Here is a 57,671-nt window from a genome sequence, read left to right on the forward strand (position 1 = left end):
AATGCCACGTTGTAGGTGACGTAGAGGTCTTCAAAGAAGCCCTTGATCGATTTCTCCGAATTGATTTCATAATTTTTCATGATGTATAATTTTGATACAGCAAGAATAGCAGTTCGGTTCCACGCACGCGTCATGGGTGCGCGCAAGGATTTTGCTAAAGATTCTGGGGAATAAAAAAACCGCAACCAATATTAGATTGCGGTTCGTCGATTGCGTCCAACCAAGTTTGACGTTTCGTTTTCAGCTCTTTTTTGGACAGTAAAAAACAGTTCAAAAGAAATCGGCAACAAAATCCTGTAAAAACCTACCCACACGGATGTAGATAGGCGCAGTATAGTGGATTATACGATTCGTTTCGTAGTTATTGCTAAGTTTTTTAGTACGTCGATAAGAAATGGCATATCAGAAGTGTTCGACCAGGTACTTTATACCCTGGAAAAGTAGCATCACGGCGGCAATTATTCCACCGACGATTAATAAGGGAGAAAACGGTCCTTAAAAAAGTTGTCCTCGTAGTTCGACATATAAATTACATAAATGAACTAAACTCAAGTCCCATCTCCGCTAATATTCTTCTTACCTCGATTTCAATTTGAACTTTTCGAGATGGCCATACTCTGGATAAGACCAAGATAGTTTCGTAGGCTTTTTGATTTTCAGACTTTGAATCAAATGGTGCACTTGACACTTTATTTAAATTTTGAATGTATTCTATCCCAATATCAGATGCTAATACATCAATTTGAGAATTAAGTTGGGATGATATTGAAGATAAAGAAGAACGTAAACTATCTCTTGCAGCAACTATTGCCCTTGCATTTAAAACTGCGTTTTCTTGGCCTTCATTTACGCCACGAGTTATTAATTTATCAAGTTCTTCAACATATTTCCTTGGTGCATCATCAATCTTTTTCTTAGCTTTTTTTCGATTCCAGATTGTTGTTACAAAAAAAGTAATAAGACCAACTAATAAAGGCGCAAATATGCCCATAAAAAAATCACTGAATGAAAGAATAGGTTTAGGGGTATCTATTTGGTTTTTTAATGAGTCTATTTTTTTTAAGATTACTAAATCCCTTGGCGTTAGAACTGAATCACTGTAAATCAACACACTACGAAGTGAATCAAAGTAAAAACCTTTTATAGGTATTGGCCTATATGGGTCTAGGATACCATCCAAATCCCCATGAAAGTATCTTTATTATTTTGTGAAAATAATTGCAAACTCATAAGAATAAAAGCAAGACAAAGAAAAAAATTAAGGGGTGCAATTTTTGATGGGTAATTTTTATAATTCATTTTGTAAAAAGAGTTTTGGCTACTGCAATATAAAACTCCTTTTTTATTACTCCAAAAAAATGAGCTGATGTAGAAACACCAGCTCTAATAATAAGTAAGTTAAACAATCCTGCCTAAAAAACATGAGCAAAATGCTCAATAATTTAAATACTGTGAAATCTGAAAAATTTATTCCATCATTCGAACTGACCTTCGTACAATTCCTGAGCAATTTCCTTTCCATAATACAGCTCGAAGTATTCGATTGGTTGCACATGACTATCCCCTGGTGTGATTAGGAGCTCATAATTGACTCCGGATTGTTTTTCTGTGGTAACTATAGGGTCACTTGGATTTGGTTTATCTATGGAGACCATTTCTGATTCTGTTCTATAGTCCTCAATCTTGAAATTAGGCTTTATGCCTAATGCATTGAACTCATCCCTTAGCATTTCTATTCCCTTTGCAATTGCCTCTTCGGAATCTGAATATAAAGAATCGAAAATATTTACAACATCATAACCCATCTTTATGAGCTTTATGTTTATTGAAAAAATAATTGCTGTTTCAAGTTGCTGCATCATTACTGGAAACTCTTTGTAATGTTTTGAATAAAACTCATTTCCTTTTAAAGCGAATATGGCTTCATAGCATGTAGGATAAGATTCTTTAAACTGGCTCTTTAAGTAGTTTTCTTTTTCTATTTCCTTCGTGAAAAATACCTTGCCGAAGAACTCTGCTTTAAACTCGCCTCTCTTATCAGCTGACACATTATTTAGGTGCATAAAATGCTCATAAAACCTTCCTTCCTCACATGCTTCCTGATATTTCAAAACATCTTTCTTAATAAAACTGTATTTCTTTTCTGAAAAATTCCTGAATAGAATTGATGCAATGAGAGGCTGTGAATTAGATATGTCAATGCCGATGAGAGGTTTACTGTTCAATCTAAGGAACTTTCTGTAACCTTTTTCCAGATTTGTGATGTTGGTATAAATCCGGCTATCCTTATCCGGTCTTGAAATCCTGAACCTGCCAGCGAGTAACTTGTAAACTGGGATAAATTTAGTGGGGATTTTGCCGATAATTTGGTACGGTACGGAAATGCCACTTATGTTAGGAACGAAAGCGCCACTTACCTGAGAGGCAATATTAGCATCATTTATTAGCTTAGGTACGAAAATGCCACTATCTAATACACCTATTTTAGTAAGGGTATTTGAATTAGAAATTAGTTCCTTTGACATATAATCATACACACCATCACACATAGAAATCTTTTTTACAATCTGAAAATATTCCTGCAATTCACCAAACAGTTTTGATTCATCCAGTTCTGACATCATAACATCGCTAGCATTATTTAAAGTTGAACGATTTATTAGAACGACATCGAGTGAATCATATTGTGGCTTGTACTTATAGGAAAACACACTGGCTTGGTAATTGGATTTATCAACTTTAAAAAGTCCTGCATTCACAAGGTCATTTATAATTCTGTTTACCTCCTTATTGTCACATGACAAAAGTTCCCTTGAAACCCTTTGAGAAATAGCAACTGTCTTCGTGTTGGTGTTCCAGCATCTTTCAACTGTTGCTGAAAACATTTCAATGTATTTGTAAAGACAAATGTATTTGTTTTTAAAATGTTCGTTATTTTCGGCAAGTAATTTCAATAAATCAATTCTTCCTGATGGGATGAATTTCATGTGAACTCCTTGCTTTATAATTTTTTTACGTGGCATTGCATATAAAATTAAAATGCCGGAAAGAAAGGTGGTAGTCTTTACAATCCGGCGTGAGTTTTAAACTCAAATATTTTTTACTTTCAACTTTTGACTACCACACCAAAAATTTACTCGCTATCATAATTTTAAATACTGACATATATTTTTTTTGATGTAGCAAAGATGTGACGGTGAAACATGAACTGGAAATCGGTTTTTTTAATTCCATGTTCAATTGAACTTAGCATTTCAGAATTTCTGTCCTCATATGATTGCCAAGTGCCGCCATGAATGGAATCTGGACCATATTTCCCATCAGTTTTATTGAATTTGTTAGGCTTATTCCATCGAAATTGCAACCTTCCAGGTTCGAAATGACCTGGTACTCTTCCAGTTTCATCTTTCTTTCTTCAAATGTTGTCCCATCAATCACTTTTATTCTGCCGTTTGCGGTTAAAGTGCCAGCAACTATGTCCTTTGTTGACTTCCAATTTTTACCGGTGTTGTAGTGGGTGATATTCGGGAGTAGGTTGTTCATGAATTGCTCAGGTTTTACTGCACATGGAGGTGGAAAACTGGGCACCCCGACATCCTTCCTGACCAACATGAAGATTGTCCTCTTCCTGTCCTGCCTGCCACCGTAGTTTTTTGCATTCATTATCTGGACTTCCATGTGGTAATTGTGTTTCAGAGTGTGTGCATAGTGACGCATCAACTCGGAGACGAATGGATTTACTTTATTATCAAACATTCCATCAACCTGTTCAAATAGGGCTCCAGCCGGCATAAATTCATCAACCATGTCAAACTGGTTGAACATATAATAGTTTGAATCCGCAAATGGGTATCTATTAGGATTGATTTTGGACAAATTGTGACAAACGCTACCCGAATTGATTAAAGCGATTTCACCTCTTTTTAATTTGACCTTGAATCGCTTTAAAAATTTGTTTACTGACTCAAAGTTTATATTATATATGTCCCCTTCAGCCTCACCGAATTGATAATGGCCCTGTGAGGTCCTGTAGTCTCCAATATCAAGCCCGTTATTCTCTGGAAGGTTGTTTATATAGAACTGTCCTGCGACGTCCCAATTGTCAGAAGAATACACATTTTTGAAGCCTGCCAGTTTCAGTCCTTTGGACATGCCGCCAACCCCTGAGAAGAAGCCGATGGTTGTTAAATCATAACTCATTATTTTACTTTTTTTATTGTTACAAAAATTGTGTCTCCGTGGTCGTTCATGAAGCTGTAGGTTTCCGTTGAAGATTTTTTATCCTCTTGTGGAACAAGACAGTACTCATAGTCCAGTTTTTCTTCGCCATCTATGTTCACTTTGAGCTCACAGTTGACTGCTTTAATATCAATTTTAAAATTCGGGCATGAAAAATTGAATTTTAAATTTGGTGGTGGCGATTCTGGAGTCAATTCTTTTTGTATTACAGATGGTTCCTTTTCAATTTTGCCACCTTTTCTTTGTTGGGCAATTTGATATGCATGAAACATTGTGAAATCTTCCTCATTTTCAACTCTGTCAAACAGATTTAAGTCAAAATTTCCTACGTAGCGAGTCCTATATACGGTAGAACGGCTACAACCTAGAATTGCTGCCACCTTATAATCAGCATTTTCTTCCTCGGTTTCAATTTCTTTGGCCCATTCTGGATAGATTTCGAGCTGATTGATTAGAAAATTGATTAGTAAGTAGAACTTTAAGTTGTTCCTTTTGTGATACTGAAACTGCCCGTAGCAAATCATCCTTGTGATTTCCTTTTCGGATATGTTTTCTATAACAATTACTTCAATTTCTTTTAGCCCATTTTCACTTGCTGAGATGAAAGACTCAGGATGGGTCAGCACTTTGTTGTCAATTGTTACCACAGGGCAATCGTAGTGGTTAAAAAATGCTGCCTCTTTAAGGTAAGTTGGTGTGATTTCGTTGTTTGGAAACATATCAACTACTGGGTGGATCGATAGAACCACCAATCTTACTGTTGTTCTTTTGTACTCGAACTTTTTTGTGTTCATGTTTTTTTAATTTAAGTGTATAATTAAGTACTGGACGCTGTCGTCAAAATTTTCATTAATCAGGTGATTTATTTTGCAGTTAGGCATAACAAATCCGTCAATAACGATGTCTTCAATTTTTAATAAGTAGTTGTTCATAATTTAATTGAGTTTTTATTTTTTACTTCATTTAAGGCAAGGCGAAGCCATGTGACTATTGATGGTCATTTGCCGCCAGGCATTTAAATATATTTTTTAGATTAAAATTTTAGGGTGTTTAAGTCTTCGCCCTTTTCGTTTATGATGCAAACCTAATCGGGAATTCTAGATATTTTGCATGATTTTGCACCTATCTTTTATCTTTTTTCAGATGCAAAATATCTAGAATTCTGACAGAACTTCGTGGGTTTTTATTCTTCCCTAATAGAATCAAAGTAGTCCCTTAGTATTTCATATAAGTCATCAATACCCTCGTATATTCCTCCAAGGCTTCTTATCTACCTTTGAAACCTTATGTACTCAAGATGAATATGTATTTATTTGATGTTGTCAATTGTTCTTTTGTAAATACCAGACAAATTTGACCCCCTTTAGCCAAAGCAATGTGACCCCCTATGAATACATTCCAAAAAAGTATTAATACAGGCCTGCTGAAGAAGACTAAAAAGATATAAAGAACAGTTGTTTTGTAGAACTAAACTAATGATTAATTTCAGTTCATTGATTTTATAAAAATTATTGCATTGTTTCTGCGGTACCTTTTTGTTTTTTTCTTTGGAACTCGCCACAAAGTTCTATTCGTATAGATTGGTGAACGATTCTATCCAGGATAGTATCAGCAAGCGTTTCAGGAAATGAGAACAACCACCAATTGACAGTCACTCCAGAACTTCAATAGTTGCTAATGCAACAATTGAGACTGTAACTTTCGCGGCTGCTTTCTTTGCAACAGCAAGGGTTGTCTTCAGCCCGGTAAATAAGAAGACAGCAATACTCCGTGGTGTATATGCGGATGGCAATTCTGGTTGTGGTTCTTACTTGATCAAGGCTGGCATGACGGCTTTGACAGCTTCTACTGAGTACAAGTGGAATATGATTGTTGTGGAATAACTATATAAACGCTCCCACCGTGTGATTAGGAGCTCCACACCAAGACGACAGGAATAAACAAGCAGATTATTTAGAATTGAGATTGAGGACGAATTTGGATAGTTTAAACGCAATCCGGATAAGTCCTTTTAATAATACATACTTCCGCTTAAATAATTCTACTGAATAGCCTTTTCAAAAAAAGCACCCACATAATAGTAATCGTTCTCTGGATGTGGTTTCTCATCATAACCAAGATATGGCTTTACAAGCACTTTAAGGTGAACATCCGGTAATCGATAATCGTAATAAATAAATTCGTCAATCTGCGTTAGTTTAGGCTTTCCGTATTTTGAGCTGAAGTCATCTATGAGGGCATCTTTTTCATCAGCAGTTACGGCGTAAAAGCTTTCAATATGTGCATAGATTGGCACAAACTTCTCTCGTTTTAAACTTGGATTATGGTAGGTTATTGAAAATTGTGAAAGAGTTCCCAATCCAATTATTAGCAAAAAGGCATCAACTTTCTTATTTGCCGAAAATTTGTAGATTAAACCCTTCTCTACAACCTTGACTTTTTTGCTCTTGATTAATGCATTCAATTGTGAGGAAATGTCTTTGTTAAGTTCGAGTCCTAACGGCAACACAGTTTTGGATTTTGAAGGCAAAACAGTTTCAGAGTTTAAGGGCAATACAGTTTCGGCTTGAGATTCTTGTTCATGGCAACTGCAAAAAAAAAGTGTAATGAGAAAGACAGTTTTAATATTCATACAATAGTTTATCGACACACAATATAATAAAATACGAAGTAAGCAAATGCCACTATATAATATACTTCTTTTTTAAAACTTAAATTTTCAAGGTTTCCTGTGATGTTCATTTGAACACCTTGGTTGATACTATAAGGATAAACAACGCTGGATGAACATCCCTTACCACAAATCAGTCCTTGCTAAAGTTTTGTCTGTCCTCTCCATGAAGAAACACATCCTAAACTTCCTTGTCGCCGTCGGAATGTACTCTGCAGGGACAAAGGTTTACCTTGTAGGAATCTTTACGCTTGTGATATTCGATGCGCTTACAGGCGTCATGGCGGCCAGACAATGTGATGAGAAGTTTGAGAGTAAGAAGTTCCGGAAGGGATGGATTGATAAGATTGACCTATACTCAATGCTCATGTTCAGCGTGTTCATACTAGAATACAAGCTGAAGACAATGGTTTCATACGACCCTCAGTTCATGTTGTTCACTGTGACCTTCCTGGTTGCTTCATACGAGTGCATAAGCGTCGTGGAGAACATATACACGATATATCCCAAGATGGCGATTTTGAAGACGGTAATGAGGCTCATTGGCAAGCTACAGGACAAGGTTGTAGAGAAGGCCGAAAACGCAATTGACAACTTGGGGGACGAAGGCCAGCATGACGGAGTTAAATAGTAACCAATTACTGAATTCTAAATCATTTCAATACCCAAATTCATTCTTATGTGTATTATAATTAGCGATTCAATTTTTCTGGATTCTTCTAAAAAATATTCGTAAGATTCTTTTGCACTGCGGATAGTTTTGCTTTTATAACTCGAATGAATATATGGATTTCCCAAAGCACCTTTATTTTCTTCAAGTGAACTCAAAGTGTCACTTAACAATTCTCTATAATCCAATAGTAGGTTATAAAGTATGTCTGTAATGTAAGGTTGATTAACCAATAAATAACTGGAAAAATCATTTAAGCTTTCTCTAGTTTTTTCTTTTATTTGGGTATCACTACTATTGTAGTAATCAAAAATCAATTTATTGCTTTTGAATAAGCGTTCTAACGTTCCTCTGTATACATCAATCCTTTCTTTGAATATTCCTGAAAATGAAATCTCATACTTCTTGAATCTTTTATTTACAGTTCTGACCATTATGATTCCGAAAATACCTGAGATGATTGCAGGTGCCAATGGCAATAAAATATCCCAATTTGTTTTTTGCATTCTTTTTTTTTAATAAAATAATCAATTCCATTTCCATCTATCCAATAGTTTGAGTCTATTTCTTAAAACAAATAATCCCCATTTTGATTTTACTTTATTTTTTTTAATTTTTCTATTTAAGAGAATTTCAAAGGTTAAATCTGGTTCAATAAAAGTTCCATTATTATAGCACTCGTTGCAAAATGCTGTATTTAAACTTCCATCTTGGTCAGTACCATTCTTAATCATAGAATCAAATTCAGTAAGGCAACTTTGACAGTATTGGTAATATTTTTTCTTCTCATTTAATTGTCGCTTAAATAATTCATCTTGTAACGTTTGCTGTTTTACAATCCCAAGTATTCCGATTAACATTAGTATCATGGAAAATGTTACAAAGTTATTTGTATCCTCAAATTCATCATGCAAGTCCTTGGAATAATTTTTTATTTTTTTTGTAAATAATTCTAGTTTAAGACTACCTAAATCTATTTTATTATTTAACCTTACAATATTCAAATACATTTTATAAAAATTATCATAGAGTATTGTAGTGTCGTAATTAGAATATTCAAAAAAAACCCTACCTGAATCATTATAACTTATTGGATTTTTGATGTTATTAATAAAAGCAAGTCTTTTAGATTCACTTTTTATGTTTTCAACTTCGTTATCAACTGACTGTCTTTCAACTTCTAAACTGTCCGCCTGATTATCAAATTGTATAGATAAATTTTCAAAAGATTTATAATAATTGATATAATCAGTATAGGTATATATTCCTAATCCTAAACCCAATAGAAATATCAATTTATTTAGATTATCAGGTAATGAAGGGATTGTCATATAATTTCTAGAGTTTATAAATGAAAATGCCGACCCCATGAAGAAGTCGGCATGTAAAATATAACAAATAAGAAACAAATCAAAAATTCAGTAGGGTAGAAGAAACATTCTTGTAGACATCAGTAGGCAATGATTTCAGATAGTGCTCTGTCGTTGCGGTTGAAGTGTGTCCCATCATATCACTTATGAATGCAATCGGCGTTCCGTCCAGCTTCATCTTCGTTCCGAAGGAGTGTCTAGCCAAAGCCAAGTTCAATTGAACATCTAAACCAATTTGTTCGCCAATCTTGTTCAGCTTTTTGTTCATGTGTCTCTTGAACGACTGCAACCTCTTTTCCATCTGCTCAGCCGACATGTCATTTGACAGGATAGGAAATATAAAGTCATCAGCATGTTTATTTGTGCCCCTACGCCTCTTCAAAATCTCTTTTGCCTCATCGTGAAGGTAGACAACCACATCCTTACCACCCTGCTTTGTCCTGCTCGTCTTGCTTCTTTCGAAGGAGAACATTTCGCCAACCAAGTATCTGTTGCGCAGGTGTAGAATGTCCTTTATGTTCATCCCGTTGCACAGGTAGGAGAAAAAGAAAAAGTCCTTTGCCTTATACTCTGCAGAACCAGCAGGCTTGTACTCAAACAGCAATTTCAAGTCCTTCGGATATAGAACTGACTTGCTGCGCGATGATACGCCGACCGAGTAGTCCTTGAATGGGTAGTTCTTCTGAGAAATCAGCCCCATCTTTATCGCCTTATTGAATATCACCCTAAGATGCCTTAGGTACATGTTCGTGGTCGATATGCTCCTTCCGTTCTTCTTCATCCATGCGGCGTACGACCGAAGGTAGTCAACATCAATATCCTCAAGGTTCATCTCCCCACGAAAGTTAACCAACGACCTTATCGTACCCCTATAAAGGATTGAGGTCTTGAATCTCTCCTCCTTGTTCAGTTCGTCAATCTGCTGGCCAAATAAGAAACCCATGGACGTCTTCGTGAAAGAATTTATGTCTGTTTCTCCAGCAAACATCTTTCTGAATGATTCCCTTGAAGGTTTAGGCAGCATCTCAAGAACCTGCTCAGCCTTCGTCTTGTAGTCGAATAGAATCTTCCTCAACGACTTCACCTCCTCGCTGCCACCCCTTCCTTCCAAAGCCTTGTCGAAGTCCTTTCGGGTAGCATAGACCCTAAGACCTGTTTTGAACTGCTGACCGTTGAGGTATATCCCAAGCTGAATGGGACATAAAGGGTTCTTCTTGTCTGACCCGGCTTTGGGGTAGCGGGCATCGAACTGAAGGTTAACCGAGTGATTTTTCTGTTTCATGTTTTATATTTTCACCGAAGATGCCGTGTGCAAGAATGGCGCATCCTACCCGTCGCGCTAAACAATTGCAAGGATTTTGCAAGATTGATTATCTTAGATACACAAAACCCTATATGATGGAACATACCAACGGCAAGCCGAAGGCAGAAATAAAGTCAAATACCGAGACAATTCAGGAAGGCAAGGAAACATGTGGAATCATTATGCCAATTGCAGATTCACCAGGATATGAACCAGGTCACTGGATTTCTGTTAAAAAAATTGTTGAAGCAGTAATAGACGAGGCAGGTTTTATTCCAAAGATGGTAAGCGATTCCGATGACATAAAAATTATACATACAAATATTGTCTCAAATATAGCCGACAATCCAATTATTGTATGTGACGTAAGCTCAAGAAATCCAAACGTTATGTTTGAACTTGGTCTCAGATTAGCTTTCGATAAACCGGTGGTTATTATAAAAGACGAAGACGGCAAAACCCCCTATTCATTCGATATTTCACCTGTGAAACACATATCATACCCTTCTGGTCTTCACTTTCACGAAATTAACGAGTTCAGGGATAAGTTAAAGGGCGCCATATGTTCTACCCGTGATGAATCTAGGAAAAAAGACTATTCACCTTTTTTGAAAAACTTTGCGAAAATAAAAGCAAAAACAATAAATGAAGAAGAAGCTGGCTTATTAACATTCTTTGAAAAGAAGTTTCAAGAATATGAAATTAGAAATGTTGCCCTGATAAAAAGTTTAATGAGTAGATTAGAAACAAAAACTGTTTCAAGTTTTGATTCCAAACAAAAAGAATATCAGGATTATAATAGTCCTATTGTAAACGAATTTAAGGATTTTATAAAAAGAAATTCAACTTCAACAAATTTAACTATTCCCCCAAGTATGCTAATTGAAGAATTTATAAAAGAAACAAGAAAAGGGTCACCTCTTATTGCTTCTTTAATTTCTGAAAGTAGTCAATTAAGGAAAATATTTCAAGATTGTGTTTTAGAACATCAGTCTAAATTTTGATAATTACATGATATAAACATCGCAATAGAACCCGCAATCAAACCAATGTAAATACTGCAAATAATCTCAAAATGGATTGGACCAGGAAAGACCATTTAGCTGGGTCGAACCGAATAGTCCACTAATTTTACAGGCTAAAGGATTTTTGTACAACCCAATGGTGGCGTGTGTTTCGGGGTATAATCAAGACAAATAACAGGGTGAATTGAGCAGGAGACAGGGGTTTTACCCCAGAAGGGCTAGGCCTTCTGTTAATCAGAGGGTCGCTGGTTCAAGTCCAGCTTCGGGAGCTAAAAGCTAAAAGCCATCAATTTTGATGGCTTTTAGCTTTTATACCTCTACCATGCTAAAGGCATGCACCCAAAGCAGAAATGTCTATTTATCTCTTTATTACCAATTACCCGCTGTAACGGAAAATGCCTGTACAATTGTAATCTACCTCTAATTGAGGATTTGCGCACAAGCGTGTACAATGTGAATTAATCGGGTTTGCTTTTGCTCATACATGTGATGGCGTACAAGAGTGCGACGCAACGGATGCCACAATAAAGCGCTTAAGATGGGCTCAAAAAAAAATACTTATCAGGCAGCTACCCTTTGCAAAATTACTTTGCAGGCACAGGCTGAGGTAACTGTTACCACATGAGGCAGATGTAAGGGAATGGATAAAAAATCTCCCGGCTCTAAGTGGTGTGTTAACTGGCCAATGGCTATGGTACAACTGCCTTCTACCACCAGAAATTTTTCGTAAGTGTCATCATGTACCTCTTGCGGGGCCATGGTTTTTATCCAAACAATAGCGGTTAATACACTGGCGTTATGGCCAATAATACGGGCAAACAGATCTTCGTCAGTAGCAGGGGCCTGCATATCTGCACGCTTCAACCACCCGGCAAAATCATTTATTTCCGATGTTTCGGAAAGCAAGGGTGGAAAAGAAGGGGCTTCGCCATGCGCCATGCGTTTCATATAATCTATGGTGGCCATTAAAAATGGTTTAACCGTTGGGTTGGGTTGCACCTCATTTGCTTTGGCAAAGTTTTCGAATTGGGCGGCAACCTCGTCTATAGCTGCACGTAGTGGTGGCTGGGCTGCTGCGGCAGCTTCCAATGCTGCCATTTCTGTGGGGGGCAATAAGCCCAGCACATATTCTTCAAGCATGCCCGATTGTATGTAATGCTCAATATCTGTCATGGTACCTGAAGGCGAAGATAATTTATTATTTATACTAAGTGGTGGTTGAACCTGGCCATACAATAGGCATTAAGCATTCTTGCGTCGCAGGCTTGTACTTTTAGTAACATATAGCAACAGGCATTGTGTTTATTGAAACAACTTTTCTATCAGTAAATTCACTACTTCTACCAAAATGAGTATAATAATAATCCACTCCAGCACCACACTATTACGATATTGCAACAGGTCTTTAAACAGTTCCAGGTTTTCTTTTACAATTTGCAGTCCCTCCTGTATGGTTCTGAAACGGGCCTGCAAATCGAATGTTTTCTTTAGGCCAATATCAAGTTTATTCAGGTTTTCATCTTCCCAGGTTTCTTCAGGCGAATCAAATATGTACAGGTTTTCGGCAATCCGGTTTTTAATATTCAGGGTTCTGCCAATATACTTTTTCAGGTTAATACCACTCAGGTCAAGCTTGCCTTTCTTTTCCAGTATTTGTGTATGGTAATTGGTTTCCTCCAGCAAAATATTGGTTTGATGGTTAAAATGGTCTAATGCCACACTTTGCGACACATTTAGCATAATCAACCGCAGTACTTCAATATCCGCAGTGGTAATTTCAATTTTATTATAGCCCAGTTTATTCTTTGGGGCATTGGTTTCAATATCAAATTCTTCACTTAGCTTTTCACCAAGCAATGTTTTACAATAGGGCGAAATAACCTGTATAAAAGCCGTCATCTCTACTTCGCTATAATTCAAAAAGCAAACAATGCCATATTTAAAAACATAAATCAATTTTTCTGTACCAGTATTGTAAAACAGTTCTTCAGAATCGGCATAATATATTTCGGCGGTAAACACCGTTTTAAAGGCTTTAATATCAATCCCATCCGCAATTTGAAAAGCCAGCACTTTTAGCATATAACACAAAATTTTGTTGTAAGTATACCTTGTATATTAAAGTTAATACATTAAAACGGGTCAATGTTTTTTAATGCAGGTATAACATGGGTAAAATACAACTGCCATGCATTGCATGGCAGCCTGTGGGTATCTAAAGGCAGTTTGGCTACTCAGCCCAACTCATGGTATAATCTTTATTTTCAATTGCCAGGGCAGTAGTAGTTAATTGCAACGGGTGAAAAGTATCAATCATAACGGCCAGTTCTTTTGTTTCTTTGGCACCAATACTTTTTTCTACTGTGCCGGGGTGCGGTCCATGCGGTATACCACCCGGGTGCAGCGTTAGCATACCGCGGGTTACATGTTTGCGGCTCATAAAATCGCCGTCTACATAATACAGCAATTCATCACTGTCAATATTACTATGATTATAAGGCGCAGGTATACTTTGCGGATGATAATCGTATAACCTTGGCACAAAACTGCATACTACAAAATTATGTGCCTCAAAAGTTTGGTGTACCGGTGGAGGCTGGTGTACCCTGCCGGTAATAGGTTCAAAATCGTGTATACTAAAAGCATAAGGGTAACAACAGCCATCCCAGCCTACTACATCAAACGGATGCCAACCATAATGCATATGGTACATTTGTCCGCGTTTTTTTGTTTTAATCAAAAAGTCTCCTGCTTTGTCAATTGGGTTAAGTTGTTCCGGCCCCCTGATATCCCGTTCACAAAAAGGTGCATGTTCCAGTAACTGCCCTTCTTTGCTCATATATCTTTTTGGGTATCGTATAGGGCTAAAACTTTCCAATATCAGCAAGCGGTTATGTGCATTGGTAAATTCAATCTGGTAAATACTGCCCCGTGGAATAATAAGATAATCGCCATAAGAAAAGGTAATGCGCCCATATTGGGTATGCAGTGTGCCACTGCCTTCATGCACAAAAATCATTTCATCAGCATCAGCGTTTTTATAAAAATAATCCTGCATACTTTGCTGCGGGGCGGCCAGCGAAATATGGCAATCATTATTCACCAGAATAGGGTTGCGGCTTTTTAAAAAATCATCTGATGGTGTAATGGCAAAACCTTCAAAGCAGCGATGCTTTAACATTTTGTCCTCGGCTATTTGCGGGCTTACATCGTAAGGTGCTTCGGTATGTATAATAACTGTAGGTGGATGGTGGTGATACAATAAAGAATAATCACTGCTAAATCCTTCGGTAGAAAATAATTGTTCGGCATATAAACTGCCATCCGGCCGGCGAAACTGTGTATGGCGTTTATGGGGTATGGTACCCAATGTATAATAATGCGGCATCGTTAAATAATTTTGAATTTAATAAAGGGCAATATAGTTTGCCCGGCATTGTATATATAGCGGCTGTACTTGCGTCGCACTCTTGTACGGTTGGTAATGCTGCGCGGCAAAAGCAGGCAGGTATTATAGCCGCGAAAGGGCAAGCATACACAGCAGAAAAATATATTTCCAGCTGCGTTTATCTATCCAGTAGGTAAAGTTTCTGTTAAATGGCATAAGTTGCAAGCTTTCTACCACTAATGTACAAATTAATCATGGCATGACACGTATTGGCCTTATTGCAGACACGCATCATTATCTCGATCCCGCAGTATTTAAACACTTTGATAACTGCGATGAAATTTGGCATGCCGGCGATTTTGGCACGGCTCAAATTGCAGATGCCCTGCAGGCATTTAAGCCCTTGCGTGGGGTGTATGGTAATATTGATGGCGCTGATATAAGAAGCTTATTCCCTGAGAATTTATTTTTTACCTGCGAGGGGATAAACGTGTTTATGAAACATATTGGCGGTTATCCGCAACGCTATGCTCCCGGTGTAAAAAACCTTATCATGCAAAATCAATCTAAACTTTTTATCAGCGGACATTCACATATTTTAAAAGTGATGTTCGATGCATCTTTGCAATGCCTGCATATGAACCCCGGTGCAGCAGGTAAACAAGGCTGGCATAAAGTGCGCACCCTTATTCGCTTTACCATTGATGGAGAAGATATGCGGGATTGTGAAGTTATAGAATTGGGAGCCCGGTAATGCTAAACCTACAACTTGATGTGTAAGCAAGGCATGTGGAAGTGTATGTAAAGAAAGTTTGCTAAAGACAGGTGCAAAGAAGAAAGTATTATGAGCCCTGCATCTCATTTACTATCAGCTGTACTTGCGTCGCACACTTGTACGTCCCTATCTGTAATCATCAGTAAAAAATTATTTAGACTTCCCTAAAATATTTCTCGAAACTTTTAGCACTATTGCCCTTGGAATAAACCTGATAGAATTAGCCATTATATAATTCATTGTGCCATGAATGGCAACAGTTTTTCCTTTCATCATCGCTTCATAACCATAAATCGCCACCTCTTTAGCGCCGGGAATTTCTCTACCCTTCACCAGCTTACTTTCTTCCATTGCAGCCGCTGCCTGAAATCCACTTTCAGTTGCACCAGGGCATAAAGCCGTAACAGTGATGCCTTTGTCAGCAACTTCATTACTAACCGCTTCTGTAAAACTTAACACATAGGCCTTGGTAGCACAATACACCGCCATGGTAGGCCCAGGCTGAAAGGCAGCGGTAGAAGCCACATTCATAATCTTGCCATTGTTGCGCTGCAGCATATCCTGCAGATATAGTTTGGTAAATTGTGTTAGGCTGATAATATTTAAATCAATCATTTGTAATTCTTTCTCCCAGCTTGTTTCAGCAAACATCCCAAAATCACCAAAACCAGCATTGTTAATCAGGTAGTCAATCTCTATTTTGTTTTGCTTTGTTTCCTCATAAACTGCGTGTGCAGCATTAGCAATAGAAAGATCTTTTGCAATCACATATATCTGTACATGGAATTTATTTTCCAGTGATGCTTTTAATTCATTTAGTCTTGCCCCATTTCTTGCTACCAGCACCAGGTTTACCCCCATCGAGGCAAATATCGTGGCCAGTTCCAGTCCAATTCCATTAGAAGCACCGGTTATTAATGCAGTATTTTTCATTTTTTTTAGTTTAATATGGTTGTATTCAGCTTGTACGTTTTGCTAAAAACCTCAGCTAATCCTAATGAAGGTTACCCATTTTCAGGATTGCAGCAATTTAAACAATATTTTGTGTGCCTACTATACACTAGATAATTGCAAAATCATTTGATTGTAAAGCTCATTAGATGATTAAAACCAAAAAATTGAGTACTGTACATAAATGGGCGATAGTTATCTTTAGTCATATAGGTAAGGTTCATTATTATACGCCAGTTGCCTAACATTTTCCAACACCCGCTTCATATAGGTTTTCCAAAAGGTATTAGCAAACAGCCAGTTAATTGGGTAAAGCAATACAATATTAAAATGTAAGGTATAGCTGTATTCTACCAAAACGGCATTGGTGTCAATAGGGGTGGTTTGCCATTCTCCTGTAAACCTGGTAAAACCCAGCATCCATGCCTGAAATTCACTTACTTCAAATTTCCAGTATTTATTTTCTACTCTTTCCAGCACAGTATCAACAGATGCAAAACCACCTTTTTGTGTTAATGATTTTGCCGCAAACACTTTTTTGCCTGATCCAACCTGTCCCCAGTTTTCATCTTCGGTGCAATGGGTTACTTTGGGCATAATGCCATAACCCGTATGTATTTTTGATACATCGCACAATATGGGTGTTTTAAATGCACGTTCCAGCGAGCAATGATAAGTGGTGGATATTTTTACTTTTGTTTTCATTTTAGGTAGCAGGGTTATTTTAAAATTGTTCTGCTATTTAGGGCTGTGTTTTAAATACCATTACCCTAACTTTTTTTGTATTTGCCAATAATGGCCAAACGGGTCTTTAAACATGCCCTGCCTGTAGCCATAATCGTGGTCTGTTACGGGTTGTATTTCAATGGCGCCTGCCTGTATACCTTTGCGCATTACCTCTGCTACATCGGATACAAACAAGCCAATCACAGTGGTAACACCTTTTGCGCTAATGGGTTCCAGTGCATCCATCCAGCGCATGGTTTCATGTACATGAAAAATAGCACCGTTTATTTCCAATTCTGCCACATGAATGCTGCCATCATCGTTACGAAAGCAAAAATGTTCTGTGGCGCCAAATTGCAAATAAAAATCAATACTATGTGTGCCATTGGGAATATGCAGTTCGGGTGCAAAATGTGTGGTGTTGTTATTTGTTGTCATAAAGGTGGTTTGTACAGTTCTAAGGTATGCAACATGTTTATCTGTGCGTAATATTTTTTCTGTTGGTAGCAATTAAATTATCCTTTTGTATGGGCCAGGCTAAAGTACAACAATGAGACTTTACTTGCGTCGCACTCTTGTATGGTGGATAATGCTATGCAGCTTTTATAGAAGAGAAAGTGCTGTTTTAGGTAGTAATAAATAAAATCTAAAAGATTCACCTGGCGTGCTGCGAGAAACAGGAGGCGAAATCACCATTGCTTACTTGGCTACACATTCGCCCTGGACCATATTAGTTGTCAAACGTAACAACAATAGGAACGTGGTCACTATATTTTATCCATTCATCAAAGTTGCCAATTTCAACTGAACTTACCCTTTTCAACAAGTCTTTTGAAGCAAAGCAGTAGTCAATATGATAAGGTTTGTCTTTGTGTCTATACATATATAGCGTAGGGTGTTCTTCTGTTCCTTGTATCTGCTTATGATGTAAATGATATGTGCTGAAAATTCCCTTGTCTTCTAAAAGTTTCACAACATTTGAGTGATTACTTTCTCTATGTTTTCTGTCCCAAATTGTGTTGCTGTTAAAGTCACCAATAAGAATTGTTTTTGTGTCTGTAAGCAAGTTTTGGTAATGATGGATGGCTTTCCAAACTTGTTCAATATATTGTCCATCTCTGTCTGTTGGATTGTTTGCCCAAATTGCAAATAAATTAAATTCGAATTGACCGTTTGTTACAGCAATTGGGATAATCATTTGTAAGTCTTGGTTGTGATTTTCAAGCACTGTAAAACGAAAATTACTGTAAGAAAATATGGCAAGTCCTTTGTTTTTATTTTTACCAAACCATAAAATGTCTGCTGGTTTTGGTGTATCAATTGGGAATAATAATTTGTCAGGATGCTCACACTCTGGAACAATTAAAATGTCTGGCTTGTATGTCAGAATAAAGTCAGCCTTTTTTCTGAAAGCCATATTACAGTTCCAGGTTATTATTCTCATTTATTAGAATGTTGTTTTAGGTTGACATGCAATGTTTTAAGCTTGCTGCAGAGCTGGAATTGTGCTGTGTATGCCGGCAACTAAAGCCGATTTAAAAACTGAAATTGGAGTAAATAACTAAAAGTGAAATAGTATTCATTCAAGACCGATTTTTCCTGATAGAAATAAACCTGATGATTGTTATACCGTTCGCCGGCTTTGCGGCAAATCTTTTGTTGAAGGCATGCCCCTCACCAGTCAGTAAGTTTCAATTTTTCCTTGCTGTAGTTGATGGTGTCAGCAAGGTAATCGTCTATTTGTAATTTTCCTAACTCAATAATGTTCTGTATCTCTAAACATTTTTTGGCGGCTTCCTGAGCCCAATCTCTGTCGTCTCGAATAAACTCTTTATAACAAGCATTAAAATGTTTAAAAGCTTTCTTGATTTGTCCGGCATGAAGATATATATGCCCCAGGTCAAAATCTTCCCAACCAACAGTTCCCCATGCTACACGGTCGCCAAATTTATTAATACCAAGAAAGTTTTTTTCGTAAGCGGCAATTATGTCTTTACTGTTTTGTGTCAATTCGAAAAAGGGTATTGCGTATTTGCTGATTTTATCAAATAAATCTGCAAAGTTTTCGTTTCCTTCAAGTTCAGTTGTGTAGTTCCACCATTTGTCACTTTTTGATTTAGTAGCCATTAAACCAAGTCTATTACCTGGTAGTAATGTAAGATACTCATCGTTACGTGAGAATAACGGTCTAATTGCTACATTAACCGTAAAGTTTTGTCCACCGTAGGCTGACTTTTGAAAGTCAAGAAATTGAAAAATATTGCCTGAAGTTATTCTGGCAACAACCGATGATTTGTATTGCTTAAACCCCAATGCTTTTAATGGCTCATCTATGTATTGTCGCCTTGCCTTTGTAAAATATTTTTTGGGGTCAAAGTCCTGTAATGTGTCACTTGTTTTGTGTGTCATAATGGGGTTGCATACAATGTTGAAGCATAGGCGATGTGGCGGTATTCTTTGTTCTGTCCGCCCGGTGCTGCTGATTAAAGATACAAAAGCTCATTGTTTATTCCGTTGCTCAGCTTTATTCGTCTGCTGAAACCGAAGCAGATTAGAGAACAAATGCTGGGAATGTTTTCGTCGCCCCGCCATATTGCCAATGCTATTTTAGCTGTTGTTTTTCTGTCTTGCCCATTTTACTATTTGAAGTAAAATTGGAAATGTCACTATTACAACCCAAATCATCGTATGTCGAGGTATAAAATTGTAAATACTGTTTAAAACGAATAATATAGCACAATAACAGATACACAACAGAGTGTGTCTGGTTGAAACTTGCAAATTAGAATATCTGTCAAGGTGCATTTTTTTTGCATTGTAAAGTGTCTGTTTATATTTTGTATTTTTTTCAGGAAGGAAAGCTAAGAGCATATAAATGTTTTGTACAACATATACAGAAGAGATGCCAACAAAAAAGTATTGAATTGCAACTTCAATGCTTGTCATCAAGCTGTTTTGTTGGTCAATGTCTCCATTGCTAAAAACTCTAATAATATTGTCTACTGCAAAGCACATTAGAACAAAACTGCTCCAAATGCTTAAAAAAAGTCTATTTGATTTGCCTAAGTTTATTTTTGTCAAGGCGTTAATTAAAGAAAATAAAATTGCACCAATTGCTATAACAAGGAATAAAACCTTAGGAAAATCTATGTTGTCAAAAATCTTGTAGTCAACGAGCCAATAGAGAAGAGCTATTGATTGTAATAATGTTGTTCCTTCTGTTTGTCTACTTGTAATTTCTTTTTGTTTGAGAATAATAATTCCAATAATAAACGAGATTAAGAAAAAATATGGCCATAATTCAATATGATTTTGAAAGTTATAAATTCGCTCTCTTTTTTCCGGCAAGAAAGTAAATAAACTAACAAAAAAAGATATTGTAAAGCACTTTAAAATGCTATTGAGGTTTCTAAATATGAAATAGCTTTCAAGCAATAGTCCTAAAAATAAAGCAATGAAACTCCAAGTGAAAAGGCGTTTGTTGTATTCCAGTCCTTTTAGAACTATAACATATGTCAATAATAAGCTTAAAAGAAAAAATACAATTGTGAAAATTGAAACTTCGGATTTTGAAGTTTGAGGCTTGCTTATCTTAGGTCTTGTTTTTTTTCTCTTTTTCAAGGTGTGTTCTGTCTAAAAAATTACAGCTAACTTAAGGTTTTACGCTATTAAACTATTGATTATATTAATGAAAGGTGTTGATTATAAACAAACCATTATTATACATTTTGTATTGTTTAAAGCAGTAATCTAATGTATAAAAAAATGTAATATAGCCAGCTTTTATTTGGCCTGTTGCCTGCCCCCATGAAATAGTTCTTGTACATGCAACCACTCAGAAATGCCCCATAAAGTATCCAACCGCCCAAGAGTGCGACGCAAGTAAAGCTTCATATATTGTCTGCTGCCAGGCACATACATTTAACGCGGCGGGACGGCGGCTTTACTCTTTTTTTTGCGGAACATTTTAAATACATCTAGTCCCACTTTTACCTTGCCATTAATGCCATTTTTGGCACGTAAAAAAATGCTTGGGCCAACTTTGGCATCGGTGCCCTGATTTACAATTACTTCATCAGCCTCCTGACGGGCCATATTACTAAGCGGTATTTGAATACTGATATCGGTACTGTCTTTAAAACTATAATTACCTTCTACATACATGGTGAGGGCAGTAGAATTGATTTCCATTTTATTGATAGTAATATTATCGCCATTGATGATAAGCCGGTCTTTTAAATCGGCAAATGAAACGGTGGAGAAATCACGTTTTTTAAAGAATTGTTTTTGAATATCTATTACCGGCTGGTAATTGATAAGGGCCCCTTGCTTTATATTAAAATCTACCACACCTCGCATAGATTTGGGTACTATTTTGCCTTTGTTGTTTAGCCCCATGGTTAAGCTGGCTTTGGTGTTCATTTTACCTTTTAGGTTTTTATAGGTAATGCCCGTTTGCCCAAAATTATTAAAGGCATAAAACACATTTCTAACATCTACATTGGTAAGGTTTAACTGCGCATTTACCTGGTGGTAATTGGAGTTTACCTGGTGTATTTTGCCTGTTACCAATACACTGCCTCCAGCATGAGATAATGAGGCTTTTTGCACTTCCCAATCATCTTGCTGAAACAGCAGTTTGGCTTCTACGTTTTGTGCCGTAAATTTTTCTAATTGGGCTTCGGTGGCGTTTAGATTTAGCTGCATATCGCCTTTTTCTAAGAGGTTATCTATAGCCAATGCTGTGGCGGCCAGTTTACCAATGCCTTTGCGGGTAGTAGTGGCTTTTTTGGTAGTAAGGGCCTGCGTAAAATCGTTTATGTTTAGCCGGGGTGTAAATACATTACAAGTAATATAGCTTTTGCCAGAATCCTGCAGGGCCACGCGGTTAAACTCGTTGCCGGTTATGGTAATATCAAAATGATTTTTTAATACATCGCAACTGATTTTTTCGGCAGTGATACTATTGGCCGATATGGCAATGCTTCCATTACAATTGGTAAAGTTGATATGCCTGGGCTCGTATACCAGGGTGCCATTGGTAAATGCAATAAAGGCGGTGACCTTTGATAACAGAGTAGCATCAGGTATTAAGGGACCTTTGTATTGTAAATTAAGGGAGGCATTACCATCTTTTAACGTGATGCTGCTTAGGGCCAATTGCTCGTCCAGCTGCTTAAATGTGCATTTGCTTCTAAAGTCGAATGAGAGCATGGGCGTTTTTAAATCGGTTACCTGCAGGGTATCGGCATGTACGGGAATATTGCCCCAACTGGCATCCAGCTGTTCTATGAGTATTTTGCTATTGGCATCGCAAGGGGATATGCCGCGTAATACCTGATTGTTAAACACCCCGTAGAAGCTACAACTATTAAAGGCCACTACCGGTGTGGTTACCGTACTGTTTTTTACTACCCACCGCGCATTTACACGTGGCTCAGTATGATATGCCATGGGGCCACTAATGGTTACCACCAAACTATCCATGGGTTGGTGAATATCTATATTGCTAAGCTTTTTCTCCTGCTTTTGGGTAAGTATATGTCTGGCTAAAGCATAAGGTACTTTGGTGCTGTTTATCCCTATTCTAAAACTGGGCACATCCTTGAAATGAAAAGCACCCGCTACATTAAATCTTTGTTTATTGATATACAGAGGGGTGGAATTAAAACTGATATCGCCGGTTGTCGTATTAAGCGCAATATGCCAGTTGCTGGCAGTTAATGTTTGGTTTAGCAGATAGCTGCCCTTGGCCAGGTTAAAGCCCAGGCCTTTTACCAAACACTCTTCAGTAAGTACAATGTCAAATATTGAATCTCTTTGTTGTATGCCTGCTTTTAGGGTAATGAAATTAAAAGCAAATAATTTGTTTTTAATGGCATCAGCAATAGCAATATCCAAATTGCGGCATTCTACTTTTTTTATGATCACTTGTTTGCCAGGGGCTTTACGGGAGGTGTCTTTTTTATTAAACACATTGGCGTTGTTATAGCCACTGGAATCTGTAGCAATATGTATACTGGCATCAGCTATAACAAGTTTTGCAATTTCAGGCGAGGCATTAAATAGCTGTAACACATTCACCCTTATCGCAGCAGTACCTGCTTTTACTACCGGCTGATGGTGCAGTGTATCGCTAATGGTAATGCCGTATAAGTTAAGCGAAACGTTGGGGAAGGTGGTTAGCATAGAAATATCAATCGCATCTATATTTACCTTGCCATTGATAAGGTTATCAATAGCCGCTTCCATTTTTTTGGTAATGGTTTCCCGGTTTAGTTGAATATACAGGGCTATAGAAAGATAGAGTGTAATAATAACACCCACTACCCATCCGGCTATTTTCAATGTTTTGATTAAATAGGTATTCAATTGGTGTTTTTTAGGAAAGTTAAAATCCCCGCTGGTTTTGCGGGGACTTAATATTTAAAACTTCGTATCAAGAATCATAGGTAACATGGCCCGCCATGTAGGCCAATCGTGTTTAACATCCGGGCCCCAAACACTTAGCTCGTGCCATATGCCTTTGTCCCATAACACCTGAGAGAATCTTTTGTTGGCTTCGGGATCTTCAAAGTCGCCACTGCCGGTGTAAATATGAATATGGTTAGAGGCCTTTATTTTATCCAGGTACCATTGATCGGTTAAATTGGGTATATAGTGGTAAGGGCTATTATAATATACCTGATCATCCCAAAAGCCTTTGGTGTATTCTGACAGGTCATAAACGCCACTCATGCTTATTACCCCATTAATGATATCCGGTCTTTTTAAAAACAGGTTCATGGCATGTAAAGCACCAAATGATGCCCCGCTGGTAAATACCATTGTATCTGGGCTGGTGGCATTTCTTATATAGGGTATTACCTCGTTAAATACATACTCATTAAACTGGTTTTGGCGAATGGCTTTATGTGCAGGCTCCATTTCGTTATTCAGCCAGCTTTCGGTATTAATGCTGTTAATACTAAACACCCTTATTTTACCCGAGTTTATCAATGGTGCCAGCGCATCTATCAGTTGAAAACGCTCATACTCCAGGTAATCTGCCGCTGCAGTGGGTACCAATAATACGGCAAAACCATAATGGCCATATGCCACCACAGGCATTTCTTTTCCTAAAGCCGGACTGTACCAGGAACTAATTTCTCTACGCATTCAAAATAGGTTTTAAATAATAAATAAACACAAAGGCTGCGTGTAGCATGCCATTGTTATAATAGTTGATAATTATAAACAGGTTTTCTTAATTTCTACCCAAAGGTCGCGATAACATTGTGCAGCATAGCTGCTGTTGGCATATTCAAAAACAGGCTGTTCGTGTGTGCCCATTTTTTCTACATCGCTCAGGTAAGGAATATAATTTTTAAAAAATACCTTGTCCTTATAAAACTGCTGCATTACTTCATTGTGCAGGTTTTTACGATGGTCTACCATGCTAAAAAAACATTTTATCTTGCTTTGATCATAACCACTTTCTTCAAAATAGGCCACTACAGTTTCGTAAGATCGTATGGATAATGTAGTAGGTATATTGGGCATCAGTATCCAGTCGGCCGCATTAAACACATTGTCATGCAATAGCGATATGCCCGGCGGGCAATCCAGTATTACCAGGTCAAATTGTTTTAGGCCGCCCAGCAGGCTTTTTAATTTTTTCTTACTTTGTTTTAGGCCATCTAGGGTAAGGTCTGCATTGCGTGCCGACATATCCGATGGAATTACCCATAAATTCTCAAATGCAGCATCCTGCACCGCTTCTTTTACCGATAATTCATCCGTAAACAATTTGCGGCTCTCGTTTTTGGTTTCGGCACTAACATGCATAAAAAACGAAGATGAGCCTTGAGGGTCTAAATCCCAAACAAGTGTTTTTAAGCCGTTGGCAGCGGCCAGGTAAGCAATATTTACTGCAGATGCAGTTTTGCCTACGCCTCCTTTCAGGTTATATAATGCTATAGTTACCATACAATAAATATACTTAAAATTACGCCAAAATAGCCCCAAAATACAGGTTTACAGCAATTAAAATACTGCTGCAAAGGTAAGTGTTGCGGCTATTGTGGGCCGGGCAATGGTGCTATTATGTGGCATTACTTGCGTCGCACTCTTGTACGGCAACAATACTATGCAGCTATAAAATTCGTTTCTATTAACAATTATCAATTACATAAAACTGTTATTTCGCAATATGAAGCCAATCTTTTTCATTCTGGTTAGCAGCCTGTTATTATTATCCTGTGGCAATGATAAAAATATCCCCGATGTATCAGCCATTGCCATCCAAACAGATGTACAACGTTTTGATAAGGATTTTTTCTCCATCGATACCAATCGCCTGGAATCGTCATTACAACAACTGCAGCAAAAATACCCCACCTTTCTAAATGATTTTCTGTACAATATTATTGCCGTACCCCCACAGCCCGATAGTGCCCTGGTTAAAGTAAAGCAGTTTGTACACGATTATATGCCCATATACGATTCTGCCCAGCAACAATTTGCCTCATTCGATAAAACCGCTGCCAGCATTAAAAAGGGTTTACAGTTTACCAAATACTATTTCCCCGATTATAAACTTCCTGCCCATATTGTAACATTTGTGGGCCCCGTAGAAGGCTATGCCAATGTGTTAACCTCTACCGGATTGGCTGTAGGCTTGCAATTATACCTGGGCAAAAACTTTTCCGTGTATCAAAACGAGTATATACAGGAGGTATACCCGGCCTACCAGTCAAGGCGGTTTGAGCCGGATTATATTGCCGTAAATTGTATCAAAAATATTATTGATGATATATACCCCGCCACCCATGCCGATATGCCATTGGCTTATCAAATGGTTGAAGCGGGTAAGCGTTTGTATTTGCTGGATAAGCTATTGCCCGAATTGCCCGATTCTTTAAAAACGGGCTATACCCAATTACAGTTAGAAGGTTGTTACGATAATGAAGGCATGATATGGAATTACTTTTTACAAAACAATTTGCTCTACGCCACCGATGCTGCGCTAACACGTGATTATATGAACGATGCACCAAAAACCGAAATGCTGGGCCCCGGTTCCCCCGGTTTTATTGGTCAGTTTACAGGCTGGCAAATGGTAAGAAAATGGATGGAAATTAAACCTGCCACCAGTTTGCAGCAGTTAATACAAACCCCCGCCAAACAAATTCTTGAAGAGGCAAAATATAAGCCAAAATAGTAGTAAACCTATTTGGGCGTTGCCCTACCGGGCCGGGCTTTACGCTGCAAGTCCTCGCCACTGGCGTGCCTGCGGGCTTTACGCTGCAAGTCCTCGCCACTGGCGTGCCTGCGGGCTTTACGCTGCAATCCCTAACGCAACTTATAATATATGATTATATACAGCCAAGCCAGCCTGTATTTATTGCCGCCATTATAACCAAACCCTGAAGTGTGCGACGCAAGTAAAGCACAATAGATAATCAGTTGCCGGGCCCATTAATCCCTAAATGAAATAATAAAAGTAGTGCCTTCGTTTATTTTGCTTTCTACCTCAATATGGCCGCCTAAGCTGGTAATATGGTTGTACACCAGATAAAGGCCAATGCCCTTGCTATCTATGTGGTGGTGAAATTTTTGGTGTAGCCCAAATATTTTGTCTTTAATTTTTTCCATATCAAACCCCAGCCCGTTATCCGTTATCAGCAATTGGCTAACGCCAAACACTTTTCTTGAGCTGATGGTAATTACCGGTAAACAATCTGGCCGGGCATATTTTATGGAATTGCTAATTAAGTTTAGAAAAATACTTTCCAGATAGGCTTTATTAAATGATACAACTGGTAAGGCAGTAAAATTGCTGTTAATGGTGGCTTTTGCTTTTTGTAATAAGGAACTTAAACCTTGCTGTACTATTTGCAAACTTGCCTGCAAATCAAGTGGTTCAATTTTTTCGTTCAGGCCGTCTTTGGTACTTAGCGAGTCAATATAATTATTAAGTGTTTGCTGCAAACCTTCACTGCCTAATTGCAGCAGTTTTATTAACTGCAGCGTTTCTTCGTCGCTTATTTTTGATAGGTCTAAAAAACTAAAAATAGCCAGTAAATTATTCACCGGCGATCTTAGGTCGTGGGAAGTGGTATAGGTTAATTGTTTTAAGTCTTTATTGTTTTTGGTAAGATTGGCCAGTAGCGCATTCCGCTCCTGCTCTAATTGTTTTTTATGCGTAATATCTTTGGCAATAGCAAAAATAAGTTTATCGCTTTCTACTGATAAAGAGGTCCAGGATAACCATACAATCTCACCACTTTTGGTTACATAACGGTTTTCAAAATTTAAAAGGGGGTTGCTGTTGGTAAGCTTTTCCCTTGCTTTGGCAGTAACATTTCTGTCATCTGGGTAAACAAAATCATCTATGGGGTGGGAGAGTAATTCTTCGTTTGTATAGCCTAACAAAGCAGAAACCGATGGATTGATTCTTTTAAAATAACCATCATAACCGGCAATACAAAGCAGGTCTAACGAGATTTCGAAAAATAATTCGAAAGCATATGCATTATCTGGATTGTTATTCTGTGTAACCGGTTTAATCATGATTTATCACATTTCACGCTTCTGTTTTTGTCAGCCAGTTTTTTGGGTATATGTATAAAAGAATCCCTATCCAATTATAAGCGCTGTGTTGCAAAAGCAGCTTATAACATTAATAATGCAATCTTAACAAGGTGAAATTTACCTCAACCCGGGTTATTGTTTGGTAAAATGGAATACAGCAAATGTACTACTAATTCATCCAGGGTAGGCGCAGGTAATTCATGGCTTTCCCATTTAATTGCCAATTAACGATTCTTGTTTTCATATGCACTTTTTTTTAAGGCGAATATATAGCTGCTGGCTAAAATACTTAATTTTTAAAAAACTTGTAGGGTTTGCTTTTTATATATGTCAAATATTCCACATGTTTTGAAGGCTTGTTGTACCAGAGAGTAAAATTGCATAGGTTTTATTGCACAAAAATTCAGATTTATTGTTTAGGTGCTATAAAACCTAATTAAAAAGTTACCCTTTGTACTGAAGGATGAATTGTGCGACGCAAGCGGCGGTGCCATTTTTACTTTGGCTGGCTACAATATACTGCAACAAAAAAGCAACTCCTAAGAGTTGCTTTATACCTTTTTTTACTTTTTCTAATTAACTACCTGATACACAATTGCAGCTAATACCGCACCTGCTATGGGGCCTAGAACGGGTACCCAGCTATAACCCCAATCGCTGTCTCTTTTTTGCTTAATGGGCAATAGTGCATGCATAATACGCGGACCTAAATCACGTGCCGGATTGATGGCATAGCCTGTTGGTCCGCCTAAGCTTAAACCAATAGCCAATACCAGTAATGCAACCGGTAAAGCATCTAAAGCACCCAGGCTATTGCTTGATTTGGTAATAAACAAAATGGCCAGCATAAATACAAATGTGCCAATAAGTTCAGTTAAAAAGTTGTGCAGCAAATCGCGTTTGGCGGGTGAGGTACAAAACACACCCAGTTTGGTATCTGCATCAGCTGTTTCATCAAAATGTTGTTTGTAAGCCAGCCACATAATAGCTGCACCCAGCATAGCACCCAGCATTTGGGCCAATAAATAGGCGGGTACATCCTGCCAGTTAAACTTACCTGCATATGCCAGTGCAATGGTTACAGCCGGATTTAAATGCGCCCCGCTGGCAGCTGCAGAGGCATATACCCCTACAAATACGGCCATAGACCAACCTATGGTAATAGAAATTAGTCCGCCATTATTCCCCTTGGTTTTGCTAAGAATTACATTGGCTACCACACCATCGCCCAAAACAATGAGTAATGCTGTACCAACAAGTTCGCCGATAAATGGAGTCATGATCGTTAGAGATTTTTATGATGAAGGTTTTAAGAAAGTACATATTGGTTGGCCACACGGGTAAAATCGGCTACCTGAGTAGCAATCCATTCCTCGTTTTTGCCCAATAAAGCCGCCATGGTATTTGCCACCATAGGTGCCAGTTCAATGGCTGCCTGCGCATCTAAAAACAAAACCCTTGTTCTTCTTGCCAGCACATCTTCTAAGGTTACTGCCATTTCTTCCAGTACAAATTGTGTAATTGCTTCAGTTGTTATGGTAGTATTGGGGGTTTGTAACAATTCAGTGCCGGTTACTGAATTGGGTTTATTTTTTGCTTTGCCAATAGGCAGTGTTTTGGTAATGCAATTTTGCTTGGGCAGTTTGGCCACAAAAGCGGCATTATTTACCACATCTTCCGCCATTTTGCGATAGGTGGTCCATTTGCCACCGGTTACTGTAACAAGCCCTGCTTTAGACACCAGAATGGTATGATCCCGGCTAAGCATGGAGGTGGTTTTGGCTCCTTTTTTTTGTACCAGTGGCCTTAAACCAGCAAACATACTCCGCACATCAGACCGGTTTATTTCCTTTTCCAAATACAGGTTGGCATGATGCAATACAAATGCTATTTCTTCTTCCAGCGGCGTTGGCTCAAAAGAAATTTCATTCAGCGGGGTATCGGTGGTACCCAACACTACTTTGTTATGCCAGGGCACAGCAAACAGTACTCGGCCATCATCGGTTTTAGGTATCATCATCGCATTATTGCCAGGGAAAAAATGTTTATCCACCACCAAATGTATACCCTGCGATGGGGCAACCATTTTTTCTTCCTCTGGTTCATCCATTTGCATAATCGCATCGGTAAAAACACCGGTAGCATTTATTACTGCCTTGGCCTGTAAGGTGTACGACACATTATTTACCGTATCCTCAGCTATTACTCCACATACCCGATTATCTTTTTTAACCAGTGCCGTCGCACTGCAATAATTTATTATGGTGGCTCTGTTTTCAGCTGCAGTTACTGCCAGTTCCACAGCCAGCCGGGTATCGTCAAACTGACCGTCGTAATATAAAATGCCGCCGCTAAGTTTGGCGGCATTAATACCGGGCAATGCGGCCACCGTTTGTTTTTTATTTAAAATCCTGGTTTTGCCAATACTTAATTTGCCTGCCAGTATATCGTACACTTTAAGGCCAATGCCATAAAACCATTTATCATAAAAACTGTAAGCTGGTACCACAAAAGCAGCTTTATCTGCCAGGTGCGACGCATTTTGTAGTAAATAACCACGTTCCCGCAAAGCTTCCATTACCAGTTTAATATTGCCCTGTGCCAAATAACGTACACCGCCATGCACCAGTTTGGTAGAGCGGCTGGAGGTACCTTTTGCAAAATCATATTTTTCAATCAACAGGGTTTTATACCCACGTGTGGTGGCATCTACGGCAGCACCAAGGCCGGTTGCACCGCCGCCAATAATAATAATATCCCACTCTTCTGTTGCTGCCAGTTGTTGCAGCATATGCTCCCTGTTCATGTATCTTACTATTTTAAATACTAAGGCTTAAATTTCCGTTCTTCTTACATACAATGTTATGTACCTGGCAGCTGATTTACAATTATACCCATTTGCGTCGCACTCTTGTGCGTTCTGTTCTTTTTGCAGCAACTTTAATTGCTAACCAGATATATAAGGTCTTAAAAGGTAAACAGTGTACAAGAGGTATAATTACTCCTTATAATCTGCCCATGCCTGAGTTGATTTTATGGCCCTCCTCCAATCTGCTGAAAGTGCAGCCCTGTCAGTATCCGTAATTACAGGTGTGAAAATACTGTCCACCTGCCATTGTTCCTGTATTTCTTCCATATTTTTCCAAAAGCCCACTGCCAAACCCGCCAGATAGGCTGCGCCCAGGGCGGTAGTTTCAGTAACCTGTGGTCTTATTACTTTTGTATTTAGTATATCACTTTGAAACTGCATTAAAAAATTATTGGCTGTAGCGCCGCCATCAACCCGCAGTTCTTTTACGGTTATGCCGGCATCGTGTTGCATAGCGTTTACCACATCCATGGTTTGATAGGCAATGCTTTCCAAGGCAGCACGGGCAAAATGGGCAGCGGTGGTGCCACGGGTAATACCTACAATAGTACCTCGGGCATGTTGGTTCCAATATGGGGCACCCAAACCTGCAAAAGCGGGCACCAGGTATACACCATCTGTTGAATCTACTTTGGCGGCCAGTTCTTCTACCTCTGCAGAAGTACGGATAATATTTAGCCCATCCCTTAACCACTGCACTACTGCACCGGCTATAAATACACTGCCTTCCAGTGCATAAGATGTTTTGCCATTTATTTGCCAGGCAATGGTGGTAAGTAGGTTATTGGTAGAGGTTACCGGTTGTTCTCCTGTATTCATTAGCATAAAGCAGCCGGTACCATAGGTGTTTTTAACCATACCAGCCTGTGTGCACATTTGGCCAAACAGGGCCGCCTGCTGGTCGCCGGCAATACCTGCAATAGGTATACTGGTTGAACTTAAAATATTTTGTGTATGTCCATATACTTCGCTGCTGCTGCGTACCTGCGGTAGTATAGATGCGGGTATTTCCATCAGGTCAAGCAATTCTTCGTCCCAGGCCAATTCGTGAATATTAAACAGCATGGTGCGGGAAGCATTGCTTACATCTGTAGCATGTACCTGACCATTGGTTAATTTCCAAAGTAACCAGGTATCGATGGTACCAAAACACAGTTCGCCATTATTGGCTTTTTCACGGGCACCTGTTACATTATCCAGTATCCATTTTAGTTTGGTGGCGGAGAAATAGGCATCTATAATTAAGCCTGTTTTGCGTTGTATGGGTTGCAGATAGCCTTGAAGTTTAAGGTGATCGCAATAGGTGGCAGTTCTTCTATCCTGCCATACAATAGCATGATAAATGGGATTGCCGGTTTGCTTATCCCATACCACGGTGGTTTCGCGTTGGTTGGTAATACCAATAGCCGCTATATCTTCTACATGTATGCCGGCCATATTAATTACTTCGGCTGCAACACCAATTTGGGTACTCCAAATTTCATTGGCATCATGTTCTACCCAGCCGGGTTGAGGAAATATTTGGGTAAATTCTTTTTGTGCTACCGCACGTATTGTTCCGTTTTTATCAAATACAATGGCGCGGGAACTGGTAGTTCCCTGATCGAAGGCAAGTATACATTTTTCCATATGGCAGTAGTTTGTGGTTCAATATAGTGATTTGTTGAGAACTGAAAAAAATGTACACTGTGTTATTGCCCTTTATTAATAAATAATTTTTGTTGTGACTTGTATGTAGGCTTTTATCCTGAAATTTTATAATGATTTAGAATGCAGTATGATGCAGTTGTAGAGATTGTTTTTGCTGCTTATTGGCCTGGCGTACAAGTGTGCGACGCAACGGCTGCTGAATGTATTACCAGTGCCCGGCTCATAAAAAAATGGTATTACCATAGTTCGCCCTGCCGGTATAAATCGAAAAGGCAGGCGGTAAGATTAAAGGCAAAATGAAATGCCATGCCATACCATAGCGTTTGGTATTTGCGCCTTAGGTTGCCAATAAAAATGCCAAATGGAATCAGCCAAATTAGAGAGAAGAAATTAAGGTGAATAGCAGCAAATACAAAACCGGTGATGATAACCACCAGCCTTTCGTCGAGGATATGGCCAAGCTGGTTGTACAGCACCCCGCGAAATGCCAGCTCTTCGAACAAAGCAGGTACCAATGCCACCGAATAAAGCATAATAACCACCGGGTATTGATATAAGCGGTAGGCATAATACATATTAATATCCGTTCTAAAAATAGAGGTATTAATTTGATTGATGGTGATATTGATGACAGATGAAAAAGCTACTGCCAGTAGCATAAAACCCAATACCAAATACCACCGAATAGTATTGGTACGCAATAAGGGCCTGATGGTTTTCCAGTTACTGCGGGCAAAAAGCAGGGTTACAATGGCGAGTAAAACTTCTACCCAGAAAAGTGTATCGTAGGTGTTAAACCAATTGGTATATTTTACTGCCAAACATACAAAAAGATAGATGCTGTAAAAGAAAAATGCTGTTTGCAGGTGGCTGTTATTAAATATGCTGATTTGTTCTGCATCTTCGCCCAGGCTGGCACCACATTTATGGCAATAGCGGTCATGCCCTTTTACAGGTGCATCGCATTCGTCGCAATAAAATTGATGTGGGTCGTGCTGCGGCATTAATGTATGTTCATTTCTTCGTTTAATAAATCTGCTTTATAAGATGCCTGAATACCACGCAGTAAAAAAAATATAACCAACATACTGGCAGCAATACCATAAACTCCTTCTACCGTAGTAAATGCGCTGGTAAACTCACCAAATACCGCAATGGTTGATAGGGTTAATACAATTATAAACCCACCAATTAATGCAGTAAACGGTTTTAGTAAACTATAATGGGCCAACATAAAAAAAACGGCCGCCAGTATGGTTGCTAATAAGGCAATTGCATACCTGTTATTAAGCGGACTGAATAAGATAGCAACCCCGGTTAGGCAAATGGCCGCCAGCAAATACAAAATGGTTCTTGCTGTTTGTATGGCTTTTTCGCTTTTATGTAGGAGTTCTTTTTTTTGTTTTAACCTTATATGGTATAGTGTAATAGTGGTATCATCGCCCATAGGATAACCGCAATTGGTGCAGAAATTATTATCTGTATTGTTTATATAGAAACAGCGGCTACAGGTATTAAACATTGCTGGCGGCACGGATATAAAAGGCTTTTTTGCAGCAACGGCAGCCAGTGTTTGCAAAGTAGAATGAAGCTTTTTATTTTGTTGCATGCCTATGCAACTTACATAATATTTGGCAAAAAAATAAGGCAGCAAATGCTGCCTTATTTATAACAAGCAGGGGGCTATTATTTTAGCGGGATATCTCTTTTAATCATATCGTTTCGGTTAACCATTTCCCAGGCGGTATAAAAAACCAGTTTTACCCTTTTGGTCATTACGTCGAAATTAATTTTATCAACGGTATCGGTAGGTTGGTGATAATCGGCATGTGTACCGTTGAAATAAAATATAACCGGCACACCATTTTTTGCAAAATTATAATGATCACTTCTATAGTAAAAACGGTTTGGATCTTTTGGGTCGTTGTACTTACGATCCAGCTCCATATGCGTATAGGTTTTGTTAATGCTATCGCTGATAACAAGTAAATCGCTGCTGAGTTTATCTTCGCCTATGGTGTACACATAGTTTGTGGAGTCGCCATATTTTCTATCAGGATCAATTCTGCCCACCATATCTATATTTAAATCAACTACAGTTTTGTCAAGCGGAAAAATAGGATGCGCAGCATAATATTCGCTGCCCCATAATCCTTTTTCTTCGCCCGAAACGGTCATAAAAACTATAGAACGACGTGGCTGGTAACCTTTTTTAGCGGCTGCAGTAAAGGCTTCTGCCAGTTCTATTACACTGGTGGTTCCACTGCCATCATCATCGGCGCCATAATAAATTACGTCGCCTTTTTTACCCAGGTGATCGTAGTGACCGGTAATAAATACATATTCCTCTTTCTTATCAGTACCAGGTAAAACACCAATAACATTACTGCTTTGCAAAGTATTGGTAACGGTGTTACAGGTATAAGAAAAATTGGTGGCATAACTGCCGGTGCTTATACTGGCTATATCACCAAATGCTGATAATGATTTACCCAATAAGCTTGCTGCCGCGCTGTAAGAAATATATACTACCGGTGTAGATTTATTGCCCTGTTTTAGGTACATATTACCCTTGATACCTCCAGTGCTGTTGCGTGGAAAATCTTTGGCAATTATTATTACTCCTTTAGCACCATTGGCCCTGGCTTGCATCATTTTCATAAATGGCGATGCGGGGCTTCTGAAATTGTAGCTTACTTCGCTGGCTGCCTTGGTGGCATCTTCGGCACGACCTTCAGCAATTACTACCCATTTGTTTTTAAGTGATAGCGATTTGAAATCGTTTTTTAAAGAATCTACAATTCCAAAAGAGGCAAATACTACGCTGTCTTCTGTCCAGGTACCATTACCTAATGAGTTAGCGCTTAAGCTAAAATCTGTATTCATAGCAAGTGCTTTGCCATTAATGCTTACCACTGCCGATGCCAGTGAATCCTGATATACCGGGAATTGCATTTGGTAACCATCTGCTGTGCCAGGCTGCAAGCCAAGGGTTTTAAAATAGTTTTCAATATAGGCAGCGGCTTTTTTTTGACCAGCCGTAGCAGTTTCACGGCCTTCCATTTCGGCGCTGGCAATAATGCTTAGTTTTTCTTTTAACTCAGTGGCTTTAATGGATGAAGCCAGCTTTTGTATTTTTTTTACTGATTGGGCAAACGATGCCGTAGTTGCCAGCATTGCGCAGGCCAGAATGATTCTTCTCATATGTGTAAGTTTTAGCAGGAAATTTTATTAACTCTGGTTGCATGGCGGCCACCTTCAAATGCTGTATGCATAAATGTTTCCAGCATTTCTATAGCCAATGGTAATGCAACAAAACGGGCAGGTAAACAAATAATATTGGCATCGTTGTGTTTGCGCACCAGTACGGCCACATCGTTTTGCCAGCAAAGACCGGCACGTATATGCTGGTGTTTATTGGCAGTAATGGCAACACCATTGGCCGAGCCACATAATAAAATACCAAATGCCGCCTGGCCACTTTCAACAAAAGAGGCGGTGGGGTGCGCAAAATCGGGGTAGTCTACCGAGGTGGCATCGTAAGTGCCAAAATCCTGTACTATACAGCCATTGCTGCATAACCATTTTTTAATGGCTTCTTTGTATTCAAAACCGGCATGGTCGCAACCAATAGCAACGGGTTTGGTAAGATCGAAAACAGATTCCATAATATTTTTATTTGTGTTAAATATGTATTTACCTGTCAGTTGTACTGCTATTAAGCCCATTTGCGTCGCACTCTTGTACGGCAGTAATTAATGGCAACAAAGTTTCTAATATCTGTTTCTTTTTGCTGCTATAATACCAGAACCCTGAACTGAGCGTAGCAAGCAGCGATGCCATAATAACTAACTGCCGGCTACACAATGGCTCTTAGCTCCATTCTTCATTATCTTTTTTCTCCTGTTCTTTGTATACACGTGCAGATACCAATATGGCCAGCTCGTATAAAAGAAACAGTGGAATAAATACAATGGTTTGGCTTATCCAATCGGGGCTTGGTGTAATAATGGCGGCCAATACCAGGTTTACCACAATGGCATATTTGCGGGTACGACGTAAAAAGTTGGGAGTAATAATACCCATTTTAGTAAGCGCATAACTCATTACCGGCATTTCGAAGGTAATACCACAACCCAGAATAAGGTTGGTTAGGTTGTCTAAATAATCGCTTAGTGTTGGTTTGGTTTGCAGAATATTTAGTGAGCTGATATTAAAGTTAGACAGGAAGTTGAACGTAAATGGCCCCAATATAAAATAGCCAAATGCCGCCCCCATAAAAAAGAACAGAGATACCCAGAAAATAACAAAGCGGGTACCTTTTACTTCGTTTGGTTTTAAGGCCGGTTTTACAAAGCGCCAAAACTCCCAGAATATATATGGAAAAGCGGCTATAAAAGCGCCTACAAATGCAATACTAAATGCGCTAAAGAACTGTCCACCAAATGTGGTGGTTTGCATGGTTACACTGATGGGTGGCAGACAAAGGGTATTGCCAATACCCAGCCAATGGCTAAAATCGCAAAGGGCAGTATAACTTACAAAATTGGGGTTAATAGGGCCTGCAATAATATTATCGAACACCCATTCTCTTTCAATAAAAATATATACCGCTAAAACAAGGATGACAATTACAGAGCGAACTATATGCCAGCGCAATTCCTCCAGATGGTCTACAAAACTCATTTCTGCCTTGCCACTGCTTCTTCTTTCTAAAAAACCACTTGCCATTGTTATTGTTTAATTCTATTTATGAAGTGCCGCAAAGGTAAAGGGATAAAAATCGATTGTACAAATGTGAAATAGTGCATTTGCTGCTATAACCGCATTAATTTGTTAAAACTGCCGTATTTATTTGAGCACTTTTATTTTAACCATTTCAATTCTGGTATCGCTTACATTTAGAATATCAAATTCATAGCGGTCTATAATAATACGCTCTTTTGGTTTTGGAATGGTTTCGTGCTCATTAATAATATAACCAGATAAAGTTTCTGATTCATTTTCAGGGAATTCCAGGTTATAGGTTTCAGTTAAATAATCCAGTTCTAACCTGCCGGAGAATATGTATTCATTTTCTGCCAACTGCTTTTCTACAAATTCTTCTGTATCGTATTCGTCTTTTATCTCGCCAAAAATTTCTTCCAATACATCTTCCATGGTAATAATGCCTGCGGTGCCGCCAAACTCATCAATTACCCAGGCAATACTTTTGCGTTCACGGGTAAATTTATTAATCAGGTCGGTGGCATTCATACTTTCGGGCACAACTGATATGGGCAATAATACCGAACGGATGCTTTCGGGTTTTTTAAATAAATCCAATTGGTGTACATAGCCAAGAATATTATCAATATTGCCTTCGTAAATTAAAATTTTACTGAGTTTGGTTTCCTCAAATTTCTTGTGAATGTCGGCAATGGAATTACTAATCTCTACCGCTTCAATTTCTGTTCTTGGTACCAGGCATTGGCGTATTTTAATATTGGGCAGCAATAATGCATTTTGCAATAACTCTTTATTTACATCGGGATTGCTTTCGTCCTGCTCTTTGCTTTGCTGTAAAAAATATTCCACATCTACCATCGAAAACTGGTCTTCCCCTTCTTTAATACGCACATTGAACAGGTACTTTAAAATGCTTTCAGAAAAGCTAACAAATACCTGTAGCAATGGTAAAAATCGGTTGTAGAAAAAGCTGGCCAGCGGTGCAAAAAAGCTAATCATATTATCGCTGCGGGCCCTAAAAAATGCTTTGGGCAAAAATTCACCTGCAATTACTACCAACAGCCAGGAAATAGAAGTGTCTAAAAACAGTTTGCCATAAGGGTTTTGAATATGAAAAAATCCCTTGAACAATTCACTTACCAGTAAACCATACACAACAAGTGCGATATTAAAACCCACCAGACATATACCAATAAAGCGGGAAGGATGCTCCATAAGCCGCGATAAAATAATGCCGCTTTTCTTCCCCTGCTTTTTTTTCAATTCAACCGTAAGGCGATTGGCATTTACAAATGCAATCTCAATACCTGCAAAAAAAGCAATGAAAAGCAGTGTTATAATAATTCCCGCAAAGAGAAAATATAATTCTGTCATAGACCGAAAATAATACAAAAATTGGTTGCCGTCAAAATACTTGGACAGGTGGCGGGCATCAGTGCCACAATACCGTATTGGTTTTTACGGCTTTTACATAATCCTGCACCCTTTCATCAATAATTGACATTAGTATCCATACTATTTAAGGTTTCTTTGTATGCAATATTTTAAAATTAAAAATACTATGATACGCAATCATGAAATTGATTACCGCATTTTTGGTGAAGAAATGCAATATGTTGAAGTGGAATTAGACCCCAACGAAACTGCCGTTGCCGAACCAGGTGCTTTTATGATGATGGACGATGGCATTCAAATGGAAACCATTTTTGGAGACGGCAGCCAGCAAAGAAGCGGAGAAAATAGCTTGTTAGGCAAATTATTTAGTGCCGGCAAACGCTTGTTGGTAGGGGAAAATTTATTTATGACAGCATTTACCAATGCCAGCTATGGTAAAAAGCATGTTTCATTTGCCTCCCCCTACCCCGGTAAAATTGTGCCGCTTAACTTACAGGAACTGGGTGGCAGAATTATTTGCCAGAAAGATGCATTTCTGTGTGCAGCCAAAGGTGTAGCCATTGGTATTGAGTTTCAACGTAAACTGGGCACCGGTTTATTTGGTGGCGAGGGTTTTATAATGGAAAAACTGGAAGGTGATGGCATGGCTTTTATGCATGCCGGCGGCCATGTTTTTGAAAAAAACCTGCAAGCAGGGGAATTGTTAAAAATAGATACAGGTTGTATTGTTGCTTTTACAGGCACGGTAAGCTATGATATTCAATTTGTGGGCGGTATTAAAAATACTTTATTTGGTGGCGAGGGTTTATTTTTTGCCACTTTACGCGGACCTGGAAAAGTATGGATACAAACCCTGCCTATCAGCAGGTTGGCAGGTAGAATACTGGCCTATGGCTCGTTCCAGCGTAAGGAAGAAGGTAGTTTATTGGGTGGGATAGGTAATTTATTAGACGGAGACGGTTTTAGATAATCAATATACAGTCATCCCTATTTTTAGAGCTTATTTCCATCGTAGCCCACAAGAGCAACTGCCATTGTACCACCGTATAATGGCAGTTTTAATTTAAATGCATAATAAACTGCAGCCTGCATAAGAAAAGGCATTTTTTTTCGTTTTACTTACATCAATTATCTTGCAGTTATGCTAAAAAGAATCTTTTTCCTCTGTTCATTGGCTTTTTCCGGGTTGTATTGCAGCGCTCAGTACGAAAGCAATATTCACCAGGGCGAGTTTGGTGCATCTATAGGTTTGGCTAACTATTATGGTGATCTTAATACAAGGGCCGCCATGAACAGGCCAAAATTTTCTGCAGGTATTTTCTTTGTAAAGCAGTTTAATAATTATGTGGGTATAAAACTGGCCGGCGATTATGCATTTTTGGGCTATTCAGATATTTATAGCAAAAACGATGTGCAAAAACGCCGTAACCTTAGTTTTAATACCAATGTTTACGAAGCCTCGTTAAGCGGCTATTTCAATTTCTTTAAATTTATTCCCGGGGTAGAAGGGTATAATTATACACCCTATGTTTCTTTGGGTGTTGGCGTTTTCTCATTCGATCCCTATGCCTACTTAAATGGTACCAAATATTATTTACGCCCATTAGGTACCGAGGGGCAGGGCAGTGCTGCTTATCCTGACCGTGCACAATACAGTTCTATGGCCGTTTGTTTCCCTTTATCAGTTGGGATAAAATATAGTTTAAACGAGAATTTTAATGTATTTGGCGAGCTGGGTTACCGGTTTACCAATACCGATTATCTTGACGATGTAAGTACCACTTATGCTGGCTCTGATGCTTTTCCCGGGGTGCCACAGCCCGATGGCAGTATTGCCCCTTCTGCTGCTTATTATTTACAGGATCGCAGTTACGAAACAGGTACGCCCATTGGTATTAAAGACCGCCAACGTGGTAATAGCCTGCAAAAAGATGCATATGTAATGCTGCATTTTGGTATTTCGTACAACCTTTCTTCGTACAAATGCCCCACGCCAAATAAAAAATAAATAATAGTCCGCCGCTTTTTAATTGGTTTTTTTGGGTAATCAGCTGTATCGCTATGGGCATCACCTCTTGCCACGCTCGGTTCAGGGTTCCACTTTTATGGCAGCTTTTTTAATTACAGATTTATTTTGCTATTACCATCAGTGGCTGTTAACAGCTGCCTAGGTTACAACAGTACAAGTGTGCGACGCAAGTAAAGCCTGATTGGTAATTTGCCGCCGGGCCAAAAAAATCTAACCTAGCTTTTGAAAGATAAATCATCAACAATAGGGTAAAGACTACATAGATGTAAATAATTAGGATTGCTGCGGCCATAAAAACACATTTTTTCTGCAACAAAAAAGAATTTTTAGGTAAATAATATGGATGTTTTGTGAAATCCCCTTATTTTTGCAGCCCCGAAAGGGAAAGGATGGTGCGGTAGCTCAGTCGGTAGAGCAAAGGACTGAAAATCCTTGTGTCGCCGGTTCGATCCCGGCTCACACCACCACCTCAAAAGAGATCTTCGAAAGAAGGTCTCTTTTTTTATTTGTACCTGGATTGCTTTTTGAATAAATTAAAAAGCCGGAACGTTTTGCTCCGGCTTTATGCATAAGTTTTATTTGCTTAACCAATAACTCTTTTGTCTTTTGCCACAAATTTTGCAAATGCCAGCAAAGCACCTGTTACCATTATATTTCTAAAAAAGTTTACCATTTCAAGTTCTTTCTCCCTGTTCATATTTGCAGTCATGGCAGTGGTGTCTAATTCATGACCCATTGCTCTTGGTAAGTGCACTAAAAAAGCCATAAGCAGTACATACAGTGCCATTAAGCAATATGCCAATTTATCGTACCTGCCAATAACGGCGCTTAGTATAAAAAGCAAAATACAAGCCAGTGTAAAGTAGTTCCAAAAGTAGGGAAATGGAATATAGTCTGGCACAAAAGCCGCACCAACATCCGGCTTGCCAAGATGCAAACCCACATATAATAAAAACGACAAAGGAAAAATATAGCGTCCTGCATTTAAAAACTTGTCCATAGTTTACAGTTTTAGTTTGTTGGGAATGGGATTAATGGCCTTATTTCTACAGAGCTGTTTGGATATTTTAAAATGGGGCAGGTTTTACTCCATGCTTGCACTTCTTCCAAACTGTTGGTTTTGCAGATTAAAAACCCGGAAACTAAAACACTATTGGTTTCTTTATGGGGCCCAGCTTCAACACCTTTGTTGGTTATAATTGTGGCGGCGTATTCAATGGGAGCTGTGTGAACCAATTTGCCTTGCATGGCAATATTGCCAATCAATGATTGCCATTTGGGCATATCTTCGGCCATATCCTGCGAGGTGGCCAAATAGCTGTTTTCGGCGCTTGCGTTTCTGAATAATAATAGGTACTCTTTCATTTTTGTATTTTTACTGGTGAATGATGATACAAAAATGAAGCGAACTATTTTTTTGAACGATGACAAAAGTCTACGTTTTACAGCCTGGCTTTTAGTCTGCTAAAAACATCTTTATTAATGCCCAAATAAGAAGCGATAAGCTTGCTGGAAACCCTTGTCATTAGCTTGGGTCTAAATTCCATTAGCCATTTAATTCTGTCTAATGCGGAGAGTGCAACAAATGTATTAATGCGGTAAACGGAGTTGGCGTAAGAAGTTTCTAAAATTTGTTTATACACTTTGTCAAACTGTGGTGCTGTTTCCATCATTTTTTGAAAACCTTGCCTGTCAATAGCCAATAATTCACAGGGCTCAACGGTTCTTATATTTTCTGTTGCAGGTTTGCCACTACCAAAACTTATTAATTCAGAACACCAGGTACCTTCAGTTACAATGTCTCTGGTGGTTTCGTTCATGTCATTATCATACACAAAAACCTGCAGGCAACCTTTGGCAATAAAATAAACATGCTTACACACTTGCCCTTCCTGCAATAAAAATTCGTTTCTGTCTACAGTTAATGGTTTGAAGCAATTTAGCACGGTGTCTAAATTGTCAATGTCGTTACCGAGTCTGCCAATAATATGTTGTCTCAGAATGTTTATCATTCAAATTATTCAGTTAAACCTTTCTAAAATTGTTAAAGGAAAGCCCCAAATTATGTGCATCAACTATGGTGCGAAGCCTTCAGCACAATTTGGCTAATAGTGTTATTAGGCAATAGTTGAACAACACCTTTCTTTATTGAATTGTTTAATGCTTAAACCGCAATCTTTATCACCACATTACCTGTTTTTTGGCCGGATTCAACGTATTTATATGCTGCTACAATTTGTTCTAAAGGATAATAGCTGTCAATTACAGGTTTAAATGCCCCAGTTTCTACCAAGGATTTTAAAAACAATACATCTTCTTTGGTAATGGATGGGATGGGGAATAATAATTTTTTGCCACCCAGTAGCGGTGTGGTTAGGGCATACCAAATATTCTCTCCATTTTTTCCTAATTCGGTTGAAATATAAATTCCTTTACTGGTGAGTAAGGGTTTGCATTGGCCAAATGAGCTTTTGCCTACTGCATCAAAAATAAATGCATATTTATTTTCTGTTTTGGTAAAATCCCGGGTTTTATAATCAATAACTGTATCAGCGCCAAGTGCTTTTACCAGCGCCACATTTTTGGTATCGCAAACTGCAGTTACAATGGCGCCTACATGTTTTAATAGTTGCACGGCAGCCGAGCCAATGGCGCCTGTTGCCCCATACACCAATACCTGTTGCCCCGCCGTAACTTTTGCTGCACGAATATCTACCAACGCATAATGCGCCCCTTCGGTTATGGCTGCGGCTATTTCAAAGCTGGTGCCTTCGGGTATGTGTGCAATAGCATTAGATTCAGGTATGGTTAAATACTCTGCATGCCCACCAAAGGAGGTATCGATAAAGCCAAACACTTTGTCGCCAGGTTTAAATGTGGTAACGGTTGCACCAACCGCCTCAATAATACCTGCAAACTCACAGCCCAGTATTTGAAATTTGGGCCGTAAAAGCCCACTCCAGAACCGCGAAACAAAATATTCGGCACTGCGAAAACCAGCATCGGTGCGGTTTACTGTAGATGCGTATACTTTTACCAATACCTCATTATCTTTTGGTGTAGGTTTAGCCACATCCATAAGTTGTGCTACTTCTGGAGGGCCATATTTTGTATATACAATTGCTTTCATGATTCTTTTTGTTTTAATTGCTGTAACATATGTGTATCTTTTTCGCTGTAGTTGGCGTCTCCTCCAACAGCCTTCAATGCTGGTGCTGTAATAACGGATCTTATGTAAATTAACATTATACCTGTAAAATGCAAGTTGCTGTTTGGCAGAATGGTATTATTAGTAGGCGCTTCGGGAAATGGAAAAATAAATCCTCCTATGATAGGATTTGCTGGAGCAGGGGATACGACGATACCATTCGCAGATAATAAAAAGCAAAATTTTTTGAATTCTGTTACGCCTAAATATAAATCAGAAAATTTCTGTTTATCTAATACAGGAAATTTCATCCTTAAAGATCCTGCTCCTAATCAAATATTTGTGAAGCAGTGTAGTGCTCAGAATATGTATTATATTTTGAAAGAGTTGAATAAATATACTGAGTTGTATGTACATTGTAATATGAAGCACGGCATTAATGACTATACTAAAGACAATTTTGGCGTTAATGCAACAAGTAATGATGATGTATTCACATATATTGCCGTGAGGACAGCTATCTTTTTTCAAACAATCATGAATGTTACACCGCTCAACGGCTCTTCACCGACTTTTGGATATACAGGGAAATCACTTTTTCGCAGCCTGAATGACACCAGCCACATTACTAATCAACGTATTTGTGGTCAATGCGAACAAGCAAATCCATGTTCTTTTACTGAAGATGATGAATGTCCATAACCCTAATAAAAATTAAAAACTAATTCGTATGAAAAAATTATTTGTATGTCTCGTTTTGATCTCAATCAATTTTATCTCTTACGCCCAGTCTGGTAGTTCAGATGATTCTTTCGGTAATCATGGATCTGTTTTAGACTCCAGTATTTGGGCAGACTGCAGAGTCATATCAGTCCAAAAAGATGGAAAAATAATTACAGGTGGTCTTACTCTTGGAACGGAAGGGGAATTTTCAACTGGTGCACTCTATGTGGCCCGTTTTAATTCAAATGGCAGCCCGGATATTGAATTCGGTATCAACGGAAAAATTATTATACAAAATATTTCTGGGGCTAAACCTCTATACGCACAATCGATTGCGTTTTCCTCAGACAACAAAATAATTGTATGTGGAAGATTTATAGTAAATTCTCCATTTGGAAGTGTAGGTTTATTAAGACTTAATGATAATGGTCAAGTAGATAGTTCTTTTGGTGCCAATGGTTTTGTGACGACAAAACTTAGCGATTGGAATGACAACATTGGAGGAATGGCAATACAAGCCGATGATAAAATTGTCGTTGCTGGAAATAAGGAAAGCGACTTCTCTCAGTCGGGAGATGATTTTGTTCTTCGTTATATGCCTGATGGTTCGCTGGATGAAGGTTTTGGAGATAACGGAGTTGTTTATACATCTTATAGTTCAAACATAATTCCAGGCGCGGTCAAAATTCAAGAAGATGGTAAAATAATAGTAGGCGACATTTATGGAGCAACAAATTTGTTGTTTCAAATTGTAAGATATAATACTGATGGAAGTCTTGATCATAATTTTGGAATTGATGGAATAGCGCGATTAAAACCCGCAGCAGGTTATTTCTCTGCTTTAAATGATTTATCTATTCAACCTGTCGGTAAAATTGTTGCCGTTGGAGTATTTGGAGATGAAGCAATTGGCTTAGCAAGGTTCAATCAAAACGGCGATATCGATATGGGTTTTGGTGAGCTTGGTGGCTATTCCTATACATATGCTGAAAATACAGTAGCGTCTGGTAAAAGTGTCTATGTAACTCCCGATAATAAGATAATTGTTACTGCAAACTATATAAACTCGAATAGCCAAGTAGCTGTTATACAATACAAAGAAACAGGGCGTTTAGATTCTCTTTTTGGCAACAACGGTATTGTAGAACTCACTCTTGAAAACACCAAGCCTGGTGTTGATCTGACAAGCGGAAAGGGATTTTTACAACAAGATGGAAAAATACTTATTTCTGGAACTTATGTACCTAGTGGTGGCTCATCCTATAATGTTGGAATTTCTCGTTTGAACGGCGCAAATGACAAACAGAGCAAGTATGTAAAAATAAAAAAATGGCTTCATCGACATGGTTTCAGCTGGGAAGATTGGCCTGGACGCAATATCAGCTATTATGCTGTAGAACGTAGCTACAACGGAAATAACTTTATACAAATCGCGAAGATTTTCAATCAAGGCAGCAAGCAATATACTTATGAAGACGCATCACCTATGAGCGGAGACAATTATTATCGTATGACTACAGTCAGGGTGGATGGCAGCATTTCTCAATCAAATATTATTTCTATTTTAAACAATGAAAATGCTATCAAAATTTATCCAAACCCAGTTAAGAACACGCTTCAAATAGGGGGATTGTCTAACACTCAACCAAGCAAGTTGCTAATTACCAATTATAATGGAATAAAATTTAATAGTGTCGTTACCAATTCAAATACCTACACTTGGAATGTGAGTCAACTAAAGCCAGGTAATTACATTCTTTCTATTTCAACCGGAAATAATCTCGTAAGCAAAAAATTTGTGAAGGAATAAAATAACAAGATTTTTTTGGTAATACTTTTTTATATTTTCGCTGTTGTTGGCGTCCCCGCCAACAGCCTTCAAAGCTGGTGCTGTAATAACGGATCTTATGTAAATTAACATTATACCTGTAAAATGCAAGTTGCTGTTTGACAGAATGGTATTATTAGTAGGCGTTTCGGAAAAGGGAAAAGCAGGTAGCAAATACAAAGCGACCGTGTCTATTACTTTCATAAAGTGCAGGTGCTTGTTCTTTTTTGCTTGTACAAAAAGAACCAAAAAAGGACACCCGAAAACGAAACTGCCCGTTTTCGGGATGGAATATGCATTAGGCTGTTGTACTACTGTGGTGAATTGCAGCAGAACGCTATTCGGCAAACAGCCAATTACTTTTGGCCATTAGCCTAATAACAAATTGTCAATTGCATTTAGCTAGCAGCTAATAGCCAACAGCTAAAAGCTATACCGCGTTTCCAAAAAAGGACACCCTAAAACAAAACTGCCCGTTTTCGGGGTGGAATATGCATTAAGCTGTTGCACTGCTGTGGTGAATTACAGCAGAACGCTATTCGGCAAACAATCTTTCCATTTGGCTATTAGCCGCTAGCTGTTAGCCTAACAACAAATTTTTCAATTGCATTTTGCTAACAGCTATCGGCCAATAGCTAATAGCCGTTTTGCTTTCCAAAGGGCTGCCCAAAATATCCAGCCGTAGAAGAGTGCGACGCAAGTAAAGTTGCTATTTGTACCCATGCCGGGCTAATAATTTACTAACTGTTTTAAGAAAGATATTTGCCTACAATGGGTACACGGCGGCCAATGCCAAATGCCTTGGGGCTAATGCGTATGATGGGGCAAAACTGGTTGCGTTTGTACTCGTTGGTGTTTACCATTTTTAAAGTACGGTCTACCAGCGCAGCATCAAAACCCTGTGCTTTAATATCGGCGGGGCCCATGCGGCGTTCTATGTATTGGTAAAGTATTTTGTCTAATATGCTGTAATCGGGCAGGCTGTCGCTGTCTTTTTGGTTGGGCCTTAACTCGGCACTAGGTGGTTTGGTAATAATATTTTGGGGTATAATTTCCTGGTGGCGATTTATATATTGGGCCAGCTGGTATACCTGTAGTTTATAGCAATCGCCCAAAACGCCCAGTCCGCCGGCCATATCTCCATATAGTGTTCCATAACCGGTAGAGAGCTCGCTTTTATTAGAAGTGTTTAACAGTATATAGCCAAATTTATTGGCAATAGCCATAAGTAGATTGCCACGGGTACGGCTTTGCATATTTTCTTCGGCCAATGAAAAGGGGAGGTTGCCAAATACGGGTTGCAATGTGCTTAAAAATGATTCGTAAATATGGTTGATGCGAATAATATCGTAAGGGTTTTGCAGGGCTTTACTTAAGGCCACGGCATCGTTTACAGAATGATCGGTAGAATATGGCGAGGGCATTAAAATAGCCCTTACGTTTTCGCTGCCCAATGCATCGCAGGCCAGGGCTAAAGTTACTGCGCTATCAATACCACCAGAGGAACCAATGATGGCTTTGGTAAAGCCCATTTTGGCAAAATAATCTTTAATACCCATTACCAGGGCGGCATAAATATGCGGCAGGTTTAAACTGGGTTCTAAAGTAGCCGGGTTTAATTCAGCATCAGGCACCCGGCTGGCGGGCTCAATAATTGGGGCATCGATAGTGCCATCATCGTTTACGGTAATGCAGGCAAGTGCCTCGGTAAATACGGGTAAAGCATGGCATAGATTGCCATATTTATCAAAAGCCAGGGAGGCCCCATCAAACACAATTTCTGTTTGGCTGCCTACCGCATTGCAGTATAGCATTGGCAGCTGGTACTTGGTTACATTGGATTTGATGACGGCTTTACGGTCTTCATCGTGGGTATAATCAAAGGGTGAAGCACTAAGGTTAATCATGATATCCGGTTGCTGCGGCATCAGCATATCCATTGGGCAAATACGGTACAATGGGTTATTGCCCAGGTTCCAGATATCCTCGCAAATGGTAATGGCCAGTTTTTTGCCTTTAAAGGGTACTACATTCCATTCGAATGCGGGTTCAAAATAGCGGTACTCGTCAAAAACATCGTAAGTGGGTAAGCAGGTTTTATGTATTTCGGCCTGTATTTGCTGTTGGTATAAAAAGAAAGCCGCATTAAACAGACTTTTGCCTTGTTTATTGGGATTGCGTGCCGGTGAACCTACCAGTACGGCAATGGTATCGGCATATTGTTTTATGGTGTTAATGGCTTGGTAGCATTTATTAATAAAGTCGTTAAATTCTACAAAGTCGCGGGCAGGGTAGCCACAAATACTCATTTCGCTAAAAACAATCAGGTCGGCACCATCTTGTTTAGCTTGTTGAATGGCGGTAATTATTTTTTGTGTATTGCTTTCGAAGTTGCCAATATGATAGTTTTGCTGGGCTAATACTATTTTCATAGGGCAAATTTCATAAAATAAAGCGAATGGAGTGCTACCTGCAACAGAAATATACAATAACCCACACCTGCATACCTTGTTATTGCGGGTTAAAATATAGCAGTAATAGTTATCAATGTTAGTTGGAACAAAGATTAGGCTGCGAGCATTGTTTTAGGGTATAAACAATTTTTGTCTTTGTGTTTTGGTCCCTTGTTGCACTACCAGAAAATAGATACCCGTTTGTAAATCGTTGCAGGGTATTACTATTTGTTGTTTGTCATCTGTAATTGTTTTTACAACCAAACCTGCACTATTGGTAAGGTATATTTTTGTAAGGCCGATATTTCGCAGATTGATATAAATGTTTTTTTGCAATTGCAACAAATTATACCAGGTGTTTACCGGTTGCTGCACAGCAGCAATAGCTGCATCGGTAAAACTGCTGTTACAGTTTTTATCTCTAAGATCAGCAGGGGCGCAGCTTTTTATACGGCTATTTACACAATCCTGAAAACTATCTGTAATAAGCCTTGACGCAGTATTATTTATTACACTCTGAAAAAAAGTGGTAGCCCTTTCTACAATATAAATTTTCAGATCATCAGTGCTTATTTTGCCTTTACCAAAACCAAAGTCCGACCGGTTATCAAGTCCATGGCCCATATCAGAGTCGAGGTATAATTCGCAGTTCACTTTTCGTTGCAGGGTATTAAGTATTTCGTAAAAACCACTGCTGCCGCTTTGGGTAATGGTATTTAATGTGGTTGGATAAGAATAGCTGCGTTGTTTGCTATAAACGAGGCATTTATTATCCGTTATATAATTTGAGTTTTTGTTGAGTAAAACCCTGGATGTGCCCGGAAGAAATACAATATCCTTCATACCCTGAAAAGTTACCAGCGGTGGGTTATAGCTATTTTTATTAAAAAAATCGGCAGGGCTGCCTGTAGATGGTAAATACACAGCACCCCATAAGCTAAGTACACCCTTTATTCTAAAATCAATATTTGTTTTACCGGCATAATAATCAATATTAATCGGGCCTAATACATCACTTACATCTGCAAATAATTCTTCAGCCATAGACTGGTTTGAAATATACGCAACATGCAATGCAATTTGCGCACCCGAGCTGGCGCCGGCAATAAACAGGTTATTGGTATCAAAGTGGAAAAAGCTGCTCTCATTGCGGCTTATTGCAGTTCTGATAGCCCCTCTGGCATCCTGCATGGCCCGATAGGTAGCCAGGAACTGGCTGGCGGTAAGAGCCTTATCATTAGGGTCTTTTAGTCTGCCGGTGCGGTAGTTAACATTAAACACCACATAGCCTTTTTTAGCAAACGCCAGGCAATATTCATCAATATTATCAGCATTATCATTCGAGTTGCAATCAGAATAACCACCACCATGAAAAAAGAAAATTACCGGTAAAGGCTTTGCGCTGTAGCAGGGGTATGAATTTGCATTTGGACAATATACACTATAGGTAAGTGCGCTGCCATCGGCAATGCAACCAGGTAAATTCATAATGCCGCAATCGCTTAAACTATTATTATCCTTATAATTGGCATCCGGGGCATTGTTACGGGTGCTTTTATACGAAATAGCCGGCGATATATAAATCTGGCTTTCGGTAAAAATATCTTTCGTATAATCTATTGCGCAATTATTTGATAAAAGGTTACAGGCTAAATTTTGTGCATTGCCCTGGCCATACCATAAAAGGAAGATTACAAGCAGCGAAACCAGCTTTCGATTCATAAAGGCATTTATGTTTTAATGGAAAGCTTTTTAAGTGTAGGATTAATTTTTCTTAAAAACTATATATGCAAATAGTTTGTAGCATTCAAAAATATACGCATTGCACTAAAAAATTAAAGTTCAAAGCTTAATATTAGCTTAATACAATCAAAATCATGTTCTGTTTCATATTTATATCATATGCACACTGTAATTGGTAAACAAAATATAGTGGGGCGTTGCCTGCGGCCGGGCTTTGCGCTGCAAGTCCTCGCTGCGCTGCGGGCTTTCCGCTTCAATCCCTAACGCAAACCAAGGCAATTGCCGCAGCAAGGTGTACAGCAATAAAAATTACATTCTTCCCTACATCTTATTAGATTTGTAGTATCTGTTTACTCATCAGTATTATTACAATTTTTTATATGCGCACCAACAAATTGCTTACCACCTTTGCAGCTTTTTTATGCTGCACATTTGCCACCATGGCCCAAAAAAGCGATGGCTTTACACCACTTTTTAACGGTAAAACCCTGGATGGCTGGAAAAAACTGGCAGGCTCAGCCAATTATATCGTTGAAAATGGCATGATTACGGGCACCACCGTTACCGGCTCTCCCAATACATTTTTGGCAACAGAGAAAGAATATGGTGATTTTATTCTGGAACTGGAAGTAAAAATTGAAGATTCTACTTCCAACTCCGGCATTCAATTTAGAAGCCATCTGGATGCCAGCGGTAACAATGGACTAGGAAAAGTATTTGGCTATCAATACGAGCTGGATCCCTCGGCCCGCAAATGGACTGGCGGTATTTACGACGAAAGCCGGCGGGATTGGTTATACCCATTATCATTAAATGCCCCAGCACAAAATGCTTTTAAGCAAGGTGTGTTTAATAAAATACGCATAGAATGTATTGGCCACGAAATAAAAACCTGGGTAAATAATATACCCGCTGCTTATATGGTAGATACGGTAGATAGCAAAGGATTTATAGCCTTGCAGGTACACAGCATTGGCAACAATGAGCAACTAAAAGGCGAGAAAATTTACTGGAAAAATATCCGCATTAAAACTACCCACCTAACTGGTGCTACTTTTCCTGCCAATATATATGTACTTAATAATATACCCAATAGCATTTGCCCAGGCGAGCAAAAAGCCGGCTGGAAATTATTATTCGATGGTGTTACCAGCAATGGTTGGCGTGGTGCATACAAAACCAGCTTCCCCGAAAACGGCTGGCAAATAAAGGATGGCATATTAACTGTATTATCATCCGAAGGCAAAGAGTCTATGAATGGTGGCGATATTGTTACAACAGCAGAATTCAGCGCTTTTGATCTCTCCTTCGATTTTAAATTAACGCCTGGCGCCAATAGCGGGTTAAAATATTTTGTAACCCTAACAGAAAATAATAAGGGCTCCGCCATTGGCTTAGAATTTCAGCTATTAGACGATGTATTGCACCCCGATGCCAAATTGGGTCGCGATGGAAACAGAACACTTGCTTCCCTGTACGATTTAATTACCGCAGCCAAACAGACTAGATTTATACACCCCATTGGCCAATGGAACACCGGGCGTATTGTTGTGTACCCTAATAACCATGTAGAACATTATTTAAATGGCATTAAGGTATTGGAATATGATCGTGGGTCTAAGAATTTTAAAGATCTGGTAGCAATAAGCAAATACAATGTATGGCCAAATTTTGGCGAAGCACCCAAGGGCCATATTTTATTGCAGGATCATGGTAATGAAGTGAGCTTTAGAAGTATTAAGATAAGACAACTCCAGTAATCACTTTATAGTTGCAATCATTGTTTTATTGCGTTAGGGATTGCAGCGAAAAGCCCGCAGCGCAGCGAGGACTTGCAGCGTAAAGCCCGGCCGCAGGCAACGCCCAAACTTTTTTTATTCTTTTTTGTATCCGGGCTGTAAAATACAATGCAACTTTACTTGCGTCGCACACTTGTACTGAATAACTGATGCAACTAAAAACTGGCAAAAAATAACTGATAATTACACAAACACATAAACAAAAAGGGCCGCATTACTGCAGCCCTTTTTTATTATATTCAATGCAATTATTGCTTGATAAACTTAAGCGTACTAACTTGTTTGTTAGCGTCTATTCTTAAAATATAAGTGCCCACTGGCAGTTGCTTTACATCCCACTTAAAGGTGGATGTATTGGCAGATGTTGTTTTGGCAAGTACCAAACCCTGCAGGTTAATAATAGAAATGGTAGAAGTAGCATCTGCTGCTAATCCTTTGATGTTGATTACATCTTTAACAGGATTTGGATATACCAGAATGGCGTTTCTTGCACCGCTAAAATCTAAGAAAATTGTTTTGGAGTAAGTGTACTGGCCATTTAAATCAACTTGCTTTAAGCGGTAGTAGTTACCACCGGCAGAGGGGGCAATATCTTCAAAACTATAATCCTGTACAAGTTCGGAGAAACCTTTTGCTGCAGTGCGGCCAATTTCTTTGAAGCCAGCAGTACCATTGGTGCTGCGTTCTATGGAGAAATAGCTGCTGTTTATTTCGGATGCTGTTTGCCATTTTAAACTTACTGAAGAATTGTTTTTGGCAGCAGTAAAAGAAGTAAATGTAACTGGCAGAATACCATTTTCTAAATACCTGGCCAAAGCAAAATCGCTTGAACCATCACCCAATAAATTTATAGCCACACCTGCTACTACAATATTGCCATCAGGTTGAATTATAGCATCGTAACATTTGGCGATACTGTTATCGAAAGTTGTAATTACCCTGCCACCAGAAAAGAAATTAAAATCAGCTGGCCCGGTATTTTTTAACCTCGACAAAGTGAAAACACTTTCTCCGGTAGAATTATTATATGCTGTACCAGCTACTACAATTTTACCATCTGATTGCAAGCTAACTGAATATGCTTCTCCATATTCATAACCATACTGTAGTTTACGCAAACCGTCGGTGCTAAAGCTAAGGTCGGTAGTGCCATCGCCGTTGCCTGCATAAATTACCATTTTCTTTCTGGTATTGGTAACTACAATATAACCAACCACATACATTTTACCGGTAACAGCATCTATTACTACACTTTTTGCAAAATCGTCAGTGCCGGCAATATCCTGTATGTTTTTACCGCCAACTCCAAAAGTTTCGTCTAAAGTTCCATCGGTGTTATAGCGCACTATACCAAATTCTATCTGACTAAATAGTTCACCCATTTGTGCATTACCTACGGCTATAATTTTGCCATCACCTTGTACTGCTATACCAAATGCCTCATCGGTAAGGCTGGCAAAATCGGTAGTTAGTTTACCATTGGTGCCAAAACTTGAATTAAGTTCACCATTGGCATTTAAGCTTACCAATGCATAGTCGGTAACACCGCCTGGTGCATTGGCTGCAGAACCGGCAATATAAATGTTATCACTGCCATCGATTGCTACACCATTGGCAATATCGTTGCCGCCTGCAAAATCGATGGTCATAATACCATCGGTATCAAAACTGCCGTCGAGCTCACCACTTGTGGTAAAACGTACAACAAGCATATCTGAAGGACCAGCCAGTGAGGCCTGGGTTTTACCAATTACAATAATTTTACCATCGCTTTGTAAGGCAATACCAGTGGCCTGATCATCACCGTTAATATTGATAGTTGCAAAACCAGCTGTTCCAAAGGTATTGTCAACGGAACCATCTGTATTATAACGAACCAGTTTAATATCGCCAAAGCCGGTGTTAAAATCGGGGGTAGTGGTACCTGCTTCTACTATTTTACCATCCTGCTGCAGTACAATTTTTGAATTAATATCCCTTAATCCTGCGGCTGTTTGAACTTTACCACCAGTGCCAAAGGTTTCATCTAAAATGCCAGTTTGCGCAAAAGAGGGTAGTGTGCAAACTGAGATTAAAAAACAACCCAGTGAAATAATTTTTTTCATACAATTTTGAATATAAAGTTAGATATACGTAATCCTTTTGGGAAGGTTTGCAATGTTATACACTTTTTAGTAAAAAATGGCGAATCTGCGGTATTATAAATAGACAAACATGGGCTATTTTATGAATTATTAATCTTCTGATAATAAATGAGACTTGTATAATTGAAAAAATATATATGAGAACGTCCTTTAATTTTTTAATTGTCTGCTGGTGTAAAAATCAAAAATTGAACTTTTAAAGGTATTGGGATTAACTATTTGTCATTTAAACTAAACAGGTTTGGGTTTTCTTTAGAAACATGGGTAGTTGTAAATATTTTGTAATTTATGGTGGGCATACAAACTTGCAGCCTGCTTTCACTTTCTTACCTTTGCCGAAATTTAGCTGGCGCCCTTGCTTTACCCCATTTTTTAAGCGCGGAAATACATTTTTAATTTTCTGCTGACCATAGAATCTGGTGTACAAGAGTGCGACGCAACAATGCATCATTAAAGAGGTTCAGGTTTGGACCATAAACTATACAATTACTGTTTCAATGGAAATTACCGTAAAAGCCGCAGAAGCCTTACGCCTTACCGCAGAAGAATTTGAGTTAATAAAGCAGAAACTTGGCCGTACGCCCAATTTTACTGAACTGTGCACTTTTAGTGCCATGTGGAGTGAACATTGCAGTTATAAAAACTCTATTAAATGGTTAAAAACCCTACCCCGTGATGGTGGCCGTATGTTGGTGGCAGCGGGAGAGGAAAATGCCGGTTTAATGGATATGGGTAATGGTTTTGGTGTGGTTTTTAAGATTGAAAGCCATAACCACCCCAGTGCTATTGAACCTTTTCAGGGTGCAGCTACCGGCGTTGGCGGTATACAGAGAGATATTTTTACAATGGGTGCCAGGCCCATTGCCTCATTAAATAGTTTGCGTTTTGGGAATTTAAAAGACCAAAAAACACAGCGCCTGCTGGCAGGTGTTGTGCATGGTATTGGTCATTATGGCAACTGCTTTGGTGTACCAACAGTAGGTGGTGAAGTGTATTTTGAAGATTGCTACCACACCAACCCATTGGTAAATGCTATGAGTGTGGGTATTGTAAAAATTGGTAAAACCATTAGTGCTACTGCTGAAGGTTTGGGTAATCCTGTATTTTTTGTGGGTAGTGCTACCGGTAAAGATGGAATTGGCGGTGCTTCCTTTGCCTCGGCCAATATTACAGAAGAAAGTACTGAGGAATTACCTGCGGTGCAGGTGGGCGACCCTTTTCAGGAAAAGAAGTTGTTGGAAGCCTGTTTGGAAGTAATTGAAACCGGTGCAGTGGTTGGTATGCAGGATATGGGAGCTGCAGGTATTATTTGCTCAACAGCAGAAATGAGTGCAAAAGGTGGAGTAGGTATGCGTATAGATCTGGATAAAGTGCCTACCCGCCAGAAAAATATGAAAGCATGGGAGTTATTACTAAGCGAAAGCCAGGAACGCATGCTGATTGTTGTAGAAAAAGGTAAGGAAGCAGCTGTATTGGCTGTATTTGATAAATGGGATTTACCCTGCAGTGAAATTGGCGAAGTAACTAATGACGGCCTGCTTAATTTTTATATGCATGGCGAACTGGAAGCTTCTGTTCCTGCCTATGAATTGGTATTAGGCGGTGGCGCACCACAATATACCCGTGAGTATAGCGAGCCTGCTTACTTTGAAAAAATTAAGGCTTTCGACATGAATGCCATTGCCGATGTAACCGACCTAAAGGCAGTTACAGAGCAAATTATTCAGATACCCAATATTGCCAGCAAACGCTGGGTATATGTACAATATGATAGTATGGTAGGTGCTGCCAATACCAGTACCAACGCCCCCAGCGATGCAGCTATTGTAATGGCAAAGGGCACTGGCAAGGCCCTTGCTATGACGGTGGATTGCAATAGTAAATATGTTTTTGCCAACCCGTATGTGGGCGGTATGATAGCCGTAGCCGAAGCAGCCCGTAATATTGTGTGCAGTGGTGCAGAACCTATTGGGGTAACCAATTGCCTCAATTTTGGCAATCCTTATAATCCCGAAGTGTACTATCAGTTTGTAAAAGCAGTAACCGGTATGGGCGATGCCTGCCGTAAATTTAATACACCGGTAACCGGTGGTAATGTAAGCTTTTACAACCAGCACCCCGAAGGGGCCGTTTACCCAACTCCAACCATTGGTATGGTGGGTATAATGGACGATTTTAGCACCCGCATGACACTTGATTATAAACAAGCGGGTGACCAAATCTTATTAATTGGCGCCCAGCAAAATGATATTGCCTCATCAGAATACCTGCATAAATTAAAAGGAGTAGAGTATTCTCCTGCCCCCTATTTTGAACTGGAAGAAGAGTTTGCGGTGCAGCATTTTGTGGCTGCTATTATCAGGGAAAAACATATCCAAAGTGCTCATGATATAAGCGAAGGCGGTTTGATTGTTACGCTGATAGAAAAAGGATTTAACCAAAACCTTGGTTTTGATGTTGCAGCCACCACCAATCTAAGAACCGATGCTTATTGGTTGGGAGAAAGCCAGAGTCGGGTAGTGGTTACCTGCTCCCCCCAGGAAGTAGCCGCCATACAACAAAAAGCGGCCGACGCCAATATACCACTAACTGTTTTGGGTACAGTAACAACTGGCAATATTGCATTAAACGGGGCAGATTGGGGTAATATTAGTAGCTGGAAAGAAAAATATGATACTGCCATTGAAAAAATAATTGCTGGAGCATAAAATGCCTTGATGGGGTTACCAGCTTTATCACATAAATAAGGCTTTACTTGCCACGCTCGGTTCAAGGTTCCACTTTCATGGCATCAATAAAACGGAAATGCAGGAAACAATAGCACACACTAACTCATCCTATATCATTGTAACTGGCGCTGCTGGTTTTATTGGCAGTTGTATGGCGCAATACCTGAATGAGCAGGGGTATACCAATCTTGTTTTGGTAGACGATTTTGGCGTAGAAGCCAAACGCAAAAACTGGGAAACCAAGCAATATGCGCATATAGTAGAACGCTATAACCTGTTTGACTGGCTGCAACTGCACCAACCTAAAATTGATATCATTATTCACCTGGGTGCCAGAACCGATACCACTGAATTTGATTATGCCATTCACCAGGAATTAAATGTGGAATATTCCCAAAATGTATGGGCCTATTGCTCCCAATATGGTATACCATTAATCTATGCCTCATCTGCAGCCACCTATGGTGGGGGCGAATTAGGTTATAACGATACCCATGATGTAGTAAGCCAGTTACAGCCATTAAATCCTTATGGCATAAGCAAAAACGAATTTGATAAATGGGCTTTGGCTGAAACAACCCAACCTCCATTTTGGGCAGGGCTCAAATTTTTTAACGTATATGGTCCCAATGAATACCATAAGGGCCGAATGGCCAGCGTTATTTTTCATTCCTGTAACCAGATAAAAAAAGATGGTGCAGTAAAATTGTTTAAAAGTCACCGCCCCGATTGTAAAGATG

The 57,671-nt window shown here is 38.9% G+C and carries 50 protein-coding genes and 1 tRNA gene (2 of these 51 running past the window's edge); 12 read left to right on the forward strand and 39 right to left on the reverse strand.

Annotated elements, in window-relative coordinates; translation table 11 throughout:
* The 7 genes from GD597_RS17260 to GD597_RS17285 form a co-directional block, all read right to left on the reverse strand.
* Nucleotides 1-80 carry the start of a hypothetical protein gene (locus GD597_RS17260; RefSeq protein WP_171609152.1) on the reverse strand. 172 nt of this gene lie to the left of the window's left edge, so the window shows 80 of its 252 coding nt (coding positions 1-80); it begins with the start codon at nucleotides 78-80; its stop codon lies off the left edge, out of view.
* Nucleotides 81-529: 449 nt separating this feature from the next.
* Complete coding sequence (locus GD597_RS17265) at nucleotides 530-1,180, reverse strand: hypothetical protein (RefSeq protein WP_171609153.1); 651 nt, start codon at nucleotides 1,178-1,180, stop codon at nucleotides 530-532.
* A gap of 295 nt (nucleotides 1,181-1,475) precedes the next feature.
* The gene (locus tag GD597_RS17270) at nucleotides 1,476-3,023 is read right to left on the reverse strand and encodes a hypothetical protein (RefSeq protein ID WP_171609154.1); all 1,548 of its coding nucleotides are present in this window, start codon (nucleotides 3,021-3,023) and stop codon (nucleotides 1,476-1,478) included.
* A 223-nt stretch (nucleotides 3,024-3,246) separates the two neighbouring features.
* A complete protein-coding gene (locus GD597_RS17275) occupies nucleotides 3,247-4,200 on the reverse strand; it encodes a DNA cytosine methyltransferase (protein WP_171609155.1) in 954 nt (317 codons plus the stop codon).
* Entirely contained in the window at nucleotides 4,200-5,033 is an 834-nt protein-coding gene (locus GD597_RS17280; protein WP_171609156.1) for a hypothetical protein, read from the reverse strand. Before GD597_RS17280 ends, GD597_RS17275 begins: the two co-directional genes overlap by 1 nt.
* 714 nt (nucleotides 5,034-5,747) lie before the next feature.
* Nucleotides 5,748-5,894 carry an ATP-binding protein gene (locus tag GD597_RS22225; RefSeq protein WP_394353251.1) on the reverse strand — a complete coding sequence of 49 codons (147 nt, stop codon included), beginning with the start codon at nucleotides 5,892-5,894 and terminating at the stop codon, nucleotides 5,748-5,750.
* A 386-nt stretch (nucleotides 5,895-6,280) separates the two neighbouring features.
* Entirely contained in the window at nucleotides 6,281-6,871 is a 591-nt protein-coding gene (locus GD597_RS17285; protein WP_171609157.1) for a hypothetical protein, read from the reverse strand.
* 151 nt (nucleotides 6,872-7,022) lie between these two features.
* On the opposite strand from GD597_RS17285, the gene GD597_RS17290 reads away from it, so the two are divergent.
* Nucleotides 7,023-7,541: a phage holin family protein gene (locus GD597_RS17290; protein WP_171609158.1), complete on the forward strand. Its 519-nt coding sequence runs from the start codon at nucleotides 7,023-7,025 to the stop codon at nucleotides 7,539-7,541.
* A gap of 17 nt (nucleotides 7,542-7,558) precedes the next feature.
* On the opposite strand, the gene GD597_RS17295 is transcribed toward GD597_RS17290, so the two are convergent.
* The 3 genes from GD597_RS17295 to GD597_RS17305 all read right to left on the reverse strand — a co-directional run bounded on the left by GD597_RS17295 (nucleotide 7,559) and on the right by GD597_RS17305 (nucleotide 10,232).
* Nucleotides 7,559-8,086: a hypothetical protein gene (locus GD597_RS17295; protein ID WP_171609159.1), complete on the reverse strand. Its 528-nt coding sequence runs from the start codon at nucleotides 8,084-8,086 to the stop codon at nucleotides 7,559-7,561.
* A gap of 21 nt (nucleotides 8,087-8,107) precedes the next feature.
* Entirely contained in the window at nucleotides 8,108-8,911 is an 804-nt protein-coding gene (locus tag GD597_RS17300) for a zinc ribbon domain-containing protein (RefSeq protein WP_171609160.1), read from the reverse strand.
* A 79-nt stretch (nucleotides 8,912-8,990) separates the two neighbouring features.
* Nucleotides 8,991-10,232 (reverse strand): tyrosine-type recombinase/integrase, encoded by a 1,242-nt coding sequence (locus GD597_RS17305; RefSeq protein WP_171609161.1) that lies wholly within the window; start codon nucleotides 10,230-10,232, stop codon nucleotides 8,991-8,993.
* Between the two features lie 113 nt (nucleotides 10,233-10,345).
* Here GD597_RS17305 and GD597_RS17310 point away from each other — a divergent pair, with 113 nt between their 5' ends.
* The gene (locus GD597_RS17310; protein ID WP_171609162.1) at nucleotides 10,346-11,257 is read left to right on the forward strand and encodes a hypothetical protein; all 912 of its coding nucleotides are present in this window, start codon (nucleotides 10,346-10,348) and stop codon (nucleotides 11,255-11,257) included.
* A 582-nt stretch (nucleotides 11,258-11,839) separates the two neighbouring features.
* Here GD597_RS17310 and GD597_RS17315 read toward each other — a convergent pair.
* The 3 genes from GD597_RS17315 to GD597_RS17325 form a co-directional block, all read right to left on the reverse strand.
* Entirely contained in the window at nucleotides 11,840-12,451 is a 612-nt protein-coding gene (locus tag GD597_RS17315; protein ID WP_171609163.1) for a cupin domain-containing protein, read from the reverse strand.
* Between the two features lie 129 nt (nucleotides 12,452-12,580).
* Nucleotides 12,581-13,360: an RMD1 family protein gene (locus GD597_RS17320; RefSeq protein ID WP_171609164.1), complete on the reverse strand. Its 780-nt coding sequence runs from the start codon at nucleotides 13,358-13,360 to the stop codon at nucleotides 12,581-12,583.
* A gap of 148 nt (nucleotides 13,361-13,508) precedes the next feature.
* A complete protein-coding gene (locus GD597_RS17325) occupies nucleotides 13,509-14,666 on the reverse strand; it encodes a homogentisate 1,2-dioxygenase (protein ID WP_171609165.1) in 1,158 nt (385 codons plus the stop codon).
* 259 nt (nucleotides 14,667-14,925) lie between these two features.
* Here GD597_RS17325 and GD597_RS17330 point away from each other — a divergent pair, with 259 nt between their 5' ends.
* Complete coding sequence (locus GD597_RS17330; RefSeq protein ID WP_171609166.1) at nucleotides 14,926-15,420, forward strand: metallophosphoesterase family protein; 495 nt, start codon at nucleotides 14,926-14,928, stop codon at nucleotides 15,418-15,420.
* A gap of 171 nt (nucleotides 15,421-15,591) precedes the next feature.
* On the opposite strand, the gene GD597_RS17335 is transcribed toward GD597_RS17330, so the two are convergent.
* The 9 genes from GD597_RS17335 to GD597_RS17375 all read right to left on the reverse strand — a co-directional run bounded on the left by GD597_RS17335 (nucleotide 15,592) and on the right by GD597_RS17375 (nucleotide 25,086).
* Nucleotides 15,592-16,374, reverse strand: coding sequence for an SDR family NAD(P)-dependent oxidoreductase (locus GD597_RS17335; protein WP_171609167.1), 783 nt, complete (start codon nucleotides 16,372-16,374; stop codon nucleotides 15,592-15,594).
* 219 nt (nucleotides 16,375-16,593) lie between these two features.
* The gene (locus GD597_RS17340; RefSeq protein WP_171609168.1) at nucleotides 16,594-17,097 is read right to left on the reverse strand and encodes an SRPBCC family protein; all 504 of its coding nucleotides are present in this window, start codon (nucleotides 17,095-17,097) and stop codon (nucleotides 16,594-16,596) included.
* A 60-nt stretch (nucleotides 17,098-17,157) separates the two neighbouring features.
* Nucleotides 17,158-17,556, reverse strand: a complete 399-nt coding sequence (locus GD597_RS17345) for a VOC family protein (RefSeq protein ID WP_171609169.1) — start codon at nucleotides 17,554-17,556, stop codon at nucleotides 17,158-17,160.
* Between the two features lie 292 nt (nucleotides 17,557-17,848).
* Nucleotides 17,849-18,562 carry an endonuclease/exonuclease/phosphatase family protein gene (locus tag GD597_RS17350; RefSeq protein ID WP_171609170.1) on the reverse strand — a complete coding sequence of 238 codons (714 nt, stop codon included), beginning with the start codon at nucleotides 18,560-18,562 and terminating at the stop codon, nucleotides 17,849-17,851.
* Between the two features lie 230 nt (nucleotides 18,563-18,792).
* Nucleotides 18,793-19,527 (reverse strand): DUF4304 domain-containing protein, encoded by a 735-nt coding sequence (locus GD597_RS17355; RefSeq protein WP_171609171.1) that lies wholly within the window; start codon nucleotides 19,525-19,527, stop codon nucleotides 18,793-18,795.
* A gap of 198 nt (nucleotides 19,528-19,725) precedes the next feature.
* Nucleotides 19,726-20,739: a hypothetical protein gene (locus GD597_RS17360; RefSeq protein ID WP_171609172.1), complete on the reverse strand. Its 1,014-nt coding sequence runs from the start codon at nucleotides 20,737-20,739 to the stop codon at nucleotides 19,726-19,728.
* Nucleotides 20,740-21,039: 300 nt separating this feature from the next.
* On the reverse strand, nucleotides 21,040-23,490 hold the full coding sequence (locus tag GD597_RS17365; RefSeq protein ID WP_171609173.1) for an AsmA family protein: 2,451 nt from the start codon (nucleotides 23,488-23,490) through the stop codon (nucleotides 21,040-21,042).
* Nucleotides 23,491-23,544: 54 nt separating this feature from the next.
* Nucleotides 23,545-24,276 (reverse strand): esterase family protein, encoded by a 732-nt coding sequence (locus GD597_RS17370; protein WP_171609174.1) that lies wholly within the window; start codon nucleotides 24,274-24,276, stop codon nucleotides 23,545-23,547.
* 72 nt (nucleotides 24,277-24,348) lie between these two features.
* The gene (locus tag GD597_RS17375) at nucleotides 24,349-25,086 is read right to left on the reverse strand and encodes a ParA family protein (RefSeq protein WP_171609175.1); all 738 of its coding nucleotides are present in this window, start codon (nucleotides 25,084-25,086) and stop codon (nucleotides 24,349-24,351) included.
* Nucleotides 25,087-25,309: 223 nt separating this feature from the next.
* On the opposite strand from GD597_RS17375, the gene gldB reads away from it, so the two are divergent.
* Nucleotides 25,310-26,320, forward strand: coding sequence for a gliding motility lipoprotein GldB (gldB, locus tag GD597_RS17380; RefSeq protein ID WP_171609176.1), 1,011 nt, complete (start codon nucleotides 25,310-25,312; stop codon nucleotides 26,318-26,320).
* A gap of 257 nt (nucleotides 26,321-26,577) precedes the next feature.
* On the opposite strand, the gene GD597_RS17385 is transcribed toward gldB, so the two are convergent.
* The 10 genes from GD597_RS17385 to GD597_RS17430 form a co-directional block, all read right to left on the reverse strand.
* Entirely contained in the window at nucleotides 26,578-27,672 is a 1,095-nt protein-coding gene (locus GD597_RS17385; RefSeq protein ID WP_171609177.1) for a PAS domain-containing sensor histidine kinase, read from the reverse strand.
* 593 nt (nucleotides 27,673-28,265) lie between these two features.
* The gene (locus GD597_RS17390; protein ID WP_171609178.1) at nucleotides 28,266-28,973 is read right to left on the reverse strand and encodes an MIP/aquaporin family protein; all 708 of its coding nucleotides are present in this window, start codon (nucleotides 28,971-28,973) and stop codon (nucleotides 28,266-28,268) included.
* 29 nt (nucleotides 28,974-29,002) lie between these two features.
* Entirely contained in the window at nucleotides 29,003-30,499 is a 1,497-nt protein-coding gene (locus GD597_RS17395; protein WP_171609179.1) for a glycerol-3-phosphate dehydrogenase/oxidase, read from the reverse strand.
* A gap of 192 nt (nucleotides 30,500-30,691) precedes the next feature.
* Nucleotides 30,692-32,191 (reverse strand): glycerol kinase GlpK, encoded by a 1,500-nt coding sequence (glpK, locus tag GD597_RS17400; RefSeq protein ID WP_171609180.1) that lies wholly within the window; start codon nucleotides 32,189-32,191, stop codon nucleotides 30,692-30,694.
* A gap of 257 nt (nucleotides 32,192-32,448) precedes the next feature.
* On the reverse strand, nucleotides 32,449-33,216 hold the full coding sequence (locus GD597_RS17405) for a CPBP family intramembrane glutamic endopeptidase (RefSeq protein ID WP_171609181.1): 768 nt from the start codon (nucleotides 33,214-33,216) through the stop codon (nucleotides 32,449-32,451).
* Nucleotides 33,216-33,821: a zinc ribbon domain-containing protein gene (locus GD597_RS17410; protein ID WP_171609182.1), complete on the reverse strand. Its 606-nt coding sequence runs from the start codon at nucleotides 33,819-33,821 to the stop codon at nucleotides 33,216-33,218. Before GD597_RS17410 ends, GD597_RS17405 begins: the two co-directional genes overlap by 1 nt.
* 77 nt (nucleotides 33,822-33,898) lie before the next feature.
* Entirely contained in the window at nucleotides 33,899-35,416 is a 1,518-nt protein-coding gene (locus tag GD597_RS17415; RefSeq protein WP_171609183.1) for a M28 family peptidase, read from the reverse strand.
* Nucleotides 35,417-35,427: 11 nt separating this feature from the next.
* The gene (gene rpiB, locus GD597_RS17420; protein WP_171609184.1) at nucleotides 35,428-35,880 is read right to left on the reverse strand and encodes a ribose 5-phosphate isomerase B; all 453 of its coding nucleotides are present in this window, start codon (nucleotides 35,878-35,880) and stop codon (nucleotides 35,428-35,430) included.
* A 205-nt stretch (nucleotides 35,881-36,085) separates the two neighbouring features.
* A complete protein-coding gene (gene tatC / locus GD597_RS17425) occupies nucleotides 36,086-36,943 on the reverse strand; it encodes a twin-arginine translocase subunit TatC (RefSeq protein WP_171609185.1) in 858 nt (285 codons plus the stop codon).
* 120 nt (nucleotides 36,944-37,063) lie between these two features.
* Entirely contained in the window at nucleotides 37,064-38,314 is a 1,251-nt protein-coding gene (locus GD597_RS17430) for a hemolysin family protein (RefSeq protein ID WP_171609186.1), read from the reverse strand.
* Between the two features lie 187 nt (nucleotides 38,315-38,501).
* On the opposite strand from GD597_RS17430, the gene GD597_RS17435 reads away from it, so the two are divergent.
* From GD597_RS17435 to GD597_RS17445, 3 genes are all read left to right on the forward strand, one after another.
* Nucleotides 38,502-39,305, forward strand: coding sequence for a TIGR00266 family protein (locus GD597_RS17435; RefSeq protein WP_171609187.1), 804 nt, complete (start codon nucleotides 38,502-38,504; stop codon nucleotides 39,303-39,305).
* Nucleotides 39,306-39,476: 171 nt separating this feature from the next.
* Nucleotides 39,477-40,343, forward strand: a complete 867-nt coding sequence (locus tag GD597_RS17440) for a DUF6089 family protein (RefSeq protein WP_171609188.1) — start codon at nucleotides 39,477-39,479, stop codon at nucleotides 40,341-40,343.
* 412 nt (nucleotides 40,344-40,755) lie between these two features.
* Nucleotides 40,756-40,831: transfer RNA gene (locus tag GD597_RS17445), tRNA-Phe, on the forward strand.
* 116 nt (nucleotides 40,832-40,947) lie between these two features.
* Here GD597_RS17445 and GD597_RS17450 read toward each other — a convergent pair.
* From GD597_RS17450 to GD597_RS17465, 4 genes are all read right to left on the reverse strand, one after another.
* The gene (locus GD597_RS17450; RefSeq protein WP_171609189.1) at nucleotides 40,948-41,364 is read right to left on the reverse strand and encodes a hypothetical protein; all 417 of its coding nucleotides are present in this window, start codon (nucleotides 41,362-41,364) and stop codon (nucleotides 40,948-40,950) included.
* An 11-nt stretch (nucleotides 41,365-41,375) separates the two neighbouring features.
* Entirely contained in the window at nucleotides 41,376-41,729 is a 354-nt protein-coding gene (locus GD597_RS17455; RefSeq protein WP_171609190.1) for a YciI family protein, read from the reverse strand.
* Nucleotides 41,730-41,806: 77 nt separating this feature from the next.
* A complete protein-coding gene (locus GD597_RS17460; protein ID WP_171609191.1) occupies nucleotides 41,807-42,376 on the reverse strand; it encodes a Crp/Fnr family transcriptional regulator in 570 nt (189 codons plus the stop codon).
* Nucleotides 42,377-42,528: 152 nt separating this feature from the next.
* Nucleotides 42,529-43,494 carry an NAD(P)-dependent alcohol dehydrogenase gene (locus GD597_RS17465; protein ID WP_171609192.1) on the reverse strand — a complete coding sequence of 322 codons (966 nt, stop codon included), beginning with the start codon at nucleotides 43,492-43,494 and terminating at the stop codon, nucleotides 42,529-42,531.
* Nucleotides 43,495-43,644: 150 nt separating this feature from the next.
* On the opposite strand from GD597_RS17465, the gene GD597_RS17470 reads away from it, so the two are divergent.
* Entirely contained in the window at nucleotides 43,645-44,214 is a 570-nt protein-coding gene (locus tag GD597_RS17470; protein ID WP_171609193.1) for a hypothetical protein, read from the forward strand.
* 28 nt (nucleotides 44,215-44,242) lie between these two features.
* Nucleotides 44,243-46,045, forward strand: coding sequence for a T9SS type A sorting domain-containing protein (locus GD597_RS17475; protein WP_171609194.1), 1,803 nt, complete (start codon nucleotides 44,243-44,245; stop codon nucleotides 46,043-46,045).
* 767 nt (nucleotides 46,046-46,812) lie between these two features.
* On the opposite strand, the gene GD597_RS17480 is transcribed toward GD597_RS17475, so the two are convergent.
* Together GD597_RS17480 and GD597_RS17485 are read right to left on the reverse strand one after the other, a co-directional pair.
* Nucleotides 46,813-48,495, reverse strand: a complete 1,683-nt coding sequence (locus GD597_RS17480; RefSeq protein ID WP_171609195.1) for an NAD+ synthase — start codon at nucleotides 48,493-48,495, stop codon at nucleotides 46,813-46,815.
* 153 nt (nucleotides 48,496-48,648) lie between these two features.
* Complete coding sequence (locus tag GD597_RS17485; RefSeq protein ID WP_171609196.1) at nucleotides 48,649-50,238, reverse strand: alpha/beta hydrolase fold domain-containing protein; 1,590 nt, start codon at nucleotides 50,236-50,238, stop codon at nucleotides 48,649-48,651.
* A 401-nt stretch (nucleotides 50,239-50,639) separates the two neighbouring features.
* On the opposite strand from GD597_RS17485, the gene GD597_RS17490 reads away from it, so the two are divergent.
* On the forward strand, nucleotides 50,640-52,019 hold the full coding sequence (locus GD597_RS17490; RefSeq protein ID WP_171609197.1) for a 3-keto-disaccharide hydrolase: 1,380 nt from the start codon (nucleotides 50,640-50,642) through the stop codon (nucleotides 52,017-52,019).
* 287 nt (nucleotides 52,020-52,306) lie between these two features.
* Here the strand turns inward: GD597_RS17490 and GD597_RS17495 are convergent, their stop codons facing one another.
* A complete protein-coding gene (locus GD597_RS17495; RefSeq protein WP_171609198.1) occupies nucleotides 52,307-54,163 on the reverse strand; it encodes a T9SS type A sorting domain-containing protein in 1,857 nt (618 codons plus the stop codon).
* Nucleotides 54,164-54,699: 536 nt separating this feature from the next.
* On the opposite strand from GD597_RS17495, the gene purL reads away from it, so the two are divergent.
* The gene (gene purL / locus GD597_RS17500; protein WP_171609199.1) at nucleotides 54,700-56,910 is read left to right on the forward strand and encodes a phosphoribosylformylglycinamidine synthase subunit PurL; all 2,211 of its coding nucleotides are present in this window, start codon (nucleotides 54,700-54,702) and stop codon (nucleotides 56,908-56,910) included.
* A 97-nt stretch (nucleotides 56,911-57,007) separates the two neighbouring features.
* Nucleotides 57,008-57,671: the 5' portion of an ADP-glyceromanno-heptose 6-epimerase gene (gene rfaD, locus GD597_RS17505; RefSeq protein ID WP_171609200.1), read on the forward strand. The gene runs 362 nt beyond the window's last position; only the first 664 of its 1,026 coding nucleotides appear in the window; the start codon lies at nucleotides 57,008-57,010; its stop codon lies off the right edge, out of view.

The organism is Limnovirga soli (assembly GCF_013106755.1).
Taxonomy (GTDB): Bacteria; Bacteroidota; Bacteroidia; order Chitinophagales; family Chitinophagaceae; genus Limnovirga; species Limnovirga soli.

Coding starts and splice junctions, on each gene's coding strand:
- GD597_RS17310 (WP_171609162.1), top strand. CDS start 10,346: ATGATGGAACATACCAACGGCAAGCCGAAGGCAGAAATAAAGTCAAAT.
- GD597_RS17305 (WP_171609161.1), bottom strand. CDS start 10,232: ATGAAACAGAAAAATCACTCGGTTAACCTTCAGTTCGATGCCCGCTAC.
- GD597_RS17385 (WP_171609177.1), bottom strand. CDS start 27,672: ATGATTAAACCGGTTACACAGAATAACAATCCAGATAATGCATATGCT.
- GD597_RS17375 (WP_171609175.1), bottom strand. CDS start 25,086: ATGGTAACTATAGCATTATATAACCTGAAAGGAGGCGTAGGCAAAACT.
- GD597_RS17465 (WP_171609192.1), bottom strand. CDS start 43,494: ATGAAAGCAATTGTATATACAAAATATGGCCCTCCAGAAGTAGCACAA.
- GD597_RS17295 (WP_171609159.1), bottom strand. CDS start 8,086: ATGCAAAAAACAAATTGGGATATTTTATTGCCATTGGCACCTGCAATC.
- GD597_RS17460 (WP_171609191.1), bottom strand. CDS start 42,376: ATGATAAACATTCTGAGACAACATATTATTGGCAGACTCGGTAACGAC.
- GD597_RS17480 (WP_171609195.1), bottom strand. CDS start 48,495: ATGAAAATAGTATTAGCCCAGCAAAACTATCATATTGGCAACTTCGAA.
- GD597_RS17330 (WP_171609166.1), top strand. CDS start 14,926: ATGACACGTATTGGCCTTATTGCAGACACGCATCATTATCTCGATCCC.
- GD597_RS17285 (WP_171609157.1), bottom strand. CDS start 6,871: ATGAATATTAAAACTGTCTTTCTCATTACACTTTTTTTTTGCAGTTGC.
- GD597_RS17370 (WP_171609174.1), bottom strand. CDS start 24,276: ATGCGTAGAGAAATTAGTTCCTGGTACAGTCCGGCTTTAGGAAAAGAA.
- GD597_RS17415 (WP_171609183.1), bottom strand. CDS start 35,416: ATGAGAAGAATCATTCTGGCCTGCGCAATGCTGGCAACTACGGCATCG.
- GD597_RS17410 (WP_171609182.1), bottom strand. CDS start 33,821: ATGCAACAAAATAAAAAGCTTCATTCTACTTTGCAAACACTGGCTGCC.
- GD597_RS17430 (WP_171609186.1), bottom strand. CDS start 38,314: ATGACAGAATTATATTTTCTCTTTGCGGGAATTATTATAACACTGCTT.
- GD597_RS17440 (WP_171609188.1), top strand. CDS start 39,477: ATGCTAAAAAGAATCTTTTTCCTCTGTTCATTGGCTTTTTCCGGGTTG.
- GD597_RS17485 (WP_171609196.1), bottom strand. CDS start 50,238: ATGAATCGAAAGCTGGTTTCGCTGCTTGTAATCTTCCTTTTATGGTAT.
- gldB (WP_171609176.1), top strand. CDS start 25,310: ATGAAGCCAATCTTTTTCATTCTGGTTAGCAGCCTGTTATTATTATCC.
- GD597_RS17335 (WP_171609167.1), bottom strand. CDS start 16,374: ATGAAAAATACTGCATTAATAACCGGTGCTTCTAATGGAATTGGACTG.
- GD597_RS17300 (WP_171609160.1), bottom strand. CDS start 8,911: ATGACAATCCCTTCATTACCTGATAATCTAAATAAATTGATATTTCTA.
- GD597_RS17275 (WP_171609155.1), bottom strand. CDS start 4,200: ATGAGTTATGATTTAACAACCATCGGCTTCTTCTCAGGGGTTGGCGGC.
- GD597_RS17270 (WP_171609154.1), bottom strand. CDS start 3,023: ATGCCACGTAAAAAAATTATAAAGCAAGGAGTTCACATGAAATTCATC.
- GD597_RS17390 (WP_171609178.1), bottom strand. CDS start 28,973: ATGACTCCATTTATCGGCGAACTTGTTGGTACAGCATTACTCATTGTT.
- GD597_RS17345 (WP_171609169.1), bottom strand. CDS start 17,556: ATGACAACAAATAACAACACCACACATTTTGCACCCGAACTGCATATT.
- GD597_RS17290 (WP_171609158.1), top strand. CDS start 7,023: ATGAACATCCCTTACCACAAATCAGTCCTTGCTAAAGTTTTGTCTGTC.
- rpiB (WP_171609184.1), bottom strand. CDS start 35,880: ATGGAATCTGTTTTCGATCTTACCAAACCCGTTGCTATTGGTTGCGAC.
- GD597_RS17495 (WP_171609198.1), bottom strand. CDS start 54,163: ATGAAAAAAATTATTTCACTGGGTTGTTTTTTAATCTCAGTTTGCACA.
- GD597_RS17435 (WP_171609187.1), top strand. CDS start 38,502: ATGATACGCAATCATGAAATTGATTACCGCATTTTTGGTGAAGAAATG.
- GD597_RS17280 (WP_171609156.1), bottom strand. CDS start 5,033: ATGAACACAAAAAAGTTCGAGTACAAAAGAACAACAGTAAGATTGGTG.
- GD597_RS17470 (WP_171609193.1), top strand. CDS start 43,645: ATGGTATTATTAGTAGGCGCTTCGGGAAATGGAAAAATAAATCCTCCT.
- GD597_RS17350 (WP_171609170.1), bottom strand. CDS start 18,562: ATGAGAATAATAACCTGGAACTGTAATATGGCTTTCAGAAAAAAGGCT.
- GD597_RS17325 (WP_171609165.1), bottom strand. CDS start 14,666: ATGCCGCATTATTATACATTGGGTACCATACCCCATAAACGCCATACA.
- GD597_RS17320 (WP_171609164.1), bottom strand. CDS start 13,360: ATGCTAAAAGTGCTGGCTTTTCAAATTGCGGATGGGATTGATATTAAA.
- GD597_RS17340 (WP_171609168.1), bottom strand. CDS start 17,097: ATGAAAACAAAAGTAAAAATATCCACCACTTATCATTGCTCGCTGGAA.
- GD597_RS17450 (WP_171609189.1), bottom strand. CDS start 41,364: ATGGACAAGTTTTTAAATGCAGGACGCTATATTTTTCCTTTGTCGTTT.
- glpK (WP_171609180.1), bottom strand. CDS start 32,191: ATGGAAAAATGTATACTTGCCTTCGATCAGGGAACTACCAGTTCCCGC.
- purL (WP_171609199.1), top strand. CDS start 54,700: ATGGAAATTACCGTAAAAGCCGCAGAAGCCTTACGCCTTACCGCAGAA.
- tatC (WP_171609185.1), bottom strand. CDS start 36,943: ATGGCAAGTGGTTTTTTAGAAAGAAGAAGCAGTGGCAAGGCAGAAATG.
- GD597_RS17475 (WP_171609194.1), top strand. CDS start 44,243: ATGAAAAAATTATTTGTATGTCTCGTTTTGATCTCAATCAATTTTATC.
- GD597_RS17490 (WP_171609197.1), top strand. CDS start 50,640: ATGCGCACCAACAAATTGCTTACCACCTTTGCAGCTTTTTTATGCTGC.
- GD597_RS17315 (WP_171609163.1), bottom strand. CDS start 12,451: ATGACAGATATTGAGCATTACATACAATCGGGCATGCTTGAAGAATAT.
- GD597_RS17355 (WP_171609171.1), bottom strand. CDS start 19,527: ATGACACACAAAACAAGTGACACATTACAGGACTTTGACCCCAAAAAA.
- GD597_RS17455 (WP_171609190.1), bottom strand. CDS start 41,729: ATGAAAGAGTACCTATTATTATTCAGAAACGCAAGCGCCGAAAACAGC.
- GD597_RS17405 (WP_171609181.1), bottom strand. CDS start 33,216: ATGCCGCAGCACGACCCACATCAATTTTATTGCGACGAATGCGATGCA.
- GD597_RS17395 (WP_171609179.1), bottom strand. CDS start 30,499: ATGAACAGGGAGCATATGCTGCAACAACTGGCAGCAACAGAAGAGTGG.